48 protein-coding genes, 1 tRNA gene and 2 riboswitches (2 of these 51 running past the window's edge) are annotated in these 56,541 nt (G+C 70.2%); of the genes, 22 read left to right on the top strand and 27 right to left on the bottom strand.

The annotated features are described in order from the left end of the window. The 4 genes from gcvP to BKK80_RS00540 form a co-directional block, all read right to left on the bottom strand. On the bottom strand, positions 1–2,210 hold the 5' portion of the coding sequence (gene gcvP / locus BKK80_RS00555; protein WP_071068415.1) for an aminomethyl-transferring glycine dehydrogenase. The gene continues 718 nt to the left of window position 1, outside the view; only the first 2,210 of its 2,928 coding nucleotides appear in the window; the start codon lies at positions 2,208–2,210; its stop codon lies off the left edge, out of view. A 92-nt stretch (positions 2,211–2,302) separates the two neighbouring features. Continuing rightward, positions 2,303–2,683, bottom strand: coding sequence for a glycine cleavage system protein GcvH (gene gcvH, locus BKK80_RS00550; protein ID WP_071010364.1), 381 nt, complete (start codon positions 2,681–2,683; stop codon positions 2,303–2,305). A gap of 100 nt (positions 2,684–2,783) precedes the next feature. Then, positions 2,784–3,911: a glycine cleavage system aminomethyltransferase GcvT gene (gene gcvT / locus BKK80_RS00545; RefSeq protein WP_071010362.1), complete on the bottom strand. Its 1,128-nt coding sequence runs from the start codon at positions 3,909–3,911 to the stop codon at positions 2,784–2,786. A gap of 96 nt (positions 3,912–4,007) precedes the next feature. Continuing rightward, positions 4,008–4,145: riboswitch (glycine riboswitch) on the bottom strand. A 21-nt stretch (positions 4,146–4,166) separates the two neighbouring features. Beyond that, a riboswitch (glycine riboswitch) is annotated at positions 4,167–4,255 on the bottom strand. A gap of 58 nt (positions 4,256–4,313) precedes the next feature. Continuing rightward, on the bottom strand, positions 4,314–4,556 hold the full coding sequence (locus BKK80_RS00540; RefSeq protein WP_071068414.1) for a glycine zipper 2TM domain-containing protein: 243 nt from the start codon (positions 4,554–4,556) through the stop codon (positions 4,314–4,316). A gap of 312 nt (positions 4,557–4,868) precedes the next feature. Between BKK80_RS00540 and BKK80_RS00535 the strand changes: the two genes are divergently transcribed. After that, positions 4,869–6,962, top strand: coding sequence for a UvrD-helicase domain-containing protein (locus BKK80_RS00535; RefSeq protein WP_071037751.1), 2,094 nt, complete (start codon positions 4,869–4,871; stop codon positions 6,960–6,962). Between the two features lie 306 nt (positions 6,963–7,268). Here BKK80_RS00535 and BKK80_RS00530 read toward each other — a convergent pair whose 3' ends face one another. After that, on the bottom strand, positions 7,269–7,841 hold the full coding sequence (locus BKK80_RS00530; protein ID WP_071068413.1) for a hypothetical protein: 573 nt from the start codon (positions 7,839–7,841) through the stop codon (positions 7,269–7,271). A 261-nt stretch (positions 7,842–8,102) separates the two neighbouring features. Between BKK80_RS00530 and BKK80_RS00525 the strand changes: the two genes are divergently transcribed. The 3 genes from BKK80_RS00525 to hemN all read left to right on the top strand — a co-directional run bounded on the left by BKK80_RS00525 (position 8,103) and on the right by hemN (position 11,761). After that, on the top strand, positions 8,103–8,837 hold the full coding sequence (locus BKK80_RS00525; RefSeq protein WP_156811074.1) for a response regulator: 735 nt from the start codon (positions 8,103–8,105) through the stop codon (positions 8,835–8,837). A gap of 38 nt (positions 8,838–8,875) precedes the next feature. After that, on the top strand, positions 8,876–10,012 hold the full coding sequence (locus BKK80_RS00520; RefSeq protein ID WP_071070586.1) for an ATP-binding protein: 1,137 nt from the start codon (positions 8,876–8,878) through the stop codon (positions 10,010–10,012). Positions 10,013–10,243: 231 nt separating this feature from the next. Then, a complete protein-coding gene (gene hemN / locus BKK80_RS00515) occupies positions 10,244–11,761 on the top strand; it encodes an oxygen-independent coproporphyrinogen III oxidase (RefSeq protein ID WP_071010355.1) in 1,518 nt (505 codons plus the stop codon). 212 nt (positions 11,762–11,973) lie between these two features. On the opposite strand, the gene BKK80_RS00510 is transcribed toward hemN, so the two are convergent. Then, positions 11,974–12,837 (bottom strand): c-type cytochrome, encoded by an 864-nt coding sequence (locus BKK80_RS00510; RefSeq protein ID WP_071010353.1) that lies wholly within the window; start codon positions 12,835–12,837, stop codon positions 11,974–11,976. 360 nt (positions 12,838–13,197) lie between these two features. Between BKK80_RS00510 and BKK80_RS00505 the strand changes: the two genes are divergently transcribed. The 4 genes from BKK80_RS00505 (at position 13,198) to BKK80_RS00490 (ending at position 15,972) form a co-directional block, all read left to right on the top strand. After that, positions 13,198–13,273 (top strand) — tRNA-Arg (locus BKK80_RS00505). 274 nt (positions 13,274–13,547) lie between these two features. Next, positions 13,548–14,384: a polyphosphate kinase 2 gene (gene ppk2, locus BKK80_RS00500; RefSeq protein ID WP_071010352.1), complete on the top strand. Its 837-nt coding sequence runs from the start codon at positions 13,548–13,550 to the stop codon at positions 14,382–14,384. Positions 14,385–14,584: 200 nt separating this feature from the next. Further along, positions 14,585–14,791, top strand: coding sequence for a YgaP family membrane protein (locus tag BKK80_RS00495; protein WP_071068412.1), 207 nt, complete (start codon positions 14,585–14,587; stop codon positions 14,789–14,791). 281 nt (positions 14,792–15,072) lie between these two features. Then, entirely contained in the window at positions 15,073–15,972 is a 900-nt protein-coding gene (locus BKK80_RS00490) for an SMP-30/gluconolactonase/LRE family protein (protein ID WP_071010348.1), read from the top strand. A gap of 124 nt (positions 15,973–16,096) precedes the next feature. On the opposite strand, the gene BKK80_RS00485 is transcribed toward BKK80_RS00490, so the two are convergent. Both BKK80_RS00485 and BKK80_RS00480 read right to left on the bottom strand, forming a co-directional pair. Continuing rightward, positions 16,097–17,104, bottom strand: coding sequence for a sterol desaturase family protein (locus tag BKK80_RS00485; RefSeq protein WP_071068411.1), 1,008 nt, complete (start codon positions 17,102–17,104; stop codon positions 16,097–16,099). Between the two features lie 53 nt (positions 17,105–17,157). Beyond that, positions 17,158–18,180 (bottom strand): YVTN family beta-propeller repeat protein, encoded by a 1,023-nt coding sequence (locus BKK80_RS00480; protein WP_071070584.1) that lies wholly within the window; start codon positions 18,178–18,180, stop codon positions 17,158–17,160. 368 nt (positions 18,181–18,548) lie between these two features. Here BKK80_RS00480 and BKK80_RS00475 point away from each other — a divergent pair, with 368 nt between their 5' ends. Both BKK80_RS00475 and arfB read left to right on the top strand, forming a co-directional pair. Next, positions 18,549–19,457, top strand: a complete 909-nt coding sequence (locus tag BKK80_RS00475) for a cation diffusion facilitator family transporter (RefSeq protein WP_071010344.1) — start codon at positions 18,549–18,551, stop codon at positions 19,455–19,457. 58 nt (positions 19,458–19,515) lie between these two features. Beyond that, on the top strand, positions 19,516–19,920 hold the full coding sequence (gene arfB / locus BKK80_RS00470) for an alternative ribosome rescue aminoacyl-tRNA hydrolase ArfB (protein ID WP_071010342.1): 405 nt from the start codon (positions 19,516–19,518) through the stop codon (positions 19,918–19,920). Positions 19,921–19,963: 43 nt separating this feature from the next. On the opposite strand, the gene BKK80_RS00465 is transcribed toward arfB, so the two are convergent. Next, positions 19,964–20,620: a TetR family transcriptional regulator gene (locus BKK80_RS00465; protein ID WP_071010340.1), complete on the bottom strand. Its 657-nt coding sequence runs from the start codon at positions 20,618–20,620 to the stop codon at positions 19,964–19,966. A 367-nt stretch (positions 20,621–20,987) separates the two neighbouring features. On the opposite strand from BKK80_RS00465, the gene BKK80_RS00460 reads away from it, so the two are divergent. The 3 genes from BKK80_RS00460 to BKK80_RS00450 all read left to right on the top strand — a co-directional run bounded on the left by BKK80_RS00460 (position 20,988) and on the right by BKK80_RS00450 (position 26,702). Then, positions 20,988–24,260 (top strand): bifunctional cytochrome P450/NADPH--P450 reductase, encoded by a 3,273-nt coding sequence (locus BKK80_RS00460; protein ID WP_071068410.1) that lies wholly within the window; start codon positions 20,988–20,990, stop codon positions 24,258–24,260. 119 nt (positions 24,261–24,379) lie between these two features. Beyond that, positions 24,380–25,603, top strand: coding sequence for an MFS transporter (locus BKK80_RS00455; RefSeq protein ID WP_071068409.1), 1,224 nt, complete (start codon positions 24,380–24,382; stop codon positions 25,601–25,603). 64 nt (positions 25,604–25,667) lie between these two features. Next, the gene (locus tag BKK80_RS00450) at positions 25,668–26,702 is read left to right on the top strand and encodes a GlxA family transcriptional regulator (protein WP_071015884.1); all 1,035 of its coding nucleotides are present in this window, start codon (positions 25,668–25,670) and stop codon (positions 26,700–26,702) included. A gap of 148 nt (positions 26,703–26,850) precedes the next feature. On the opposite strand, the gene htpX is transcribed toward BKK80_RS00450, so the two are convergent. Next, entirely contained in the window at positions 26,851–27,729 is an 879-nt protein-coding gene (htpX, locus tag BKK80_RS00445) for a protease HtpX (protein WP_071010335.1), read from the bottom strand. A gap of 115 nt (positions 27,730–27,844) precedes the next feature. Next, the gene (locus tag BKK80_RS00440; RefSeq protein ID WP_157903127.1) at positions 27,845–28,279 is read right to left on the bottom strand and encodes a hypothetical protein; all 435 of its coding nucleotides are present in this window, start codon (positions 28,277–28,279) and stop codon (positions 27,845–27,847) included. A gap of 153 nt (positions 28,280–28,432) precedes the next feature. On the opposite strand from BKK80_RS00440, the gene BKK80_RS00435 reads away from it, so the two are divergent. The 4 genes from BKK80_RS00435 to BKK80_RS00420 all read left to right on the top strand — a co-directional run bounded on the left by BKK80_RS00435 (position 28,433) and on the right by BKK80_RS00420 (position 30,535). Next, the gene (locus BKK80_RS00435) at positions 28,433–28,861 is read left to right on the top strand and encodes a Cd(II)/Pb(II)-responsive transcriptional regulator (protein ID WP_071010332.1); all 429 of its coding nucleotides are present in this window, start codon (positions 28,433–28,435) and stop codon (positions 28,859–28,861) included. A gap of 198 nt (positions 28,862–29,059) precedes the next feature. Further along, positions 29,060–29,215 (top strand): hypothetical protein, encoded by a 156-nt coding sequence (locus BKK80_RS00430; protein ID WP_156811070.1) that lies wholly within the window; start codon positions 29,060–29,062, stop codon positions 29,213–29,215. Positions 29,216–29,429: 214 nt separating this feature from the next. Beyond that, positions 29,430–29,849, top strand: a complete 420-nt coding sequence (gene rnk, locus BKK80_RS00425; protein ID WP_071010328.1) for a nucleoside diphosphate kinase regulator — start codon at positions 29,430–29,432, stop codon at positions 29,847–29,849. A 332-nt stretch (positions 29,850–30,181) separates the two neighbouring features. Next, on the top strand, positions 30,182–30,535 hold the full coding sequence (locus BKK80_RS00420) for a hypothetical protein (RefSeq protein ID WP_071010327.1): 354 nt from the start codon (positions 30,182–30,184) through the stop codon (positions 30,533–30,535). A 194-nt stretch (positions 30,536–30,729) separates the two neighbouring features. Here BKK80_RS00420 and BKK80_RS00415 read toward each other — a convergent pair whose 3' ends face one another. From BKK80_RS00415 to gcl, 8 genes are all read right to left on the bottom strand, one after another. Further along, positions 30,730–33,822 (bottom strand): efflux RND transporter permease subunit, encoded by a 3,093-nt coding sequence (locus BKK80_RS00415; RefSeq protein ID WP_071068407.1) that lies wholly within the window; start codon positions 33,820–33,822, stop codon positions 30,730–30,732. 188 nt (positions 33,823–34,010) lie between these two features. Further along, positions 34,011–34,703 carry a TetR/AcrR family transcriptional regulator gene (locus BKK80_RS00410; RefSeq protein WP_083383862.1) on the bottom strand — a complete coding sequence of 231 codons (693 nt, stop codon included), beginning with the start codon at positions 34,701–34,703 and terminating at the stop codon, positions 34,011–34,013. A gap of 106 nt (positions 34,704–34,809) precedes the next feature. Beyond that, complete coding sequence (ypfJ, locus tag BKK80_RS00405) at positions 34,810–35,682, bottom strand: KPN_02809 family neutral zinc metallopeptidase (protein ID WP_071010320.1); 873 nt, start codon at positions 35,680–35,682, stop codon at positions 34,810–34,812. Positions 35,683–35,881: 199 nt separating this feature from the next. After that, positions 35,882–37,375, bottom strand: coding sequence for a pyruvate kinase (gene pyk, locus BKK80_RS00400; RefSeq protein WP_071068406.1), 1,494 nt, complete (start codon positions 37,373–37,375; stop codon positions 35,882–35,884). 192 nt (positions 37,376–37,567) lie between these two features. Beyond that, positions 37,568–38,881, bottom strand: coding sequence for a glycerate kinase type-2 family protein (locus BKK80_RS00395; protein WP_071010317.1), 1,314 nt, complete (start codon positions 38,879–38,881; stop codon positions 37,568–37,570). Positions 38,882–38,987: 106 nt separating this feature from the next. Beyond that, positions 38,988–39,911, bottom strand: coding sequence for a 2-hydroxy-3-oxopropionate reductase (gene glxR / locus BKK80_RS00390; RefSeq protein WP_071010315.1), 924 nt, complete (start codon positions 39,909–39,911; stop codon positions 38,988–38,990). A 185-nt stretch (positions 39,912–40,096) separates the two neighbouring features. Next, positions 40,097–40,879 carry a hydroxypyruvate isomerase gene (hyi, locus tag BKK80_RS00385; RefSeq protein ID WP_071010313.1) on the bottom strand — a complete coding sequence of 261 codons (783 nt, stop codon included), beginning with the start codon at positions 40,877–40,879 and terminating at the stop codon, positions 40,097–40,099. Between the two features lie 87 nt (positions 40,880–40,966). Next, positions 40,967–42,748 carry a glyoxylate carboligase gene (gene gcl, locus BKK80_RS00380; RefSeq protein ID WP_071037766.1) on the bottom strand — a complete coding sequence of 594 codons (1,782 nt, stop codon included), beginning with the start codon at positions 42,746–42,748 and terminating at the stop codon, positions 40,967–40,969. Positions 42,749–42,994: 246 nt separating this feature from the next. Here gcl and BKK80_RS36125 point away from each other — a divergent pair, with 246 nt between their 5' ends. Then, positions 42,995–43,207, top strand: coding sequence for a hypothetical protein (locus tag BKK80_RS36125; protein WP_157903126.1), 213 nt, complete (start codon positions 42,995–42,997; stop codon positions 43,205–43,207). Positions 43,208–43,279: 72 nt separating this feature from the next. Here BKK80_RS36125 and BKK80_RS00375 read toward each other — a convergent pair whose 3' ends face one another. Further along, on the bottom strand, positions 43,280–44,488 hold the full coding sequence (locus BKK80_RS00375; RefSeq protein ID WP_071068405.1) for a M20 aminoacylase family protein: 1,209 nt from the start codon (positions 44,486–44,488) through the stop codon (positions 43,280–43,282). Between the two features lie 103 nt (positions 44,489–44,591). Continuing rightward, complete coding sequence (locus BKK80_RS00370; protein ID WP_071010308.1) at positions 44,592–45,902, bottom strand: MFS transporter; 1,311 nt, start codon at positions 45,900–45,902, stop codon at positions 44,592–44,594. Between the two features lie 328 nt (positions 45,903–46,230). On the opposite strand from BKK80_RS00370, the gene BKK80_RS00365 reads away from it, so the two are divergent. From BKK80_RS00365 to BKK80_RS00355, 3 genes are all read left to right on the top strand, one after another. Beyond that, positions 46,231–47,172 carry a LysR family transcriptional regulator gene (locus BKK80_RS00365; protein WP_071010306.1) on the top strand — a complete coding sequence of 314 codons (942 nt, stop codon included), beginning with the start codon at positions 46,231–46,233 and terminating at the stop codon, positions 47,170–47,172. Between the two features lie 74 nt (positions 47,173–47,246). Beyond that, positions 47,247–48,164, top strand: coding sequence for a LysR family transcriptional regulator (locus tag BKK80_RS00360; RefSeq protein ID WP_071010304.1), 918 nt, complete (start codon positions 47,247–47,249; stop codon positions 48,162–48,164). A gap of 2 nt (positions 48,165–48,166) precedes the next feature. After that, positions 48,167–48,598 carry a DUF2784 domain-containing protein gene (locus BKK80_RS00355; RefSeq protein WP_071068404.1) on the top strand — a complete coding sequence of 144 codons (432 nt, stop codon included), beginning with the start codon at positions 48,167–48,169 and terminating at the stop codon, positions 48,596–48,598. Positions 48,599–48,618: 20 nt separating this feature from the next. On the opposite strand, the gene BKK80_RS00350 is transcribed toward BKK80_RS00355, so the two are convergent. The 6 genes from BKK80_RS00350 to BKK80_RS00320 all read right to left on the bottom strand — a co-directional run bounded on the left by BKK80_RS00350 (position 48,619) and on the right by BKK80_RS00320 (position 55,557). After that, entirely contained in the window at positions 48,619–49,446 is an 828-nt protein-coding gene (locus tag BKK80_RS00350) for a crotonase/enoyl-CoA hydratase family protein (RefSeq protein ID WP_071068403.1), read from the bottom strand. Positions 49,447–49,503: 57 nt separating this feature from the next. Then, positions 49,504–51,147, bottom strand: a complete 1,644-nt coding sequence (locus BKK80_RS00345) for a 3-(methylthio)propionyl-CoA ligase (protein WP_071037770.1) — start codon at positions 51,145–51,147, stop codon at positions 49,504–49,506. A 76-nt stretch (positions 51,148–51,223) separates the two neighbouring features. After that, positions 51,224–52,012, bottom strand: coding sequence for an enoyl-CoA hydratase-related protein (locus tag BKK80_RS00340; RefSeq protein WP_071068402.1), 789 nt, complete (start codon positions 52,010–52,012; stop codon positions 51,224–51,226). Positions 52,013–52,055: 43 nt separating this feature from the next. Further along, positions 52,056–52,865 (bottom strand): SDR family oxidoreductase, encoded by an 810-nt coding sequence (locus tag BKK80_RS00335; RefSeq protein WP_071010294.1) that lies wholly within the window; start codon positions 52,863–52,865, stop codon positions 52,056–52,058. A gap of 534 nt (positions 52,866–53,399) precedes the next feature. Further along, the gene (locus tag BKK80_RS00325; protein WP_071010292.1) at positions 53,400–54,089 is read right to left on the bottom strand and encodes a GntR family transcriptional regulator; all 690 of its coding nucleotides are present in this window, start codon (positions 54,087–54,089) and stop codon (positions 53,400–53,402) included. A gap of 55 nt (positions 54,090–54,144) precedes the next feature. Beyond that, positions 54,145–55,557 (bottom strand): C4-dicarboxylate transporter DctA, encoded by a 1,413-nt coding sequence (locus tag BKK80_RS00320; RefSeq protein WP_232346209.1) that lies wholly within the window; start codon positions 55,555–55,557, stop codon positions 54,145–54,147. A gap of 433 nt (positions 55,558–55,990) precedes the next feature. On the opposite strand from BKK80_RS00320, the gene BKK80_RS00315 reads away from it, so the two are divergent. Continuing rightward, a protein-coding gene (locus BKK80_RS00315; protein WP_071068400.1) for an allantoate amidohydrolase crosses the window boundary here: on the top strand, positions 55,991–56,541 show its 5' end (the start). It continues 703 nt past the right edge of the window; the window shows 551 of its 1,254 coding nt (coding positions 1–551); it begins with the start codon at positions 55,991–55,993; its stop codon lies beyond the right edge, outside the window.

Raw genomic sequence — 56,541 nt, 5'->3', positions numbered from 1 at the left:
ACCGGGCCCACGCCAGGGCCGCCGCCGCCGTGCGGGATGCAGAAGGTCTTGTGCAGGTTCAGGTGCGAGACGTCGCCGCCGAACTGTCCAGGCGCGGCAGTACCGACCATGGCGTTCATGTTGGCGCCGTCCACGTAGACCTGGCCGCCGTGGCGGTGCACGATCTCGCAGATCTGCTGCACGCCCTGCTCGAACACGCCGTGCGTGGACGGGTAGGTGATCATGATGGCCGCCAGGTTGCTGCTGTGCTGCTCGGCCTTCTTCGCCAGGTCGTCCAGGTCGACGTTGCCGTTCTCGTCGCAGGCCACCACCACCACCTTCATGCCGGCCATCTGCGCCGACGCCGGGTTGGTGCCGTGCGCCGAGGACGGGATCAGGCAGATGTCGCGGTGGCTCTCGCCGCGGCTGGCATGGTAGGCGTGGATGATCAGCAGGCCGGCGTACTCGCCCTGCGAGCCGGCGTTCGGCTGCAGGCTGACGGCGGCATAGCCGGTGGCGGCGCACAGCATCGCCTCGAGCTGGTCGATCATCTCGCGGTAACCGACGGTCTGGTCCAGCGGCGCGAACGGGTGGATACGGCTGAACTCGGGCCACGTCACCGGGATCATCTCGCTGGTGGCGTTCAGCTTCATCGTGCACGAGCCCAGCGGGATCATGGTGCGGTCGAGCGCGAGGTCCTTGTCGGCCAGCATGCGCAGGTAGCGCAGCATCTCGTGCTCGGCGTGGTGCGTGTTGAACACCGGGTGCGTCAGGTAGGCGCTCTGGCGGGCCAGGCCGTCGGGGAAGGCGTCCTGCGCCGCGGCCTCGATGGCATCGAAGGCGAGCGAGGCCGGCAGGGGCTTGCCATGCGAGAAGATCTCCCACAGCGCGATGACGTCCTCGCGCGTGGCGGTCTCGTCGAGCGATACGCCGACGCGGGTGGCGCCGGCATGGCGCAGGTTGATGCCGCGCGCGCTGGCGGCGGCATGGATGGCCTCGGTGTTGAAGCCGGTCTCGAGCGTCAGTGTGTCGAAGAAGGTGGCATTGGCGCGCGCGAAGCCAAGTGCTTCCAGGCCGGCGGCCAGCGTCGCCGTCAGGCGGTGCACGCGCTGCGCGATGCGCTTGAGGCCGGCCGGGCCGTGGTAGACCGCGTACATCGAGGCCATCACCGCCAGCAGTACCTGCGCGGTGCAGATGTTCGAAGTGGCTTTCTCGCGGCGGATGTGCTGCTCGCGCGTCTGCAGGGCCAGGCGGTAGGCCTTGTTGCCTTGCGCGTCGACGGTCACGCCGACCAGGCGGCCCGGCATCGAGCGCTTGAACGCGTCCTTGACCGCCATGTAGCCGGCGTGCGGGCCGCCGAAGCCGAGCGGCACGCCGAAACGCTGCGAGTTGCCCACCGCGACGTCGGCACCCCATTCGCCGGGCGCGGCCAGCAGGGTCAGCGCGAGCAGGTCGGCGGCGGCCACCACCAGGCCGCCGGCGGCATGCACGGCGTCGGCGATGGCGCGGTAGTCATTGACGTCGCCGTTGACGCCGGGATATTGCAGCAGCACGCCGAAGGCATGCGCACCCGCGGCCTCGGCGGCGGGGCCGACCTTGACCTCGATGCCGAGCGGCTTGGCGCGCGTGCGTACCACTTCCAGCGTCTGCGGCAGCACGTCGTCGGCGACGTAGAAGGTCTGCGAGGCATGCTTGTTGACGCGCTGCAGCAGCGTCATCGCCTCGGCGGCGGCGGTGCCCTCGTCCAGCATCGAGGCATTGGCGATGTCGAGGCCGGTCAGGTCGGTGACCATCTGCTGGAAGTTCAGCATCGCTTCCAGGCGGCCCTGCGAGATCTCGGGCTGGTAGGGCGTGTAAGCGGTGTACCAGGCCGGGTTCTCGAAGATATTGCGCAACACCACGGCGGGTGTATGCGTGTCGTAGTAGCCCTGGCCGATGAAGCTCTTGAACACCTTGTTCTTGCCGGCGAGGGCGCGCAGCCTGGCCAGCGCGGCTTCCTCGCTGAGCGGCTCGGCGAACTCGCCCAGCGGCAGCGGGTCGCGGCGGCGGATGGCGGCGGGGATCACGGCGTCGATCAGCGCGGCGCGGCTGTCGTAGCCGAGCACCTTCAGCATGTGCTGTTGTTCGGCGGCGTCGGGGCCGATGTGGCGTCCGGCGAAGGCGTCGCGCGCCTCCAGTTCGGCCAGCGTGGGACGGGCGTGGGCGGCGTTCATGGGCAGCGGGGCATTCATGGCAGGGGTCTCGTCAGGCGCGGCGCCGGTGGTCGGCCGGCCGCCGCGCGGTCGTTCGGTCTCGGCGGCCCCGTCGCCGGGGCCGCGCGGCGTCAGGCGCCGACGCTGGCCTTGTAGGCGTCGGCCGACATCAGGCCGTTGACGTCGTCGGCGTTGGCCGGCTTCAGCTTGAACAGCCAGGCCTCGAAGGCGTTGGCGTTGACGCTCTCCGGCTCGGCGCTGGCGGCGTCGTTGATGGCGATGACCTCGCCGGCCACCGGCGCGTAGATGTCGGAGGCGGCCTTGACCGACTCGACCACGGCCAGCGCGTCGCCGGCGCCGACGCTGCGGCCCACTTCGGGCAGCTCGAGGAAGACGATGTCGCCCAGCGCGTCCTGCGCATGGTCCGTGATGCCGATGGTCAGCGTGCCGTCGGCTTCGACGCGCACCCACTCATGCGACTCGGTGTACTTGAGTTCGGGGGGGAAGTTCATGTGGATTCTCCGGATTCGGTTGGTTCGTCTGTTCTGGGCGCGCCCGCGCGCGGGCGCGCCATGACCGTTGGCTCTTGACCTTGTTTGACCGTTGCGAGCGTCAGCTCACGAGTGCCTTGCCATTGCGCACAAACGGCAGTTTAACCACAGTCGCCGCCAGCTTGCGGCCGCGGATCTCCACTTCGACGCTGTCGCCGGGTTGCGCGCCCAGCGGCAGGCGGGCGAAGGCGATCGAAAGGGACAGGGTCGGGCTGAAGGTGCCGCTGGTGGTCTCGCCGTTGCCGGCGGGCGTGACGACGGTCTGGTGGGCGCGCAGCACGCCGCCCTTGTCGCGCAGGACCAGGCCGGCGAAGGCGGCCTTCTGGCCGTCGGCCAGCAGGGCGGCCTTGCCGGTGAAGTCGCGTTCGCTCTGCAGGTCGACGGTCCAGGCCAGGCCCGCATCCAGCGGCGAAGTGTGGATATCCATGTCCTGTCCATACAGGTTCATGCCCGCTTCCAGGCGCAGCGTGTCGCGCGCGCCCAGGCCGGCCGGGCGCACGCCGGCGGCATCCAGCTTTTCCCACACCGCGGCGACGTTGTCGGCCGGCACCACCAGCTCGAAGCCGTCCTCGCCGGTGTAGCCGGTGCGTGCGACCATGATTTCGCCGATGGCCGGGTCCTGTACCACGAGGGCGTTGAAGGGCTTGAGCGCTTCGCTCGGCTGGGTGCTGGGGAAGGCGCCCCATACCTTGGCGCGCGCGTTCGGGCCCTGCACCGCGACGATGGCCAGCGGCGCCACGCCCGCGGGGGCGTTGTCGGCGCGCCGCGGCGTGATCGCGACTCCGCTGCCGGTGGCGGCATTGCGGGCGCGGATCCATTCGATATCGGTGGGTGCGGTGCTGGCGTTGACCACCAGGCGGAAGCGGTCTTCGGCGAAGAAGTAGACGATCAGGTCGTCGATGACGTGGCCCTTGTCGTCGAGCATGCAGGAGTAGAGCGCCTTGCCCGGCGTCTGCAGCTTGTCCACGTTGTTGGCCAGCAGGCCGCGCAGGAAGGCGCGCACGTGGGGACCGGCGAGGTCGACCACGCACATGTGGGAGACGTCGAACATGCCGGCGTCGCTGCGCACGGCGTGGTGTTCCTCGATCTGGGAGCCGTAGTTGACCGGCATGTCCCAGCCGCCGAAGTCGACCATGCGGGCGCCGAGGGCGCGGTGGATGGCATTGAGGGGCGTGGCCTGGAGCGTCATGGGTTCCTCGGGGACGGATCTCTGCGGTTGCGAAAACGAAAAAAGGGCCATCCGCCGCATGGCTCGCGCGCGTCGTGCTGCGAATCCGCTGCGGCGGATGACCCCTCTGTCCTCGATACCTGAGAGATTACAGGGTGGCTCCTGGCGGAACCGGGCCCTGCGCGCCCCTTCGGTGGACACGCTCACCGTCATTCATGCGAACGATGGCGGGTGTCGCTCTCCAGAGTACGGCGTGCATCGTGTGCATATTGCCCGCCGATCCGACCAGTCCATGGTGCCTGAGAGTTTTCGGGTGATACCCCTTCGGCGGCGCGATGCCTCGCGCGCTCTCCCGGCCGGATGCGCGCAATGTACGGGACGCCCCCCGCTTTGTCAACGCGCCCCGGGCCGGCGGGGCAGGGCTCACCGGCCCCTGCGGTTCGGGGTGGTGACGTTGCCGATGACACCGCCCACGGCCGCGCCGCCGACGGTGCCCAGCGCATCGCCGCCAGTCAGCACTGCACCCCCGACCGCGCCGATACCGGCGCCGATGGCGGTGTTGCGCTGCTTGGGCGACATGTCCGCGCAGCCGGCGAACGCCACCAGCGTGGTGCTGATCAGGATGGCCTTGGCCAGGGCCGGACGTGCTCGCTTCTGTGTTCGCATAGGACAGCTCCCATGTGATGATGAGGCCACACCTGGTTGAAGCAGTGTTGGAGCAGCCGTCATACAAGCTCTCTATCCTTCTTAGAGACCGCCATCCGGGACGCGATCCCGGCCATTACTTTTCATTACAGAGCATTACGGCGCGTTACATGACGGCCGGGGACAAAGGCCTCGTCGAGCAGCCTGGCCTGGCGGCGGCGCGTGTTAACATCCTTCGCTTGCACGGTGCCGAGGCGCGCCGGATCCTGCACACGCCGCACCGCATCCGCGGCCCGGCCGTTCCCGTCACACATCCACGCTGTCTTCCCGCGCATGACCCACGGACTCAATCCCGCCCAATCCGAAGCTGTCCGCTATCTCGATGGTCCCTGCCTGGTACTGGCCGGCGCCGGCTCGGGCAAGACCAGGGTGATCACGCAGAAGATCGCCCACCTGATCGAGGACAAGGGCTTCGAGCCCCGCCACATCGCCGCCGTCACCTTCACCAACAAGGCGGCGAAGGAGATGCAGGAGCGCATCGGCAAGCTGATGGAAGGCAAGACCACGCGCGAAGGCAAGCGTCTGCCGCTCAAGCAGCTGACGGTCTGTACCTTCCACTCGCTCGGCGTGCAGATCCTGCGCGCCGAGGCCGAGCACGTGGGCCTGAAGCCGCAGTTCTCGATCATGGACTCGGACGATTGCTTCGGGCTGGTGCAGGAACAGCTCGGCACCACCGACAAGAAGCTGATCCGCAGCGTGCAGGGCACGATCTCGCTGTGGAAGAACGGCATGGTCGATCCCGAAGCGGCCATCGCGCAGGCCGCCGATGCCGACCAGCACCAGGCCGCGCTGGTCTACCGCAACTACGTGGCCACGCTGCATGCCTACCAGGCGGTGGATTTCGACGACCTGATCCGCCTGCCGGCCGAACTGTTCGCGCGCGACGAGACGGTGCGCCTGAAGTGGCAGAACCGCCTGCGCTACTTCCTGGTCGACGAGTACCAGGACACCAATGCCTGCCAGTACCAGCTGCTCAAGCTGCTGGCGGGTGGCTCGCACCTGCGCGCGCCGGCCTTCACCGCGGTCGGCGACGATGACCAGGCCATCTACGGCTGGCGCGGCGCCACGCTCGACAACCTGCGCCTGCTGCAGACCGATTTCCCCGACCTGAAAGTGATCAAGCTGGAGCAGAACTACCGCTCCACGGTGCGCATCCTCGAAGCGGCCAACGCCGTCATCGCCAACAATCCGAAGCTGTTCGACAAGAAGTTGTGGAGCGAGCACGGCATGGGCGACCCGGTCGCCATCAACCCGATGAACGACGAGGAGCATGAGGCGGAGTCCGTGGTGTTCCGCCTGTCGGCCCACAAGTTCGAGCGCCGCGCGCAGTTCCGCGACTATGCCATCCTGTACCGCGGCAATCACCAGGCACGCCTGTTCGAGCAGATCCTGCGCCGCGAACGCATTCCCTATGTACTGTCGGGCGGGCAGAGCTTCTTCGACAAGGCGGAAATCAAGGACATCTGCGCCTACCTGCGCCTGATCGCCAATCCGGACGACGACCCTGCTTTCATCCGCGCCATCACCACGCCGCGGCGCGGCGTCGGCAATACCACATTGGAGGTGCTGGGCACCTTCGCCGGCCAGGCCAAGGTCTCGCTGTTCGAGGCGGCCATGATGGGCGGCATCGAAGGCAAGCTGCAGCCGCGCCAGCTGGAGCCGCTGCGCGTGTTCTGCGAGTCGATGGTGCGGCTGGCCGCGCGCGCCGCCAAAGACCCGGCCACGCAGGTGCTCGACGACCTGATGGAAGGCATCCACTACGAGGCCTACCTCTACGACACCTTCGACGAGCGCCAGGCACAGTCCAGGTGGACCACCACGCTGGAATTCCTCGATTGGCTCAAGCGCAAGGGCACCAAGCCCGAGGGTGGCGACGGCACGGGCGAGGCCACTGGCTACGACACCGCCGACGGCTTCGGCGACGAGGGCAAGAACCTGCTCGAGCTGACACAGACGGTGGCGCTGATGAGCATGCTCGAGGGCCGCGAAGAAGATCCCGACGCGGTGCGGCTGTCGACGTTGCATGCCTCCAAGGGCCTGGAGTACCCGCATGTGTTCCTGGTCGGCGTGGAGGAGGGCATCCTGCCCCATTGCCGCGAGGACGAGGACATGAGCGACGAGAAGGTCGAGGAAGAGCGCCGCCTGATGTACGTCGGCATCACGCGTGCCCAGCGCAGCCTGCACATCAGCTGGTGCAAGAAGCGCAAGCGCGCGCGCGACACCTATTCCTGCCAGCCGTCGCGCTTCATCGGTGAAATGAAGCTGGAAGAGGCGCCGGCGCCCAAGGACACGGCCCCGGCCATGAGCCCCAAGGACCGCCTGGCCGGACTCAAGGCGCTGCTCGGTAACGGAAAGGCCGGGGTCTGATACAAAGTCGATACATAGGGATACGAGATAGACAAGACCGGCCCCGGCGCGCCGACTAGGATCACCCCCGTCCGCGGCCTTGTGCTGCGGGTACCGTGCGGGGCTTAACCCTTCTGTCCTGCGCGGTCGGGCATGCGTGCCCGGTTCTTCCCTGTTTGACGCCCCCGGCCCAAAGCGCGGGGGCGTTCTTTTATCCACATTCCGGTCACCGCCGATCGCTGCACGCCGCGGCGCCACGCATGCAGCAGCCAGGTCGGCAGGGTGCAGCGAGGCGTGGCACGCGCGCCGCGATACTCCCGGCAGCGCTCAGTGCGGCGGCCCGTCGAAGCCGGGGCCCGCCTGGTCCCTGCCTTCCGGCCCGCCGGGACGGCCCATCTCCAGCTCGTGCATGCCATGCATCGGCGGCATCAGGCCCAGCCAGTGCGCCACCTGGGGCATCGCGCGCAAGCGGCGCCGCTGGGACGCATCGAGGCTCTCATCCAGCGCCAGCCAGCGTTCATCGACCGCGCGGCGGTCCTTCTCCAGCGCATCGTGCAGCCGCTCCATCGCCTGGACGCGCGGGCGCAGCGGTGCGCTGCCGTCGCGCATGCCCTCGGGGTCGCCGCTTTCACGCAGGAAGCGCGCGCGCAGCTCCAGCGCATGGGCGTGTGCTTCACGCGTGGCGGACTCGGCGGCCTGCCACAGCGCGTTCTGCGCGGCATTCAGGCCGAGTGCCTCGCGCGGTGCAAGGTTCGGCCCGGGCCGGGCGGGTGGATCGGACGAGGCGTTCTGCAGCGCATGGGCCGGCAAGGCCAGCGAGCAGGCGCCGCCGAGCACGGCAAGGCTGAGGAGGAAGCGGACGCGGCGCAGCGCGTCCCGAAGGCGGGTCGGGCGTGTCATGGTTTGGCTCCGTGAACAACGAAGGATGTCGGCCCCGGATGGCAGGGTCGCGAACAAGCGGCGCATGGCCGACTTTTTCGATGGTATGCCCCGATTTCGTGCCCAGCTTGAGCACTTGGTCACGCCGCCGACGCTTGCTTGTACAGACAGGTTCGGCCCTGGCTTTCGTCTGTATCGGTGTGGATACAAAGCGGCCAAAGCCAGAGTATGCTGTGCTGCTACAGTGAGCGCTGCGGCGGATGCCGCCTTGCCGACATGAGAATGGAATCCACCGCTACCGCCTCCGCTCCGCTGCAACTACTTGTCGTCGACGACGATACCCAGATCCGCACCATGCTGGCCGACTACCTGTCGACCTTCGGCATGGCGGCCGACGGTGCCGAGGGCGGTGCCGCCATGCGCGCCGCGATGGCCGGCAAGACCTATGACCTGGTCATTCTCGACCTGTCGCTGCCAGGCGAGAACGGCCTGGCGCTGTGCCGCGAGATCCGCGAGCAGAGCGACACGCCGGTGATCATGCTGACGGCGCGCGCCGAACTGGCGGACCGCGTGGTCGGCCTGGAGGTCGGCGCGGACGACTACGTCACCAAGCCCTTCGAGATGCGCGAGCTGGTGGCGCGCATCCACACCGTGCTGCGCCGCAGCCAGGGCGGGCAGCGCCGTCCGGCCGCCGCCGCCGGGCACGAACTGCGCTTCGGCGCCTGGCGGCTCAACACCACGCTGCGCCAGCTGGTCGACGGCGAGGATACGGTGGTGCCGCTGTCCAATGCCGAATTCCGCCTGCTGCTGACCTTCATCGAACATCCGCACCGCGTGCTCGACCGCGAGCTGCTGATCAACCAGGCGCGCGGCCGCGACCTGGACGTGTTCGACCGCAGCATCGACCTGCTGGTGTCGCGCCTGCGCCAGAAGCTGCGCGACGATCCGCGCGATCCGGTGCTGATCCGCACCGTGCGCGGCGAGGGCTACGTCTTCACCGCCAACGTGGAAAGCTGAACGTGCGTCTTCGCGGTCCGCTGGCGCGCTACGACACCATGTTCGTGCGCCTGTTCCTGGTGATGGCCACCATCATGCTGGCCGTGCACCTGCTCGGCATCACGGTCATCGAGAGCATTTTCCCGCGCCCCGGCCTGGAGCGCCACGACACCACCGCCGCCGGCGCGCGCCACGCCACCCCCGGCCAGCCCTCCGGCGCGATGCCGCCGGGCCCGCCGGGGCTGGAGGCAGGGCGCATGCCACCGCCGCCGCCCGATGATCTGTTCGCCGCCGACCTGCCGCCACCGCCGATGCCACCCCACGGGCCGCCGCGGCGGCTGCACGGCTGGTGGCCGCCGCGCCCGGGCCTGCTGCTGCAGCTTGCCGCCATCGTCGCCGCCTCCTGGGTGGGTGCCCGCCTGCTGGCGCGGCCGATCCAGCAGTTGGCCAGCGGCGCGGGCCGCCTGGCGCAGGACGTCAATGCACCGCAGCTCGACGAGGATACCGGCCCGGTCGAGGCGCGCGCCGCAGCGGTGGCGTTCAACCACATGCAGCAGCGCATCCGCACGCAGATGGGGCAGCAGTCGCGCTTCCTCGCCGCCGTATCGCACGACCTGCGCACGCCGCTGACGCGCATGAGCCTGCGCATCGAGCGCGTCGACGACCGCGACGTGCGCTACCGCCTGCGCCAGGACCTGGCCGAGATGAACGGCCTGATCGACTCCACCCTGTACTACCTGCGCGACCGCGACAGCGGCGAGCCGCGCCAGCGGGTCGACATCCTGGCCCTGCTGCACGCCATCGTCGACGACGCCGCCGAACTCGGCCAGGACGTCAGGCTGGACGGCCAGGCGGCGCCGCTGCTGGCCTATCCGGCCGAACTGCGCCGCGCCGTGGTCAATCTGATCGAGAATGCGCACCGCTATGGCGGCGCCGCGCAGATCCGCCTGACCGACGCGCCCGAGCGCGTGGTGATCGACGTCTGCGACGACGGCCCCGGCATTCCGCACGAGGAGTTGCCGCGTGTACTGGAGCCGTTCTACCGTGTGGAGTCCTCGCGCAGCCGCGCCACCGGCGGTGTCGGCATGGGCCTGTCGATCGCGGCCGACATCGTGGCGCGCCACGGCGGCGAGCTGAGCCTGGCCAACCGCCCCGAAGGCGGTTTGCGCGTGCGCATGGTGCTGCCGCGCGTCTGACGCGGGCTGAGGTGTGTTTGAGGTGCCTCCGAGTGCGCCTGCGCTCTCGGGAACGCCGGAAGGCCTGGCGCCAGGGGCGTCGAAGGCGGCACGCGACGCCAGCGTGGCAGTCGACACCGCTCGGCGACGGCCGTCCCGCCGTCGCCGCCAGCGCTTGACGCCGGTCAAGCCCCCCGCGCCGCGCCGGGACTAGCATGGGCCATCAGCAATCCGTCCGCCGAGGGCGCCCCCATGTCCGCTCCCACCTCACGCCTCACACCCGCCTCACCCATTACACCCGCCGCGCGGACGCTCGACCGCGACGCGCTGACAGGTTTCCGCGCGCTCGCCGGCCGCATCGACGGCAACGGCCCGCGCTACACCTCCTATCCGACCGCCGACCGCTTCCATGACGGCATCGGCGAGGCCGACTACCGCACGGCGCTGGCCGACAGCAGCCGCGGGGCGTCCGCGCCGGTTCTGCCAACGGGTTCGCCGCTCTCGCTCTACGTGCACGTGCCGTTCTGCGAGAACATCTGCTACTACTGCGGCTGCAACAAGATCATCACGCGCGACCATGGGCGCAGCGCGCGCTACGTCGACTACCTCGCGCGTGAGGCCGCCCAGGTGGCGCAGGCGCTGGGCGCGCGCCGCCAGGTGCTGCAGTCGCACTGGGGCGGCGGCACGCCGACCTTTCTCGACGAAGACGAGATGCGCCGTGTGATGGCCGCGCTGCAGGAGCACTTCGAACTGTCCGCCTACGGCGAGCACTCCATCGAGATCGACCCGCGCGTGGTGGATGATGCGCGCATGGCCCTGCTGGCCGAACTGGGTTTCAACCGCATCAGCCTGGGCGTGCAGGACTTCGATCCCGAGGTGCAGCGCGCCATCCACCGCGAGCAGTCCGTGGCGCAGACGCGCGCCGTGGTCGATGCCGCGCGCCGCCTCGGCATGCGCTCCATCAGCATGGACCTGATCTACGGCCTGCCGCACCAGGACGCGCGGCGCTTCGCCGTGACCATCGAGCGCGTGCTGGAGATGCGGCCCGAGCGGCTCTCGGTCTACAGCTATGCGCACCTGCCGCATGTGTTCAAGCCGCAGCGCCGCATCGACGAAGCGGCGCTGCCGGCGCCGGCCGAAAAGCTCGAGATCCTGGTCGCCACCATCGAGAAACTGAGCGCCGCCGGCTACGTCTACATCGGCATGGACCATTTCGCCTTGCCCGGCGACGACCTCGCCGTGGCGCAGCGCGAGGGCAAGCTGCAACGCAACTTCCAGGGCTATTCGACGCACGCCGGCTACGACCAGGTCGGACTCGGCGTGTCGGCGATCGGCGCGGTGGCCGGACGCTACGTGCAGAACGCGCGCACGCTGGACGACTACTACGCCGCGCTCGACGCCGGCCGGTTGCCGGTGATCCGCGGTTTCCACATGTCCGCCGACGATCACCTGCGGCGCGAGATCATCGGCGCGCTGATGTGCAACGGCGTGCTCGACAGCGCTGCGCTGGCGGCACGCCACGGCATCGATTTCGCAGCCGCCTTCGCCACCGAACTGGCGGACCTGGAGCGCCTGGCCGCCGACGGCCTGGTGGACTGCCGGCCCGGCCGCATCGAGGTGACACCGCTCGGGCGCCTGCTGGTGCGCCGCGTGGCGATGGTATTCGACCGCCACCTGCGCGAAGACGCCGCACGCCGGCGCGCGCTGGCCGGCGAGGCCGCCAACGAAGCGGTAGCGGCCCCGCTGGTGCGCTACTCGCGGGTGGTGTAGCGGGGGCCGGGCGGCGCGCTGCGCCCCCGGCGGCCGCCTGCGCAGGGTTGGCGGCCGGCGTAGTGTGCGGATCGGCCGGACGATTGACCGCACAGAAGGGAAGCAGCAACAGAAGGAAAGCAGCAGGACAAAGCAAAAAGCCCGCGGCATGCCGCGGGCTTTTTCTACTGCGTCGACTGCGCCGGCCGGAACCGCGTCCGGCCGTGCGGAGCTTACTTCGCGGCGGCCGCCATGTAGTCGGCCGCGGCCAGCACGTCGGCATCGGGGCCGGCATAGCCACCCTTCGGCGGCATCACGCCCTTGCCCTTCAGCGCATAGTTGTGCACCACGTCCATGCCTTCCTTCAGGCGCGGCGCCCAGGCCGCCTTGTCGCCGAACTTCGGCGCACCGGCCACGCCGGCCGCATGGCAGGCGGCGCAGACCTGCTCGTAGACCTTCTTGCCGGTATCGGCCGACGCCGCGGCCGGTGCAGCGGCGGCGGCAGGCGCGGGGGCAGCCGCCGGAGCCGGGGCGGCCGCAGCGGTCTCGGCCGCCGGCGCGGAAGCCGCGGCGGTTGCAGCCGCCGGTGCCGCCGGCTCGGGGAACTTGGCGCCGCCCGCATCGGCCATGTAGACCACGGCACGGCCCAGTTCGTAGTCGCTGTAGTCGTCCGGCGTGGTGCCGGCGCGCGCCTGCATCGCGCCCTTGCCGTGCAGCACCGAATTCAGCAGCCCGTCGAAGCCCTGGCCGATGCGCGGGGCCCAGTCGCCGGCGGTGCCGTACTTGGGCGCACCCGCCGCGCCGGTCGCGTGGCAGGCGGAGCAGACTTCCTTGTAGACCTGTTCGCCGGTCTTGTAGACGCGCGGCGCGTTGGCATCCTTCAGCTCGAGCGAAGCGACCGGCTTGATGCGGTCGATCACCGCTTCGGTGGCGTCCGTCGCGCCAGCGCCTTCCTTGGCGCCATGGCCGACGAAGTTGACCAGCAGGATGATGACCAGGATCGGCACCAGGAACGCGGCGATGACTACCGCGATCAACTGCTTGGGCGTCTTGATGGGAGACTCGTGTTCGTCGTGTGGTTGTTGGACGTCGCTCATGCTGAACTCTCGTTTTTTGCAGGAAACCTGTCTGGCCGCATGCGTTCAGTTCTGATCGGCTCGGCCTCGTTCTTCTGGCGCCACGATTCGCGCGCGACGGTCGAGCCAGCGATGAGCCGTGGTTCTCCTCCCGCCGGCGCCACCGCGACGGCTGCGGCGCACCAAGTGGATACGAAGCAGCCCCGTCCTTGCACAAATAGCTAGCGATTATAGCGGCGTTGCCTGATTCGGGGCGGCAAAAGCGACGGCTGCGTGACCTGGCTCAAAGTGCCGGGTGTGCACCGATTGGACGATCCCGGGCAAACAGGGTATGCTATGCGCCTTTCCGGCGGAGGCTGTCGCCTTCGCCACCTGCTCCGCGCGCCCGTAGCTCAATGGATAGAGTACTGCCCTCCGAAGGCAGGGGTTGCTGGTTCGATCCCAGCCGGGCGCGCCACCGCCGCTTTCCGCTTTTCCGCATCGACTCCCCCTGGTATTGCCGCCGGCACGTCCATAATGTGCCGAAGAGTTCGCTCGCATGCTGCCGATGCCTTCGTTCGCCGCGAGTGATGCACCGGCCTCCCGCCCGACCCGGGTGCCCTCCAAGTGTCGCGGGGCGGCTCAGGGGTTACCGCGGCGACGCCGGCGCTATGCTTCAGGATCATCGCGCCGCCCATGCCCGGCACCGACAGGCCGCCGGGACAGGCCGACCACAGACCAGGAGGACGACCATGGCAAGCCAGTCCGATCAGGACACCACCGCAGTCACGCCGGACCAGACCACTGCAGGCAAGCCGAAGCTGGGCGCCAAGGCCTACGACAAGGAGCTCTTCCGCATGCACGTGGAGCTGGTCAAGCTGCAGCGCTGGGTGCAGCAGACGGGCGCCAAGGTCTGCGTGCTGTTCGAGGGCCGGGACGGCGCGGGCAAGGGCGGGACCATCAAGGCCATCACCGAGCGCGTCAGTCCGCGCGTGTTCCGCGTGGTGGCCCTGCCTGCACCCACGGAGCGCGAGCGCACGCAGATGTACGTGCAGCGCTACCTCCCGCATATGCCGGCCGGTGGCGAGGTCGTCATTTTCGACCGCAGCTGGTACAACCGGGCCGGCGTCGAGCGGGTGATGGGGTTCTGCACGGAGCAAGAGGTCGAGAGTTTCCTGCGCGACGTGCCGCTGGTGGAAAAGGCGATCATCGATGCGGGCATCATCCTGGTCAAATACTGGCTGGAAATCAGCCAGGCCGAGCAGACCCGGCGCCTGCAATCGCGCATCGACGACGGGCGCAAGCTGTGGAAGCTGTCCGACATGGACCTGCAGTCGTATCGCCGCTGGTACGACTATTCGCGTGCCCGCGACGCGATGTTCGATGCCTCCCACAGCGCCCATGCGCCGTGGCATGTGGTCGATGCCGACGACAAGCGGCGCGCGCGGCTCAATGTCATCGCCCACCTGCTGGGCCGGATCCCCTACCAGGAGCTGCCGCACAAGAAGACCGTGCTGCCCGAGCGGCTGGGGCCGGAAGGCTACGTCGAGGCGGACCACTCGGACAAGCGCATCCCCGAGCGGTTCTGAGCCGGGCGGCGGCGTGCCCTGGCCGGGCCTCCCCATGCTCTGCGCTTGCGCTGCGTCAAGGCCGCGCAGGCGAGACGCTCGTAGCCTGTGGATAAGTGCTCGTGGCAAGCTGCCGCCGGCACCGACCGCCGACCCATGCGGATACCCGCGTGGGTGCCGGCCTCTCCCAATCTGCGAGGATATCTGCGAGGAGTCTCGCCATGCACGCCAATGTCGGAACCATTGACCGCGCCGTCCGCATCATCGCCGGGCTGCTGCTGATCGGCCTGGCCGCCACCGGAAAGATCGGCCCGTGGGGCTGGATCGGCGTGGTGCCCCTGCTGACCGGCATCGTCCGGGTCTGCCCGGCCTACAGCCTGCTGGGCATCCGCACCTGCCAGGCACCCAAGGCCGGCACCCCGGACTGAACGCGGCGCGATCCGCCCGAGGCGCCGCGCTGCAGCACGCGCGCGCCTTGACGCTTGAAAAACCGCCCCGCTACAGTACGCGGGCGACGTGCCGCTTTCGTACTCCCGTGGCGCCGGCCTGGCCACGTCCTCCCGCTGTTTCCCGCCTCATCCCGTGCCGTCGCACCGCGGCAGGCCCGCCCCGCGCGCGGCCTGCGCGAACCGTTCCATCCCGACTGATGCATTCCCCGGAGCGTGCGCCATCGCGCGTTCCGGACACGAACAAGAACAGGAGACGATGCATGGCGAAGCGAGCGTTATCGGTTCTGGTGTCCGGCTATACCTTCCTCGAAGGGCTGCGCTGGCATGAAGACAGGTTGTGGGCGTCGGATTTCTACACCGGCAAGGTCATCGCCGCCGGCCTCGACGGCCGCGTCACCGAGATGGCGCAGGTACCACAGCAGCCGTCCGGGCTGGGCTGGCTGCCCGACGGCCGGCTGCTGATCTCGTCGATGCGCGACCGCAAGGTACTGCGCCGCGAGCCCGACGGCACGCTGGCCGTGCATGCCGACCTCACCGCCCTGACCGGCGGCCATATCAACGACATGGTGGTCGATCGCGCAGGCCGCGCCTACGTCGGCAATTTCGGCTTCGACCTGATGTCCGGCGCGCCCTTCCGCACCACCGGACTGGTCTGCGTCGAGCCCGATGGCGCCGCGCGCGTGGTGGCCGAGGGCCTGTGGTTTCCCAACGGCTCCTTCATCACGCCGGACGGCCGCACCCTGATCGTCAACGAGACCTTCGGCAACCGCGTCTCCGCCTTCGACATCCTGCCCGGCGGCAACCTCGGGCCGCGGCGCGACTGGGCCAGCTTCGGCGCCATGCCCGACAGCGACGACATCGGCACCCTGATGGCCGCCGCCTCGATCGCCCCCGACGGCGGTGCGCTGGACGCCGAAGGCGCGGTCTGGGTGGCCGACGCCATCGGCAAGCGCATCGTGCGCGTACAGCAGGGAGGCAGGATCCTGGAGCAGATCGACACCGGCGAGCAGGGCATCTTCGCCGCCGCGCTGGGCGGCCCCAGGGGCACCACGCTGTTCATGGCGGCCGCACCGAACTTTGCCGAGCACGAGCGCCGTGCCACGCGGCTCGGGCAGATCCTGATGGCGGAGGTGGATGTGCCGCACGCGGGCCTGCCCTGAGCATGTGGGGGGATCGCCGGGCTGGGCCGGTGGCTGGCTGCGGCGCGGTCGATGCCGATCCGGCAAGCCTGGTGTGAAAGGAAAGGGCAGGCGAACGCCTGCCCGGGGTGAGGGAGGCGGGCGCTCAGTCCTGCACGACGACGGCGGCGCCGTGGCCACCGCGCAGGCGCTGCGCCATGCGGCCGAAGGCGCGCCACTGCTGCGCCATCACGCCGCGCCCATAGTCGCGCCCGCTGCCCAGCGGCGGCGGGAGCTGTTCGCGGATGCCGGTCGGCTCCGGCTGGCGCTCCCAGGAAGCCGTGCCGAACAGCATGTCCCACCAGGGGAACAGCACGCCGAAGTTGCAGCCGTAGCGCGTGCCTTCGTGGCCGTAGCCGATGGCATGGTGGCGGCGGTGGAAGGCGGGGCTGACCACCAGCCGCTCCAGCAGCGGGCCGAAGGGCAGGCGGGCGTTGACGTGCTGCACGCTCTGCATGAAGTTGCCCAGCGCCACCAGGACCACGAACTGCGACGGCTGCATGCCGATGAAGAGCGAAATCAGTGCGAAGAAGGCGGCCTGCAGCAGCTCGTCGAGGAAGTGGTTGCGGTCATCGGTCCACAGCGACATCTGTTGCTGGCTGTGGTGCACGGCATGCAGCTCCCACCACAGGCCGAAGCGGTGCTGCCAGCGGTGGTACCAGTAGCCGGCGAAATCCAGCGCCACCAGGTAGACCAGGAAGGACGCCACCGGCCGCTCGTCGGCATCCGGCAGCAGGCGGTCCAGCGCGATGGCCGGCATGCCGTGCATCACCAGCAGGCTCTGCCAGTGGTGGAACAGCGGCTGCAGCAGGAAGAAGAAGGTCAGGTTGATCACGCCGAGCTTGCCGATCCAGGTGTAGATCACATCGGCGCGCACGTCCTTGCGGTCGGGCCAGCGCTCGATCGGTCGCAGCGCCTCGAGCGGCCGCAGCAGCGCGTACATGGCCGCGACCTGCAGTACGCCGATGATGACCCAGTACAGCGCATCGTAGGCATCCTCGTCGTAGCCCATCAGGCCGAAGTGGAAGCACAGCGGCTGCACGATGTCGATGTAGAGCAGCGTCTGCAGCGCGGCGACCGCGTTGTCGAGCAGGGCGAGCAAGGAGTGCAGCATGGGGCGGGCCGGTTGGAGCAGAGGCGGATGGCGGATCGGTGCGGCGCCGGCGCTCAGTCCGGATTGGGCGCGTGCACCGGCGCGCCGTCGGCGAAGAAGATGCCGTGCGGGGAGCGGCCGACCGCGATGGTATCGACCAGCTTGCGCGCGGGCAGGTCGATCACGCCGACGTGGCGGGCGAAGCGGAAGGTGACCCACAGGTAGCGGTGGTCGGCGCTCAGCGCCATGTCGTCCGGGCCGGGCAGCAGGCCGGCGATGTCGCCGGTCTTCTGCAGCGTGCGGTAGTCGATCAGGCTGATGGTGCTGGCCACGCGGTTGCTGACCGCCACGCGCTGGCCGTCGTCGAGATCGCGGAAATTGTGCGCGCCGCGGCCGGTCGGGATCGACTTGACCACCTGGCGTGCGCGCCAGTCCACCACCTTGACGTCGTCCTCGCCGGTCATGCCGACCAGCAGATAGCGGTCGCCCGGCGTCATCCACAGGCCGGCCGGCGTGCTGCCGACCGGCAGCTTCCACAACACGCTCTGCGTGGCGAGGTCGATCGCCGCCAGTTCGCCCGAGTCCTGCAGGGTGACGAAGGCGAGGCGGCCGTCCGAGGTGAAGTTCAGGTGGCTCGGCGTGCGGCCCAGCGGCAGGCGGCGCGCCAGCGTGAGCTGCTGCCCGTCATAGTGGTAGATGTCGACACGGTCCAGCCGCAGGCCGGCGGTGAGGAACCACTTGTGGTCGGGCGAGAAGCCGAGCTGGTAGGGATCCTCCACGCCTTCGCTCAGGCGCTGCACCTTGCCGGTGTGCGGGTCCAGGAACATCAGGCTGTTCGATACCGAGTTGGCGACGATCAGCGCATGCTGGTCCGGCGTCGCCAGCAGGTGGTGCGGCTCCTTGCCGGTGGGCTCGGTGCGCAGCACCTTGTGCGTGGCCTGGTCGATCAGCGTCAGCGAGGCCTCCCCTGAGTCGAGCACGATGACGGGCTCGGCGGCGCGGGCGGCAGTGGCGCAGGCCAGGCAGCCGGCCAGCAGGGTGAGCGAGGCCAGGGCGGCCAGGGGCCGGCGCAGGGAGGAAAGGGAAGAGACAGGCATGATGCGGGGCGGAATACGGGCCGGAACGGCCAGGGCGGGCGGCCGGGCCGGCCACGCCACGTGGGGCAGGCGCCGCGTGGCGACGCTCCCACGCCATTAACGCGCGATGGCGCGCGCGCGATGACCGCGGCCGCCCGGCCAGGGCGGCGCCTGCCGCGCGGCCGACACGCGGCCGACACGCGGCTGCGGTAGCATTGCCGGCGACAGGGCCGGCACCGGCGCCGCGCGTGCGCCGGCGGAGCACGGCCCGCCAGAGGATCGGGAACATGGTGCGGGAATCGCAAGGGACGGAACGGGTGGGGCAGGCAGACGGAGTGAGACAGGCGGCACAAGACGTGGTGCAAGACGTGGCGCAGGAGACGGTGCCGATGGCGCCGTTGCGTGGCGACGCCGAGGACGGCCTCGCCGCCCGGCAGGCCACCGCCCGCCTCAGCACGCTGGTGAGCGTGGCAGTCAACAGCGTGCTGAGCGTGGTGCAGATCGTCGCCGGCCTGCTGTCCGGCTCGAGCGGCCTGGTGGCCGACGGCGTGCACACGCTGTCGGATCTGGTGGCCGATTTTGTCGTGCTGTTCGCCGGCCACCAGGGCGGCAAAGCCCCGGACGAGGACCACCACTACGGACACCAGCGCTACGAGAACGCCGCCTCGCTCGCGCTCGGCCTGCTGCTGCTGGCGGTCGGCATCGGCATGCTGTGGTCGGCCGCGCACAAGCTGCAGCACCCCGAGGACATCCCGCACGTCACCTCGGTCGCGCTATGGGTGGCGCTGGCCACGCTGGTGGCCAAGGAATCGCTGTTCCGCTACATGCTGGCGGCGGCGCAGCGGGTGCGCTCCAGCATGCTGGTGGCCAACGCCTGGCACGCGCGCTCGGACGCCGCCTCCTCCCTGGTGGTCGCGTGCGGCATCGGCGGCAATCTGCTTGGCTACCACCTGCTCGATCCGGTGGCGGCCATCGTGGTGGGCCTGATGGTGGCGCGCATGGGCTGGGGCTTCAGCCGGGAGGCCCTGCGCGACCTGACCGATCGCGCCGCCGACGCCGAGACGGTGGAAGCCCTGCGCGTGCTGATCGCCGCCACGCCCGGCGTGCAGGGTGTGCACGACCTGAAGACGCGCAAGATGGGCGACATGATCCTGGTCGACGTGCACCTGGAAGTCGACGGCAGCCTGAGCGTGGCCCAGGGCCATGCCATCGCCACCGAGGCCAGCAACCGCGCCATGGCGCGCGCTGACGTGCTTAACGTGATGACCCACGTCGATCCGGTCAGCGTGCCGCGCTGAGCGGCAGGCGCGGTACCCCGTACCCCATATCGGCCCCGCCGCTTGCTAAGATGCGGCCATGCACGGCGAGCCGACCATCCCCCACCACGAGTACGAGATCACGGCAATCCGCGCCCAGGGCGCGGGCGGCCAGAACATCAACAAGGTCTCCAACGCCGTCCACCTGCGCTTCGATATCCGCGCCTCGTCACTGCCCGCCGACCACCAGGAGCGCCTGCTGCAGCTGCACGACCACCGCATCACGCGCGACGGCGTGGTGGTGATCAAGGCGCAGCAGCACCGCAGCCTGGAAGCCAACCGCGAGGAAGCCGTGCGCCGCCTGCACGAACTGGTGCGCAGCGTGGCCACGCCGCCGCGCGTGCGCCGTGCCACCCGTCCCACGCTGGCCTCGCGCCGGCGCCGCCTGGAGGGCAAGAGCCAGCGCAGCGCACTCAAGGTGCAGCGCGGCAAGGTGGTCGAGTAGGCGCGCCTCGCGCGCGCCGCATCAAAGCCGCATCAGGGCTGTCTCAGCGGGCCGACAGGCGCGCCGCGCCGGCGGCCTCGGCGGCGCGGCAGGCCTCGCCCGCCTGCGTCGCGGCGGCGCCGTGCAGCAGCCAGGCGACGAAGCGTACCGCGCGCCCCACGTGGGCGCGCCGGCCGGCCTCGTCCGCCTCCAGGTACTCGGCCGACAGGTGGAACAGGTGGAAGACGATCTCCGCGCAGGCCGCGTCGACGGTCGCGCGCGGCAGCGAGGGAATGAGTTGCAGGCGTTCGATGTCCTCGGCGATCTCGGCGGCGATATCGGCCAGCAGCTGGCGGATCGCCGCGCGCAGCCCAGGCTGCGGACCGGTGCTGCCGCACAGCGCCAGCAGGAAGGCATCGGCATGGCCATGCGCGTAGGCGAAGAAGGCGCCGCAGGTGCGTTCGGCCACGGCCTGCGAGCTGTCGCGCGCGGCCGCCCAGCGCACCTCGCGCAGCATCGGCCGCAAGGCATCGCTGACCTCGGCGATGGCGGTCAGCGCCAGGTCCTCCATGTCGCGGAAATGGCGATAGAAGGTATTCGGGTTGAGTCCGGCCTCGCGCGCGAGTTCGCGCAGGCCCAGCGCGGCGAAGCTGCGCTTGGCGGCGGCCAGCCGCAGGGCGGCGTCGATCAATCTGCGTTTGCCGTCGGCGATGTCTTCCATGTGCTGCCAGCTTGGCGGGCGGTGGCCCGCGTGTGTCTTCAGATCTACAAATTGTGCACCAGACGCGCCCGGTGCCCGGCACCCTGCGCATGCGCGCGGCGCCGGCCATGCAAACGCGCGGCACCCCGCGCCATGTGCATTGACATCCTGTCTACATTCGTCTACTTTGCTGCAGAAGTAGACGAATGTCTACCGGACATCGACTACGGCTCCGGTTCCGGTGTCGGTGGCATCTCCGGTGCCGCTGCCGTGCTCCGCACCGGCTGCCACGTGCGTATTGTCTACCGGTATCGCCCCAGGATGTTTCCCACCGGCGCGCCAGGCGCGCCGGCCGCCTACGACTCCTAGCCGCCCCTGCGCGCCCACTATGACGCAAGCCGCCACTTCCTCGTCCCAGGCCCCGGTTGCCGGCCGGCCCGCCGCCTCCCTGCAGCCGATCCCGCGCGATCCGGGCTGGCCGCTGGTGGGCAATATCCTGCAGATCAAGCCGGGCGCCTTCGCCCAGCACCTGATGGCGCGCGCGCGGGCGCACGAGGGCATCTTCGAACTCGACTTCGCCGGGCGCCGCGTGCCTTTCGTCACGTCGGCGGCCCTGGCGGCGGAGCTGGCCGATGCCGCGCGCTTCCGCAAGTTCATCGGCCCGCCGCTGTCCTTCCTGCGCGACGTGGCCGGCGACGGCCTGTTCACCGCGCATACCGACGAAGCCAACTGGGGGCGCGCCCACCGCATCCTGATGCCGGCCTTCAGCCAGCGCGCGATGAAGGGCTACTTCGACGTGATGCTGCGCGTGGCCATGCGCCTGGTCGACAAGTGGGACCGCCAGGGCCCGGATGCCGACATCGCCGTCTCCGACGACATGACGCGGCTGACGCTGGACACCATCGCCCTGTCCGGTTTCGGCTACGACTTCGACTCCTTCGCCAGCCAGCAGCTCCATCCCTTCATCGACGCCATGGTCGGCGCGCTGGAAGAGGCCATGGGCAAGCTGACGCGCTTCCCGCTGCAGGACCGCTTCATGCACGCGGCGCACCGCAAGTTCGCCGAGGACACGCGCTTCATGCGCGAACTGGTCGACGACGTGATCCGCCAGCGCCGCCAGTCGCCCACGCCCGCGCGCGACCTGCTCAACCTGATGCTGGAGGCGCGCGACCCCGAGACCGACCAGCGCCTGGACGACGTCAATATCCGCAACCAGGTGATCACCTTCCTGATCGCCGGCCACGAGACCACCAGCGGCCTGCTGACCTTCGCCCTGTACGAGCTGATGCGCCATCCGGGCGTGCTGGCCCAGGCCTATGCCGAAGTGGACGCGGTGCTGCCCGGCGACGCGCCGCCGGCCTACGCCGACCTGGCGCGCCTGCAGGTGCTGGACCGCGTGCTCAAGGAAACGCTGCGCCTGTGGCCGACCGCGCCCGCCTTCTCGGTGGCGCCCTTCGAGGATACGGTGATCGGCGGACGCTACCGCATCCACAAGGACCGGCGCGTCGCGGTGGTGCTGACGGCGCTGCACCGCGATCCGGCCGTGTGGGACGATCCCGAGCGCTTCGACATCGACCGCTTCCTGCCCGAGAACGAGGCACGCATCCATCCGCATGCCTACAAGCCCTTCGGTAACGGCGAGCGCGCCTGCATCGGCCGCCAGTTCGCGCTGACCGAGGCCAAGCTGGCGCTGGCGCTGATGCTGCGCCACTTCCAGCTGCACGATCCGCACGACTACCAGTTCCGCATCAAGGAAACGCTGACCCTCAAGCCCGACCACTTCCTGCTGCGCGCGCGCCGGCGCCGTCCGCACGAACGCATCGTGGTGGCGGCGCCCGCCTCCGGCGCCGTCACGGCCGCGGCGGCGCGCCCGGTGGTGGCAGCCGGCGGCGAGACGCTGGCGGTGCTGTGCGCCTCCAGCCTCGGCACCGCGCGCGAGCTGGCCGAGCAGGTCCAGGCGGGCGCGCTGGCGGCCGGCTACGAGGCCACGCTGCACGACCTCGACGACGCGCTCGGCAAGCTGCCCACGCAAGGGCTGGCGGTGATCGTGGCGGCCACCTACAACGGCCGCGCGCCCGACAACGCGCGCCGCTTCGAAGCCATGCTGGATGCCGCCGGCGATGCGCCGGGCGACTGGCGCGCCGGCGGCCTGCGCTACGCGGTGCTCGGCTGCGGCAATTCGCAGTGGGCCACCTACCAGGCCTTTCCCAAGCGCCTCGACACCTTCTTCGCCGCCGCCGGCGCCCGGCCCCTGCTGGCGCGCGGGGAGGCCGACGGCAATGCCGATTTCGACCAGGCCGCCGAGCAGTGGCTGGCGGCGCTGTGGAGCGCGCTCGCGCAGCAGCAGCCGCACGCGCCCGGCCCGGCCCCGGGCGCCGAGGGCGCGCCGCCGCTGGCGGTCGAGGTCGCGCTGCGCGGCATCGACGAGATCCGCGCCAGCGTGCTGCCTTCCAACACCCAGCCGTTCACCGTGCTCGCCAACCGCGAACTGGTGAGCGATCCCGCCGGCCTGTGGGACTTCGCCGTCGAGGCGCCGCGCACCTCGACGCGCGACATCCGGCTGCGCCTGCCCGAGGGAGCCCGCTATGCCGCCGGCGACCACCTCGCCGTCTACCCGCAGAACCGTCCGGCACTGGTGCACGACCTGTGCGAGCGGCTCGACCTCGATCCCGAAGCGGTGGTCACGCTGTCGGCGCCACGCGCCGGCGCGGCGCGCGGCCTGCCCTTGGGACAGCCCCTGCCACTGCGCGCGCTGCTCACGCACTTCGTCGAACTGCAGGATGTGGTGTCGCGCCAGACCCTGCGCCTGCTGGCGCAGCGCACACGCTGCCCGTTCACGCGGCAGTCGCTGGAGCGCCTGGGCTCGGACGATGCCGCCCAAGGCTACGCGGCCCAGGTGGCGGCGCACCGCCTCGGCCTGCCCGACCTGCTGGCGCGCTTCCCGGCCATCGAGCTCGACCTCGCCGGCCTGCTGGCCTGCGTGGTGCCGATGCGCCCGCGCTTCTACTCTATCGCCTCCTCGCCGCTGGTCTCGCCCGATGTGGCCACGCTCACGGTCGGCACCGTGCTGGCGCCGGCCCTGTCGGGGCGCGGCCAGTTCCGCGGCGTGGCGTCCAACTGGCTGCAGGGACTGGCGCCGGGCGCCACGGTGGCGGCCGCCATCCGCACGCCCAACCCGCCGTTCGCGCCGGAGGCCGACCCCGCGCAAGCCATGATCCTGATCGGGCCCGGCACCGGCATCGCCCCCTTCCGCGGCTTCCTCGAAGAGCGTGCCGCGCAGCAGGCCGCAGGACAGGCCGTGGCCCCGGTCGAGCTCTACTTCGGCTGCCGCCACCCGCAGCACGACTGGCTGTATCGCGACGAGATGCTGGCCTGGCAGGCGCAGGGTGTGGCGCGCCTGCACGTGGCGCACTCTGCCACCGGCGCCCCTGCGCGCTTCGTCCAGGACCTGCTGTGGCAGCAGCGCGCCGAGCTGTGGCGCCAGCTCAGCGCCGGTGCCGTGGTCTACCTGTGCGGCGACGGGCGCCAGATGGCGCCGGCGGTGCGCAAGACGCTGATGGACATCGCCGTGGCCGAGGGCGGCCTGGACGGCGATGCCGCCTCGGCCTGGTTCGCCGGCCTGGTGGCCGAGGGCCGCTACCGGCAGGACGTGTTCAACTAGGCCCGGGCCAGGCCGGGCCAGGCGGCCGGCCTGGCAGGATTCGACGGATCGTTGTCCGTCGTGCCGGGCGCGCCGGACTTAACCTTGGGACTGTCCTCATTTCCCCCAAGGAGCGTTCCATGGCCACGCCGGCGATGTCGCAGGCCCGGGTACTGGCGGTTTGCCAGGCCCTGTTCACCGCAGCCCTTTCCGTCGACCTGACCCTGACCGGCCTGGTCGGCTATACGCTGGCACCGGACAAGGCGCTGGCTACGCTGCCCTTCGCGCTGATCACCGTGGCCTCCGCGTTCACCGCGATCGCCGCCGCCTTCGTCATCGAGCGCTGCGGCCGGCGCCTGGCCTTCTGCCTGGGCGGCCTCGCCTGCACCGTGGGCGGCCTGGTCTCGGTGTGGGCCATCTCGCACCGGCACTTCGTCGCTTTCTGCGTCGGCACCGCGCTGGTCGGTGTGTTCCAGGCCTTCGCACGCTTCTACCGCCTGGCCGCAGCCGATGCCGCCGCGGTGGCGGAAAAGCCGCGCGCCATCGCCGCCGTGCTGACCGGCGGCGTGGTGGCCGCCGTGTGCGGCCCCGCGATCGCCGCCTGGAGCCGCGACATGCTGCAGGCCGAGCCATTCGCCGGCTCCTACCTCGTGGTGGCGCTGTTCGGCGTCGCGACCATCCTGCTGCTGCTGCTCGCCTACCGCGAGCCGGCCCGCACCGAAGCCGGCGCCGGCGACGAGGCCGTGCTGCCGGCACGTCCGCTCGGCGAGATCGTGCGGCGGCCCGTGTTCCTGGCCGCCTTCGCCAACAACGGCATCGGCAACGCCGTGATGATGTTCGTAATGACCGCGACCCCGATCGCCGCCGTCGCCTGCGGCCACAGCATCGGGCAGGGCGCGCAGATCATCGAGTGGCACCTGGTCGGCATGTATGCGCCGTCCTTCTTCTCGGGCTGGTTGCTGCAGCGTTTCGGCACCGCGCGCATGCTGGCCTGCGGCACGCTGCTGTGTGCCGTGGCCGCGCTGGCAGCGCTTGCGTCCACGGCGCTGCCGGCCTTCTACCTGGCCCTGCTGTGCCTGGGCGTGGGCTGGAACTTCATGTTCGTGGGCGGCACGGCGCTGCTGGCCGCGTCCTACCGGCCCAGCGAACGGGCCCGCACTCAGGCCGCCGCGGAGTTTTCCGCCGCGGTGCTGACCGCGCTCGCCACGCTGGCGGCGGGCCAGGTGCTGCACCGGCACGGCTGGCAGGCGGTCAACCTGGCCGTGCTGCCGGCGCTGGCGGTGGCGCTGGCGCTCACGCTGGCCTGGCAACGCCAGGTGCGGCGCGAGCAGGCCGGCGCGCTGGCGGCCGGCGCGGCGGTTTGAGTGGCAGTGCCGCACCGCGCGGGCCGGGCCCGGTATGATCGGTGACAGCCACCGTCACGCCACCATGCCAGCCCGCCTCTCCCTTGCCAGCGACACGCCACGAACGGTCGTCATCGTCGCCCCCGACCCGGCGCAGGAACTCGACGTCACCGGCCCCAGCGCCGTGTTCGGCCAGGCCAACCGCGTGAGCGGGCGTGAGTGCCCGCCGTACCGGCTGCGGGTGGCCAGCGTGCGCGACGATGGCCTGATCCGCACGGAAAGCGGGCTCAGGATGCTGGCCGACGCGCCGTATCACGGCATCGCCGCCGGGCTGGACGGGCCCATCGACACCTTGCTGATCGCCGGCGGCGCCGGCCACGCGAGCGCGGCCGACGACGCGCGCCTGACCACCTGGTTGCGTGCGCAGGCGCCGACCGTGCGACGGCTCGGCGCGGTCTGCACCGGCGCCTTCGTGCTGGCCGCCACCGGCCTGCTCGACACCCACCGCGCCACCACCCACTGGCGCCACGCCGACCGGCTGGCCGCCCGCCACCCGCGCGTGCAGGTCGATCCGGATCCGATCTGGATCCGGGAGGGCGGGCTCTACACCTCGGCGGGCGTCACCGCGGGCATGGACCTGGCGCTGGCGCTGGTCGAGGAAGACCTGGGCCATGCCGCTTCGCTCGCGGTGGCGCGCGAACTGGTGCTGTTCCTGCGCCGGCCCGGCAGCCAGGCACAGTTCTCCACCGTGCTGCAGGCCCAGGCCGCGCAGGCGCCGGAGCTGCGCGAACTGCAGGCCTGGATCGCCGACCACCTGGCGCGCGACCTGTCGGTGGCTGTGCTGGCCGAACGCGTGGCGATGAGCCCCCGCAACTTCGCGCGGGTGTTCGCCCGCGAGGTCGGCGAAACACCGGCGCGGTACGTGGAGCGCCTGCGGGTGGAAGCGGTGCGGCGCCTGCTGGAGAGCGGCGACCAGCGCCTGGAGGCGGTGGCGCGCCTGGCCGGCTTCGGCAACGCAGACGTGATGCGCCAGGCCTTCCTGCGCCATGTGCAGACCACGCCGGAACGCTATCGCGCCGCCTTCCGCGCGGTGCCTGCGGCGGACGGCCGCGCGGCCTGAGTCGCCGGGCGGCGCGGGAAGGACCAGGGGAAAAAGGGAAGGGGAAAAGCGGATCAGCGGATCGGCGGATCGGCGAAAACGCGGCAGGCCGGCACGGCCCGCCGCGCAAGGTGCCGCGGGCGCCATCGGCACCCCGGCACCGGCGGCCTCAGCGGGCCGATTGCAGCGCGGCGATGCGCTGTTCGATCGGCGGGTGGCTGGAGAACAGTTCCATCCACGACTTGCCGCCGGCGATGCCCATCGCCTGCATGTTCTGCGGCAGTCCGTCGGCATCCAGGCCGCCCAGGCGGCGCAGCGCCGCCACCATCGGCGAAGGGGTGCCCAGCAGCTTGGCCGCGCCGGCGTCGGCGCGGTATTCGCGCTGGCGCGAAAACGCCGCCACGATGATGCTGGCCAAAATGCCGAAGACGATCTCGCAGATCACCACCGTCACCATGTAGCCGATGCCGGGGCCGCTCGACTCCTCGTCGTTCTTGCGCAGCATGGAATCGACGAAGTAGCCGACCACGCGTGCCAGGAAGATCACGAAGGTGTTCACCACGCCCTGGATCAGCGTCAGCGTGACCATGTCGCCGTTGGCGATGTGGGCGACCTCGTGCGCCAGCACGGCCTCCACCTCATCCTCGCGCATCGACTCCAGCAGGCCGGTCGACACTGCCACCAGCGAGCTGTTTCTGGTGGCGCCGGTGGCGAAGGCGTTGGGCTCGCCCTCGTAGATGGCGACCTCGGGCATCGGCAGGCCGGCGCGGGTGGCCAGCTTCTCCACCGTCTGCACCAGCCACAGTTCGCGGCTGGTGCCAGGGTGGGTGATGACCTGCGCGCCGGTCGACCACTTGGCGATGGGCTTGGACATCAGCAGCGAGATGAAGGCGCCGCCGAAGCCCATCAGCGCGGCGAAGGCGAGCAGCATGCCGAGGTTGAGGCCATTGGCGGTCAGGAAGCGGTTCACGCCGAGCAGGCTGGCGGTGAGGCTGAGAACGAGCATGACGGCGAGGTTGGTCGCCAGGAAGAGCAGGATACGTTTCATGTTGTGGATAACGCAGGGGACGACGGAGGAATGCGGCCAGGCCGCGAACGCACACCGCACCGATGTGCGGCAGGCGGAAGAAACGGAGGGTGCGCGGACATGCCCGCGCCGGGGATCAGGCGCGCGGAGGGCGCGGCTGCCGGGGCAGGTCCGGGTCGGACAGGCGAGCGCCGGTGTAGCGCGGCGCGCCGGTACGGGCCGGCAGCGCGGCCAGCCGCGGCAGCGTCGGCGGCAGCCACTGTTCGACCGGATCGGCGCCCGCCTGGGCGCGCTCGGTGTTGTTGTCCTTGCCGTCGAACGGGCCGGGCAGGTCGGCGTCGCCCGCCGCGGCCGCGGTGGCGGCCGTCTCGATGAACGCGTTCGGCGCCGGCAGCGCGGTGGCCGCCCCCGGCGGTGCGAATTCGTCCACGGCGGTGACCGCCTGGCCGGCCGGCACCGCCGGCGCGCCGGCGGCGGCCGTGCGCGCGCCGGCCGCCGCCCATCCCTGTACGGGCAGGAAGGCGAGCAGCGCGATCAGCAGCAGCAGGCGGAACGGACGTAGGAGGCGCAAGGGTCGCTCAGGACGATGACATGGCATGAAGCCGTGCGCCGATTCTACAGGATGAGCACGGCCGTACCGTGACGTCCTGCACGCCGGACGACGCTGGGCTACACTGTTGAAAGTCTTGAGTCATTACAGGGTTCTGCCCGCTGAGGAGCCATCATGCGCATCGGAGAACTGGCACGCCGCGGCCTCTGCGACGTCGAAACCATCCGCTACTACGAGCGCGAGGGTCTGCTGGACGCACCGCAGCGCGAGGACAACGGCTACCGCCGCTATGGCGACCCCCACCTGGTCCAGCTCAACTTCGTGCGCCATTGCCGCTCGCTCGGCATGAGCCTGGCCGACGTGCGCCGCCTGCGCGACTTCGAGCGGAATCCGAGTCTCGCCTGCGACGACATCAATGCCTTGCTGGACCGGCAGATCGAGCAGATCCACGCGCAGCGCATGGCGCTGGAGACGCTCGAAGGCCAGTTGCGGGCACTGCGCCATACCTGCACGCAGCCGCACCAGGCCAGCGAATGCGGCATCCTGCAGAACCTGCAGCAGGCGGCCGCGGGCGCCAGTTGCGAATGCCACGCACATGGCTGATGCGCCGGCCCGCTGCGGCGGCTGTGCTACGATGGAGCTTCCGGCCATGAGCAGGCTTTGCCACGGCCGGGCGCGCGCTTAAGCGCCGCCAGCAGACGCCCGCATGCCGGCCAAGGCATCGCGAGGCACCGTATGTGAGCCCTCGCTCGCGCCAGCATGGCGCTGCGATGGCCTGATCACCCCGAGTTTCCCCTTGTCATGATGCCCGACCGCCTGCCGACGATCGCTGCCATGCCTGCCCGCTTTGCGCGGCAAGCGGGCGCGCGTGCGCGCGTGGAGGGCATGCGGGCCACCCCCGCTTCGGCCAGCTACCGGATCAGCCAGCCGCTTGATCCGGCCCGGTTCCCGGCCTGACCGTCTTCGCAGCTTGCGGGTACGGGCCCGGACCGGGCCCGGGCCGCAGGCCGCCGATGCCGTCCCGGTCGGCGCATTGCCGCTTCTCCGTCTTTCCGCATTGCCGCTGTTTCCGCCAGCGATCCGATCGATCCGATGCGCGCCGCCCCGACTCACGCCCGGGCAGCGAAGCCCGCCGAACGGCATCGGCCGCATCAAGCATAAGGAGGCTCAAATGACCCTGTCTTCCGCGAACAAGACCACGCTGTACCTGACCGAACTCGATGTGACCCGCCTCGAGCGCATCGCCGAGCGCGCCGGGAGCGCGCAACTGTCCGACATGCTCGACGCGCTGCTGGAGCGCGCCGCCATCGTGGCGCCCGAAGCCATCCCGCACGACGTGGTGACGATGAACTCGCAGCTGCGCTGCGCGCTGGAAGGTGACGCCGAGCCGCGCCACTGGACCCTGGTCTATCCCGACACCGCCGATTTCGACGCCGGCCGCCTGTCCGTGCTGTCGCCGGTCGGCCAGGCCCTGCTGGGCGCGCGTGCCGGCGAGACGGTCGCCTATCGCCTGCCGGACGGCCGCGAGCAGCGGCTGACGGTGATCGAGATCGCCTTCCAGCCGGAGGCCAACGGCCAGTTCAACCTCTGACCCGCCTCCCGGAGCGGCGGCGCCGCCGCTCCGGATCCGGCGGAGCAATGTCTTTCGAAGGGCACTTTGCCCGCCAACTCGTCTCGTGTTAGCGCCGTATCGGGCACTTGCGTGCCGGTGCCGCTAGCGTCCCTCTGCACCACCGCGCCTCCGTTCGTCCCCATCCCCTGCGTTTCACGGCTCGCAACGCACCATTCGTCGCAGCGGCATTTCTCCTTGCCTGTCGAGGCCCTAATCTTCAGTCCGCGCTCGCATCGCAACATGCCATATCGTCGGTGCATGCTGGCCGGAAAACATAAAAAAGACGATATCTCAGTTGAAGGAGTCCCAACATGATCGCCAAGCGTTTGATTGGCGGCGTGCTGATGGTTGCCGCCGTGGCCGTGTCGGCCACGGCGATCGCCGCACCCGCCCGCAGCAAGGTTGGTAAGTTCGATGTCTACGCCGACGCGCTGCGTGTCGGCAGCAAGTTCGACACCTATACGGACGGCGCCAAGGCCGGCAAGTTCGACAGCTTCACGGATGGCGCCAAGTCGGGCAAGTACGACCCGTATAGCGACGGCACCCGCAGCGGCAAGTTCGATCCGTATTCGGAAGGCGCGCGCGCCTTCACCGGCCAGATCGCTGCCTCGTCGCTGGATAACTCCCGCTCCGGCGACGGCTCGCTGTACGGCTATCGCGTCTGACACGTTCGACGCCGTTCCGTCCGCCTGGCGCGGACGGTCCCGCCCGGCGGCCACCTTCACGGTGGCCGCCACGTTTTACCACCCGCCTGCCCGCTCGACCTCCTCCTCTTTCTCTCTTCGCCGGGCAGGCGATTTTTCTTCCGCCGCACAGGCCTGGGCGGCCCGCCCCAGCGGGTCGCCCAGGCCGGTCGGACTCAGTGCCGGCGCTGCAACTTGCCGATGAGCGCATACAGCAGCGGCACCGCCAGCGTGCCGATCACGGTGGCGCCCAGCATGCCGCCCAGCACGCCGGTGCCGACCGCGCGCTGCGCTGCCGCGCCCGGACCGCTGCTCAGCACCAGCGGCACCACGCCCAGGATGAAGGCCAGCGAGGTCATCACCACCGGCCGCAAGCGCTGGCGCGCCGCCTGCTGCGCGGCATCGCCCAGCGCCATGCCGCCCGCGCGCAGCTGCTGCGCATATTCCACCACCAGGATGGCATTCTTCGCCGCCAGGCCCATCACCACCACCAGCCCCACCTTGAAGTAGACGTCGTTGGGCAAGCCGCCCAGCCAGATCGCCGCGGCCGCGCCGACCATGCCGGCCGGCACCACCGCCAGCACCGCCAGCGGCAGGGTCCAGCTCTCGTACAGCGCCACCAGGCACAGGAAGATGAAGAGGGCGGAGCACGCGAACAGCCAGGGTGCCTGGTCGCCGCTCTGCAACTGCTCGAAGGCGCGGCCGGTCCAGCGCACGCCGAAGGGCGCACCGAGGTCGCGCACCAGCGCGCTCAGCCGGGCCATCGCGGTGCCGCTGCTGTAGCCGCTCCCGCTGTCGGCGCTGATGCGCACCGAGGGCAGGCCGTTGAAGCGCTCCAGCGTGGTCTCGCCGTTGCCCCACTCCATGCTGGCGAACGAGGCCAGCGAGACCATGCGGCCCTGGGCATTGCGCACATGCACGCGCGCCAGTTGCTCGGGCTGCATCCGGTGCGGAGCATCGGCCTGCAGGATGACGCGGCGGATGCGCCCGTCGCGCGTCACCTCGTCGACATAGCGCGAGCCGAGCGTCGACGCCAGCGCATGGTGGATGGTCTCGGCCGCGACGCCGAAGCTCTCCGCCTTGCGGTAGTCGATGCGCAGGTCCAGCGCCGAGCTCGGCTGGGCGGCGGTGGCGCGCACCTCGCGCAGCGCGGGATCGGCCGCGGCGGCTTGCAGCAACTTGTCGCGCGCCGCGAACAGGGCGTCGCGGCTGGCGCCGTGGGCCGAGGTCAGCCGCATGTCGAGCCCGCTGGTGCTGCCCAGCTCGGGCAAGGCGGAACTGTTGTAGGCGAACAGCTGGGCATCGCCGCGTCCGGGCCAGTGATCGAGACCGTCCGACAGGCGCTCCAGCACGGCCGCCGCGCGCTGCCGGCTGCCGCGCTGCGCCCAGTCGGTCAGGCTGAGCACCAGGTTGGCGCGCTGTTCACCGTTGCCGCCGTTGCCCCAGCCGATCACGGCGAAGGTGGACTTGAGCGGGTAGCCCTCGGCGCGCAACCAGTGTTCCAGCCGCGCGACCAGATCGCGCGTCTGCTGCTGCGTGCTGCCGGCCGGCAGTTCGATATCGACCACCAGCTCACCGGTGTCCTCCTCGGGCAGGAAGCCGCTGGGCGTCTGCGACAAGCCGTAGCCGCACGCCAGCACCAGCGCCAGGTAGGCGCCGAGCCAGCGTAGGCGGCGGCGCTGCGCGCCCGCCACCCAGCGTCCGTAGCGGCCGGTCAATGCGGTGAAACGGCGCTCGAACCAGGCCAGCGGCCCGTGCGCCGGCGGCGCGCCATGGCGCAGCAGGCCCGCGCACATGGCCGGCGTCAGCGACAGTGCGAAGAACAGCGAGAAGGCGATGGAGATGGCCAGCGTGACAGCGAAGTGGCGATAGATGACGCCGACCGCGCTGCCGAAGAAAGCCATCGGCACGAAGACCGCGCACAACACCAGCGTGACCGCCAGCAGGGCGCCCGAGACCTCGCGCATCGAGCGCGCGGCGGCTTCGCGCGCGCTCACGCCGTGCTCGGCCATGATGCGTTCGACGTTCTCCACCACCACGATGGCATCGTCGACCAGGATGCCGATCGCCAGCACCACGCCGAACAGCGTGATGGCGTTCAGGGACATGCCCAGCGCGTACAGGCAGGCCACCGTGCCGAGCAGCGACACCGGCACCACCACCACAGGGATCAGCGTCGCGCGCAGCTTGCCGAGGAACAGGTAGAGGATCAGGAAGACCAGCACCACCGCTTCCACCAGCGTCAGCAGCACGCGCGAGATCGAGCGTTGCACGAAGGCGGCATTGTCGTAGGAGATCTCGTAGTGCACGCCGTCGGGAAAACCGGCCGAGGCGGCATCCAGCGCCGCGCGCACCGCGCGCGAGGTGGCCAGCACATTGGCGCCGTCGGCCAGCTTGAGGCCGATCGCGGCGGCCGGGCGTCCGTCCAGCGTGGAGCCGAAGCGGTAGTCGGCCGCGGCCATCTCGACGCGGGCGACGTCGCGCAGCAGCACGGCGCTGCCGTCGGCACTGCTGCCGCGCACGACGATGCGGCCGAAGGCCTCGGGGTCGGCCAGCGCCGGCGGCGGCCGCACGGTGGCCTGGAAGGGCTGGCCCGGCACGGCCGGCGCCCCGCCGAGCTGGCCGGGCGTGACGTTGCCGTTGCGCGCCTTGATGGCCGCCTCGACCTCCTCGGTGTTCAGGCCGAGCGCGTTCAGCTTGTCCGGGTCGAACCAGATGCGCATGGCGTACTCGGAGCCGTAGGCCTCGGCCTTGCCGATGCCGGGCAGGCGCCGCAGCATCGGCAGGATGGCGCCGGCGGCGAAGTCACCCAGCGCGGTCTCGTCGAGGCGGTTGCCGTCGCTGACCAGCGACACGTAGAGGAAAGGGCTGCTGCTGGCCTGGTCCACGTAGACGCCGCCGCGGCGCACCGTCTCGGGCAGCAGCGGCTCGGCCTGGGCCACGCGGTTGCGCACATTGACCTGGGCCAGTTGCGGATCGGTGCCCTGGCGGAAGGCCAGCGTCACGGTGGCGGCGCCGGGTTCGCTGCTGGAGTCCAGGTGCAGCAGCCCCGGGATGCCGTGCATCTGCTGTTCGAGGATGGCCGTGACGCGATCTTCCACCGTGCGCGCGGAGGCGCCGGGATAGTCGGCGTAGATGATCACGGTGGGCGGCGCCACCGCCGGATACTGGGCGATGGGGATGCGGGTCAGGGCCAGCAGGCCGGCGACCACGGTCAGGATGGCCAGCACCCAGGCGAAGGCGGGGCGGCGAAGGAAGAATTGCGCCATGAGCGACGATGGAACAACGATCAGAAGACGACAACGTGACAACGGGACCGACGCAGGACCGACAAGGGACGGCCGGTGTCGGCGCCCGTCGGCGGCGAGCGGCGGCCGGCCGCGTCACCGCGCAGGTGTGCGGCAGGCCAGGAACGGAGCGGCAGGAGGGGGGCGGCTGGCTGTCGGGTCCGCCGACCCTAGGTAGGCGGAGAGGGGGCGAAGCCGCGCAGCAGCGCGTCCAGCAAGACGTGCTGCCGGTGCGCCAGCGGTTGCCAGTGTTCGCGCGGCAGGTGCTCGAAGGTGATCTCCAGCGCCGCCAGCCCGTGCGCCGCTGTCCACAGCGCATCGGCCACGTCTTCGGGCAGGTGGTGGGTGGCGATGCCGCCGGCGGCCTGCAGGTCCTGCACGCAGGCTTCCAGCACGGCGCCGACCGGGTCCTGCGGGAAACGCTGGCGCCAGCGCTGGTCGATGGCCCGCTCGGCCTCGGCCGGCAAGCCCATCATCAGCATCAGGTGGTAGCCATGGCGGTTGGCCATGGCCCAGTCCAGGTAGGCCTGGAACACCGCCGGCAGCGTGCGGCCCGGCTGGCAGCCCTCGCGCGCGGTGGCCAGGGCCTGCGCCAGGCGTACCCAGTCCTGCGCGCACAGCTCGAACAGCAGCGCGGACTTGTCCTCGAAGTGGCGATAGATGGCGGCGGCGCTATAGCCGCAGCGCTCGCCCACGCGGCGCAGCGTGACGCCTGCGTAGCCGGCCTCGGCGAAGAGGGCGCGGGCGGCGTCGAAGAAGGCCTGCCGCACCGCCTCGCGGCGCGCGGCGGCACCCGGCGAGCGGGCGGGCGACGGGCCGGAATGTGCTGAGGACGGCTGGGGCAGGGCGGACATGTGGTGCATTATAAACACCACTGATTTCGTGAACAATGTTCACAAAGTTGCGTTTACGACACACACGCCCGGATGTTTCTGAGATCTGGATCGGCGATTGCCTGAGGGAGACCGGTCAGAGCTGCTTGGCGGCGAAGGTGTCGCAACGGCGCATATCGCCCGTGGTCAGGCCCTGGCGCAACCAGCGCACGCGCTGCTCGCTGGTGCCGTGGGTGAACGCCTCCGGCACCACATAGCCCTGCGCCTGCTTCTGCAGCCGGTCGTCGCCGATGGCGGCGGCGGCACGCAGGCCGTCCTCGAAATCGCCGGGTTCGATCAGCTTCTGGTTGATCTTCTGCGCATTCGCCGCCCACACCCCGGCCAGGCAGTCGGCCTGCAACTCCATGCGCACGGACAGCTGGTTGGCCTGCGCCTCGCCCATGCGCCGGCGCGCGGCGTCGACCTTGTCCGACACGCCCAGCAGGTTCTGCACATGGTGCCCGACCTCGTGCGCGATCACATAGGCCTGGGCGAAGTCGCCGCTGGCGCCGAAGCGCTGGCGCAGTTCGTTGTAGAACGACAGGTCGATATAGACCTTGCGGTCGCCCGGACAGTAGAACGGCCCCATCGCCGACTGGCCGGTGCCGCAGGCGGTGGGCGTGACGTTGGAGAACAGTACCAGGGTGGGCGGCTCGTAGCGGCGGCCGAGGTCGGTCTCGAACACGCGTTCCCAGGTGCGCTCGGTACTGCCCAGCACCTTGCGCGTGAATACCGTGAGCGGGTCGTTGGCAGGTGCGTGCGCAGGCGCCTGCTGATGCGGTACGTTCCCGGAACCTTGCATCACCTGCGCGCCCTGCATGATCAGGCGCGGGTCGATGCCGAAGAAATACGACGCCGCCAGCGCGACGATGATGGTGCCGATGCCGATGGTGCCCGGTCCGCCGAACCCGCCGCCACCTCCGCGGCGATCTTCCACGTTCTGGCTTTCGGCCTCGTCGTCAAGACGCATGATGACTCCGTGATGCTGATGGGGAACGCGGCGGCTCTGCGGCCGCCGCGTGCCGATCAGTATAGCAACGGCATGGCACGTCCCGATTTGAAAAAAGTGTGACCGGCAGTATCCGGCCGCCATGCGGCAAGGCCGGAAAAAAAGCGCCGGCCGGGCCTGGCGCGGCCGTCTCCGCGCCAGGCCCGGTCGGCGCACGGGGTCAAAGCGTAGCGAGGTCCTCGCGGTGCGCGCCGCTCGTCTCGGCGGCGTCGCCGTCCGCCACGCCTGCCGCCGGCTGGCCGGGAATCTCGGCCACGCGCAGCAGGTTGGTGGTGCCGCCCTGGCCGAAAGGCGTGCCGGCGGCGATGGTGATCTGGTCGCCGGCGCAGGCGAAGTCCTCCGCCACCGCGGCGCGGATGGCCGCATCCACCATCTCGTCGACGCTCTGCACGTCGGGGCTGACCGTGGAGTGCACGCCCCAGGCCAGCGCCAGGCGCCGCGCGATCTCCCGGTGCGGCGTGATGCTCAGGATGGGCGCGCACGGCCGTTCGCGCGCGGCACGCAGCGCGGTGGCGCCGGACGAGGTGTAGGTCACCGTGGCGGCCGCGCCGATGATGTGCGACACCTCGCGCAGCGCCGCGCAGATGGCGTCCTGGCGCGTGGCCAGCGGTGCCTCGTGCTGCGCATCGAGCAGCTTGCGATAGAGCGGATCGCGTTCCACTTCGCCGATGATGCGGTCCATCATCGCCACCGCCGGCACCGGGTGGCGGCCATTGGCCGACTCGGCCGACAGCATCACGGCGTCGGCGCCGTCATAGATGGCGCTGGCCACGTCCGAGGCCTCGGCGCGCGTGGGCACCGGCGACTCGATCATCGACTCCAGCATCTGCGTGGCGATCACGATGGGTTTGCCATGCTGCCGGCACAAGCGCAGGATGCGCTTCTGCACGCCCGGCACGCGCTCGGGCGGCAGTTCCACGCCGAGGTCGCCGCGCGCCACCATGATGGCGTCGGACACGCGCACGATCTCCTCGAGCTGCTGCAGCGCGGCCGGCTTCTCGATCTTGGCCAGCACGCCGGCGCGCGTGCCCACCAGCTCACGCGCCTCGACGATGTCGGCCGGACGCTGCACGAAGGACAGCGCGATCCAGTCGACCCCCAGCGACAGGGCGAACTCCAGGTCCTTGCGGTCCTTGGCCGTGAGGGCGGGGATGGGGATCACCGCATCGGGCACGTTGACGCCCTTGCGGTCCGACAGGGTGCCGCTGTTGACCACCCGCGTGGCGAGGCTGCCGGGCGCGACCGACTCGATGCGCAACTGCACCTTGCCATCGTCGATCAGCAGCGCCTGGCCCGGGTTGGCCGTGCGGAACAGTTCCGGATGCGGCAGGTGCACGCGCGCGGCATCGCCTGGGGTGGGATCGCTGTCGAGCACGAAGGCATCGCCCGCCTGCAAGGCGACCTTGCCCGCGGCGAAGGTGCCGATGCGCAGCTTCGGCCCCTGCAGGTCGGCCAGCACCGCGATGGGCCGGCCGCGCTCGCGCTCTACCGCGCGCACCGCGTCGTAGCGGCGCCGGTGATCCTCGTGGCTGCCGTGGCTGAAGTTGAGCCGGAACACATCGGCGCCGGCATCGAACAACTGCCGGATCACCGCGATCTCCGTGCTGGCCGGACCGAGGGTGGCCACGATCTTGGCTTTGCGCTGGCGTCTCATCTTGCTGTCTCCTCCCATCCCCGGAGCGCCCGCGCGCCCCGTCTCGAACAAATCGATCAATGCGAACCATCAGCGCCCGGCGCGCGGCCGGGCCCCCTGGCCCTCGTGTGCTGCGGACCTACTGCGGACCTACTGCGCATCTTCTGCGCATCTTCTGCGGAGCGCGGCGCACCAGCGCCGGCGGCCAGGCGCTCAGACGATCAGGATCGCGCGGAAGTCGTTGACGTTGGTGCGCGTCGGACCGGTCACGATCAGGTCGCCGAGCGCGGCGAAGAAGCCGTAGCCGTCGTTGTCGGCCAGGCGCGCCCGCGCCGACTGCCCGAGCGCTGCCGCGCGCGCCAGCGTGTCCGGGCCCAGCAGCGCGCCGGCGTTGTCCTCCGAGCCGTCGATGCCGTCGGTGTCGCAGGCGATGGCATGCACGCCGGGCAAGCCGTCGAGCGCCACCGCGAGCGCCAGCAGGAACTCGGCGTTGCGTCCGCCGCGCCCGTTGCCGCGCACCGTGACCGTGGTCTCGCCGCCGGACAGCAGCACGCAGGGCTTGTCGAACGGCTGGCCGCGCTGCGCGATCTGGCGTGCGAGACCGGCATGCACCAGCGCCACGTCACGCGCTTCGCCTTCGATGCAGTCCGACAGGATGTGGGCCGCCAGGCCCAGTTCGCGCGCGCGCGCCGCGGCCGCTTCCAGCGCCTGCTGCGCGCTGGCCAGCGTGTCGCTGCGGTGGCCCTCGAAACGCGCATCGCCGGGCTTGGGCGTCTCGCCCGCGCCGCTCTCCAGGTGGGCGCGCACCGCTGCCGGCACCTCGATCCCGTACTTGGCGATCACCGCCAGCGCGTCGGCGCAGGTGGTCACGTCCGGCAGCGTGGGGCCGCTGGCGATCAGCGTGGGGTCGTCGCCCGGGATGTCGGAGATCAGCAGCGTGTGCACCCGCGCCGGCGCGCACTGCAGCGCCAGTCGTCCGCCCTTGAGCGCCGACAGGTGCTTGCGCACGCAGTTCATCTCGGCAATGCTGGCGCCGCTGCGCAGCAGCGCCTTGTTGACCGCCTGCTTGTCCGCCAGCGTCAGCCCGGGCGCGGGCGCGGCCAGCAGCGCGGAGCCGCCGCCGGAGATCAGGCACAGCACGAGGTCGTCGGCCGTCAGTTCCTGCACCAGTTCCACCATGCGCTGCGCGGCGCGCTGGCCGGCGGCATCCGGCACCGGGTGGGCGGCTTCCACCACCTCGATGCGGCGGCACGGCGCGCCGTGCCCGTAGCGCGTGACCACCAGGCCGGAGAGCGGACCGGACCAGTGCGCCTCGACGGCCTGCGCCATCGCGGCGGCCGCCTTGCCGGCACCGATCACCACCGTGCGCCCCTTGGGCGGGGCCGGCAGGTGCTGCGGCAGGCAGTGGCCGGCGCTGACGGCTGCCACCGCCGTGTCGAACAGATCGCGCAGCAGCGCGCGCGGATCGGAGAGGCCGGGGGCGCGCTGGGGCGCCAGCAGCGCGGCCTGTGAAGCGGGAACGAACATGACGGAATCCCTGAGCGGTGATGCGGCCGCGCCGGCGCCTCGGCCCGAGGCGCCGGCATGGCCGGCCTGACGGAGAGGCCTTGCCGGGCGGCTTGACCTGGAGGCCTTACTTGGCGGCCTTGGCGATCTCGTGGTTCGACATCAGCTCGATGGCGCGGCACAGTGCCGAGTGATCGAGCTTGCCGAAGCCGTTGGCCGCGCAGGCGTTGAACAGTTCCTGCGCGGTCGCCGTATTGGGCAGCGACACGCCCAGCGCCTTGGCGCCCTGCAGCGCCAGGTTCAGGTCCTTCTGGTGCAGCTCGATGCGGAAGCCCGGATCGAAGGTGCGCTTGACCATGCGCTCGCCATGCACCTCCAGGATGCGCGACGAGGCGAAGCCACCCATCAGCGCGGCACGCACCCGGGCCGGATCGGCGCCGGCCTTGGAAGCGAACAGCAGCGCCTCCGACACGGCCTGGATGTTCAGCGCCACGATGATCTGGTTGGCCACCTTGGTGGTCTGGCCGTCGCCGTTGCCGCCCACCAGCGTGATGTTCTTGCCCATCAGCTCGAACAGCGGCTTGACCTCGTCGAAGGCCTCGGCCGGGCCGCCCACCATGATGGTCAGCGAAGCCGCCTTGGCCCCCACCTCGCCGCCCGACACCGGCGCGTCCAGGTAGGCCGCGCCCAGCTTGTTGACGCGCGCGGCGAAGTCCTTGGTGGCGATCGGCGAGATCGAGCTCATGTCGACCACGATCTTGCCGTGCGCAGCCTCCTTGCCGGCCGCCTTCAGCGCCGCGCCCACGCCCTTCTCGGCGAACAGCACGGCTTCCACGTGCGGCGTGTCCGGCACCATGATGATGATGATGTCGGCACGCTTGGCCACCTCCTCGGCGCTGGTGCAGACCGTCACGCCGGCATCGACCAGGGCCTGCGGCGCCGGGTTCACGTCATGCACGAACAGCGTATGGCCGGCCGCGCGCAGATGGCCCGCCATGGGCGCGCCCATGATGCCCAGACCGATGAAGCCGACGTTGCGTTGGTTTGCCATGGGAAGTCTCCTAAGGAACGATGAATGAAATCGAAATTCAGTTGAAAGCAAAAAACGTTGCGCCAATCCGGCGCGCCAAGCACGACGTCCTGGCTCCCTCTCCCCTCATGGAGAAAGAAGAGGGGAGCAAACCGCCAGCCTTGTCCAAGGCTCACGCTTCAAGCCGCACGGCCATCGGCGGAAACTCACAGCACCCCATGCTCCCCACGCCAGCCCAGCCCAGCCTCGGTCGTGGTCTTCGGCTTGTACTCGCAGCCCACCCAGCCGGTGTAGCCGATGGCGTCCAGCCACTGGAACAGGAAGCGGTAGTTCAGCTCGCCGGTGCCGGGTTCGTTGCGGCCCGGGTTGTCGGCGAGCTGCACGTGCTTGATCTTCGGCAGGTGGGTCTTCAGCGTGGCGGCGATCTCGCCCTCCATGCGCTGCATGTGGTAGATGTCGTACTGCACGTAGAGGTTGGGCGCGGCCACCTGCTCGATCAGCTCCAGCGCCTGCTGCGTGCGCGAGAGGAAGAAGCCGGGGATGTCGAAGGTATTGATCGGCTCCACCAGCAGGTCGATCTGCTCCGCGGCGAGCGCGCTGGCGGCGAAGCGCAGGTTCTCCACCAGCGTTTCCTGCGCCTGTTCGCGCTTGACGTTCTGCGGCTGGATGCCGACCAGGCAATTGAGCTGGCGCACGCCGAGCACCTTGGCGTACTTGATCGCTTCGCCCACGCCGTCCTGGAACTCGCCGACGCGGTCGGGGTGGCAGGCGATGCCGCGCTCGCCGGCTTCCCACTTGCCCGCGGGCAGGTTGTGCAGCACCAGGTCGAGCTGGAAGCGGTTGAGCCGGTCCGCGATCTGGTCGGCGTGGAAGGCATAGGGAAAGAGGAACTCGACGCCGCGGAAGCCGGCGCGCGCGGCGGCCTCGAAGCGGTCGAGGAAGCCGACCTCGTTGAACAGCATGGTCAGGTTGGCGGCAAGTTTCGTCATCGATATCTCCGGGTAAGTTCCGCCGGGTCGCTCCCGCCGTGGCGGGAGCGCCTGCGTGTTGTGGGCAGCGCCCGCGGGCAGGACCGCTCAGGCGGTCTCCGCCTCCTCGTTGAGGATGTCGTCGTCTTCGGCGCGGTCTTCGACCGGCTCGAACTCGTTGATGTTGTCGATCTCGGTGCCCATGGCGATGTTCGTCACGCGCTCCAGGATCACCTCCACCACCACCGGCACCGAGAACTCGGCCATCAGCTTGCGGGCCTGCGCGAAGGCGGGCTCGATGTCCTCGGGCTTGAACACGCGCAGCGCCTTGCAGCCCAGGCCCTCGACCACCTTGACGTGGTCCACGCCGTAGCCGTTCAGCTCCGGTGCGTTGATGTTGTCGAAGGCGAGCTGCACGCAGTAGTCCATGTCGAAGTTGCGCTGCGCCTGGCGGATCAGCCCGAGGTAGGAGTTGTTCACCACCACGTGGATGTAGGGCACGTTGAACTGCGCGGCCACGGCCAGTTCCTCGATCATGAACTGGAAGTCGTAGTCGCCCGAGATGGCCACCACGTCGGAGTCGGGCGAGGCCACCTTGACGCCGATCGCAGCCGGGATGGTCCAGCCCAGCGGGCCGGCCTGGCCGCAGTTGATCCAGTGGCGCGGCTGGTTGACCGAGAGGAACTGCGCCGCGGCGATCTGCGACAGGCCGATGGTCGACACGTAGCGCACGTCGCGCGGGAAGTAGCGGTTCATCTCGCGGTACACGCGCTGCGGCTTGATCGGCACGTTGTCGAAGTCGCTCTTGCGATGCAGGGTGCGGCGGCGCTGCTGCACCTCGGCCACCCAGGCCTTGCGGCAGGCCAGGCGTCCCGCCATCTTCATCTCGCGCGCCACTTCGACGAACTGCGCGAGCGCGGCCTTGGCGTCGGAGACGATGCCCAGGTCCGGGCCGAACACGCGGCCGATCTGCGTGGGCTCGATGTCCACGTGCACGAACTTGCGGCCCTTGGTGTAGACGTCGACGCTGCCGGTGTGGCGATTGGCCCAGCGGTTGCCGATGCCCAGCACGAAGTCCGAGGCCAGCAGGTTGGCATTGCCGTAGCGGTGCGAGGTCTGCAGGCCGACCATGCCGGCCTGCAGCGGATGGTCGTCGGCCAGCACGCCCCAGCCCATCAGCGTGGGCACCACCGGCACGTTGACCAGCTCGGCGAACTCGACCAGCAGCTCGGCCGCGTCGGCATTGATCACGCCGCCGCCGCAGACGATCAGCGGCCGCGCCGAAGCGTTCAGCATGGCGATGGCCTTCTCGATCTGCGCGCGCGAGGCGGCCGGCTTGTAGGGCTCGAGCGGCTGGTAGGTATCGGGATCGAATTCGATCTCGGCCACCTGCACGTCGAAGGGCAGGTCGATCAGCACCGGGCCCGGACGACCCGAGCGCATCAGGTGAAAGGCCTGCTGGAACACCTGGGGCACCAGCGCCGGCTCGCGCACCGTCACCGCCCACTTGGTCACCGGCTTGGCGATCGACTCGATGTCGACCGCCTGGAAGTCCTCCTTGTACAGGCGGGCGCGCGGTGCCTGGCCGGTCACGCACAGGATGGGAATGGAGTCGGCCCAGGCCGAGTACAGGCCGGTGATCATGTCGGTGCCGGCCGGGCCCGAGGTGCCGATGCACAGGCCGATATTGCCGGCCGCCGCGCGGGTGTAGCCCTCGGCCATGTGCGAGGCACCTTCCACGTGGCGGGCCAGCACGTGGCTGATGCTGCCGGCCTTGCGCATGGCCGAGTAGAACGGGTTGATGGCGGCGCCGGGCACGCCGAACGCGGTCGTGATGCCCTCTTTTTCCAGCACGGCGATGGCCGCGTCGACTGCTCTCATCTTCGGCATGCTTGTCTCCAAAGGTCCAGGTTGGCGGATTTCGTTTCGGGACCATGCTATTCCCGCAGGTCCGTTGCGATAAAGGGAGGCAAGGTCTATTGATTCGATACCTGAGATAAGCAATCGGACGAGAAATCGGGATGCTGCGCTGCAGCGCACGAGGCTGCCAGGGGCGATTTACGGCCTTTTTGTTCCGGCGCGGTCATGCGCGCAGGCAGCAATGGAAGTCCGCCGGCCGACCGTCCCGAGGATGCGATGGCGCTGAACGCCAGGCTGACGTCGACGCTGGAACTGCTCGAAGCGCCGCGGCGACTGGCCTGCGTGCTGGAGGGAGGAAGGGAGGAAGGGAGGAAGGGAGGAAGGGACGGAAATGCGGGCGAAGGTCGAAGCGACCGCACGGGGATAGGCAATCGCAAAGGCAGTGCACCGAAGCCGCTCGAACGGACCAACCGGATGCGCCCGCGCTGATCGACAGAACCAACGGGTGTGCCGCATCTCCCGCAAGCGGGAGAGCGGAGCGATCCGGCGCAGCGCGCGCGCTTAACGCAAGAACGTCTGCGCCAGCCGCACCCAGCACGCCGCGCCCAGCGGCAGCACCTGGTCGTTGAAGTCGTAGCCCGGGTTATGCACCATGCAGCCGCCGAACTCGCCTTCGCCATTGCCGAGGATCAGGTAGCAGCCCGGCACCTCGTTCAGCATCCAGGCGAAATCCTCGCTGCCGTTCAGGCCCTTGGGCGCCTGCGTGACCACCTTGTCCGCGCCGACCAGTTCGGCGCAGACCTGCTGCGCCAGTTGCGTCTCGGCCTCGGCGTTGACCATCGGCGGCGTCAGCTGGCGGTAATCGATGATGGCTTCCACGCCATGTGCCTGCGCGGTCAGCGCGACGATTTCGCGGATGCGCTGCTCGACCATTGCGCGCGTCTCGGGGCGCGCCGCGCGCACGTTCAGGCCGAGCGTGACCGACTCGGGGATGACGTTGTGGGTGGCGCCACCGCGGATGAAGCCGACCGACAGCACCGCGGTGTCGTCCGGCGCCACGTTGCGCGCCACCACGGTCTGCAGCGCGGTGACGACCGCCGCGGCGGCCGCGATGGGGTCGCGCGCGCGGTGCGGCATGGCGCCGTGGCCGCCCACGCCCTTGAGGATCACGTCCGCCACGTCGGACGAGAGGCTGACCGGGCCCGGCAGCACGCGGAAGGTGCCGGCCGGCACGCCGGGCATATTGTGCAGCGCGAACACCGCGTCGCAGGGAAAGCGCTCGAACAGGCCGTCCTCGATCATCGCGCGCGCGCCGCACAAATTCTCTTCGTCGGGCTGGAAGATCAGGTTCAGCGTGCCGTTGAAATCGCGGCGGTCGGCCAGCGCCTTGGCCGCGGCGAGCAGGATGGCGGTGTGGCCGTCATGGCCGCAGGCGTGCATCTTGCCGGGCGCCTTGCTCGCATAGGGCAGGCCGGTGGCTTCGACGATGGGCAGCGCGTCCATGTCGGCGCGGATGCCGAGCCGGCGCTTGCCGTCGCCGAGCTTGAGCTGGCCGACCACGCCGCTCTTGCCGATGCCGGTGTGGACCTCGTAGCCCCAGCTCTCCAGCAGCGTGGCCACCAGCCGGCTGGTGGCGCCGACCTCGAAGCCGAGTTCCGGCTGGGCATGGATCTGGCGGCGGATGCCGATGAAGGTGTCGGCATCGATCTGGATATCGGGCAGCAGGTGCGGCAGCAACTGGAACGGGGTCAGGGTCGGTTCGCGTGTCATGGCTTGTCCTTGGCCGGCGTCGGCAGGTGGAGCGGGCCGCGCGGCGGGACGCGCGGGCCCGGCAGGGGCAAAAGAGCGATCGCTTGTTCAGTCGCTCCGTCGTTCAATCGGTGCGGCGCTCGCGGATGCTGAGGATGGCCAGCAGCGTGATGAGGCCGCAGGCCATCATGTAGAAGGCGGGCGCGAGCGGGTTGTGGGTGCGGGCCAGCAGCCACGTCACGACGAACTGGCAGGAGCCGCCGAACACCGTCACGCCGATGGCGTAGATCACCGACAGGCCGCTGGCGCGCACCTTGGCCGGCAGCGCTTCCATCAGCACCAGCAGCATCGGCGTGGCGCCGATGTAGAGGCTGGCGGCAAGCATGGCCGACAGGCCCAGCGCCAGCGGCACGCTGGGGTAGCGCGTCATCAGCCAGAACGACGGGTAGAGCGCCACCAGCGTGAACAGCATGGCGCAGACCACCAGCGGCTTGCGGCGCGGCAGGCGGTCGGCGAGCCAGCCCGACAGCAGCGAGGCGGCCAGGCAGACGACGCCGGTGACGCAGCCTGCCAGCAGCGACAGCGAGGCCGGCAGGTGCAGCTCGCGGATCATGTAGGTGGGCATGAAGTAGACCACCAGGTAGGTGCCGACGGTGCCGCCGATGATGGTCAGGATCCCCTTGACCACCAGGCCGCCATGCTCGCGGAACAGCGTGCCGAGCGGGCTCGCGGCGCGCGCCTCGGGCACGTGCGTCTCGTCGAGGTGGCGGCGGATGTAGAGGCCCACCGGCGCGATCGCCAGGCCGAGGAAGAAGGGCAGGCGCCAGCCCCAGCTCTCGAGCGCGTCCGGCGGCAGTGCGCCGTACAGGATGGCCGCCGTCAGCGCGCCCAGCAGCGCGGCGATGCCCTGGCTGCCGAGCTGCCAGCTGATGCGGAAACCGCGGCCCTGCACGCCGCCGGCCTCCATCAGCATGGCGGTGGAGGCGCCGATCTCGCCGCCCAGCGAGAAGCCCTGCAGCAGGCGTCCGGCGACGATCATCAGCGGGCCGAACAGGCCGGCCGCGGCATAGGTCGGCGCCAGCGCCAGGCACAGCGTGCCGGCCACCATCAGGCCGATGGTGAGCGTCATGGCGGCCTTGCGCCCGTGGCGGTCGGCGTAGTTGCCGATCACGAAGCCGCCCAGCGGGCGCATCACGAAGCCGATGCCGAAGGTGGCCACGGCCAGCAGCAGGGAACCATAGGCGCTGTCGGAGGGGAAGAACAGCTTGCCGATCAGGATGGCGAAGAAGCTGTAGACGGTGAAGTCGTACATCTCGAGCGCGTTGCCGATCGAGCAGGCGGCGATCAGGCGGAACTGGCTCTGGCGCGGCGCGGCCGCGCCGGCGGCTGCATGGGGGACGGCGGTGCCGGCGGCGCCCAGGGTGGCGTCGTTCATGTCGGATCTCCAAATGGGGGCTGGAGTGGGAACTGGGTCCGTGCAGCAGGCGGCGGCCGGCTTTCGGGGGACACCGGAGCGGGTTCCGAGGAGAACGCCCAGCCGGCTCAGACAATCATCGGATAAAGCCGGCGGCCGTAAAAAATCATATATTTTCATCCTGATAACCAAATCGAATCGCCGTCATAACCAGCGTCTCGGGGCCATCGGGAAAAGTACCGAGCGGCACGGCGCGGGGCGGCGGCGCACCGTGCCGGTGCGTGCGGCAACGCACAACGGTGCCCAGGCAAAGGCAACGCAGCAACGAGGCAAGAAAGAGGGGGAGACGGTGAAACTGCATCAACTGCGCATCCTGCTGGCAGTCGCCCAGCATGGCAGCATCCACGAGGCCTCGCGCAGCCTCCACGTATCGCAGCCGGCACTGTCCAAGGCCATCGCGGAGCTGGAGCGGGAACTTGGCGTCACGCTGATGTCGCGCTCGGTGCGCGGCGTCAGCCTGACCGCCTACGGCCTGGCCCTGGTCAAGCGTGCCAGCGTGGTCGAGCAGGAGCTGCGCCACGCGCTGGAGGACATCGAGGCCATCCGCGGCCATGCCGAGGCCCGGCTCAATATCGGCTTCACCGCGGTGGCCTCGAGCGGGCCGTTGCCCGAGGCCATGGCGGCCTTCCGCCAGCGCTTCCCCAATGTCGACCTGTGTGCCTTCGAGCTGCGCCCCCAGCAGATCCTGGAGGGGCTGCGCGAGGGGCGGCTCGACCTGGGACTGATCTCCACCAACAGCGGCCCGGGCACCGGTGCCTTCCAGTGGGAGCCGCTGTTCGCCGTCGGCATGTCGCTGGCAGTGCGCCCGGGCCATCCGCTGCGGCGCGCCAGCCGGCTGCGCCCGCTGCTCGATGCCGACTGGCTCACGCTCGATCCGCTCGACGATCCGGGCAGTCCGCTGCCCAGCCTGCTGCGCCTGCACCGGCTGGACATGCCGCGCCGCATCGTGCAGAGCGCATCCAACCTGTTGGGCCTGCAGCTCGCTGCGCGTACCGACCTGATCAGCATGTGGTCCGACTTCGTCTTCCATGGCACCGGCGGGCCGCTGCGCCTGGTGCAGGAGTCGCTGCTGCAGCTGCCGATACGCGACGAACTGCCCGATTTCCGCGTCTTCCTGGTCTACCGCTCGGCCGACCTGATGACGCAGGCCTGCGCCGAATTCAGCAAGGAAGTGCGGCACCGCGCACGGCTGATGGTGCCGCCGCGGCGCGGCGCGCGCGCCGGGGCCTGATCCCGGGCATCGGCCCGTGCGCATGCCGCGGCGGCGCCGATGACGCACAATGGCGGCCAGGAGACTTGCTGAACATGGACAAACTCAAACAGATCGAGGCCTTCATCGCCGTGGTGGAGCACGGCAGCATGGCGGCGGCGGCGCTCACGCAGGACGTCACGCCGGTGATGATCGGACGCCGCATCAACGCGCTGGAAGCACGCATCGGCGTCAAGCTGCTGCACCGCTCCACGCGCCGCATCGTGGTGACGGAGCAGGGCGCCGTCTTCATGGAGCAGTGCAAGAAGGCGCTGGCCGACCTCGACCGCGCCGAGATGCTGATTGCCGAGGGCAAGCACAAGGCCACCGGCCACCTGATCGTGTCGGCGCCGGCCGCCTTCGGCCGCAAGCACGTGGCGCCGCACGCGCCCGCCTTCCTCGCCGCCAATCCCGAGGTGCAGCTCTCGTTCAACCTGACCGACCGCGTGGTCGACCTGGTACGCGAGGGCTATGACGTCGGCATCCGCATCGGCGGTGCCATCGACCCGAACTTCGTCGCCATCAAGCTGGCCAGCAACAAGCGCGTGGTGTGCGGCACTCCCGCCTACTTCGCCCGCCACGGCGTGCCGCTGACGCTGGACGACCTGGCCCAGCACAACTGCCTGGCCTTCAACCTGCAGGGCGGACAGCAGCGCGGCTGGTATTTCCGCCACAACGGCAAGACGGTGACGGTGCGCGTCAACGGCAATCTCGACTGCAACGACGGCGAGCTGCTGCACCGCTGGACCGGCGAGGGCCTCGGACTGGGCTGGCGCTCGACCTGGGAGATCCTGCCGCAGCTGGAAAGCGGCGAGCTGATCACCGTGCTCGACGAGTACGCGCTGCCCGACTACGACATCCTCGCGGTATACCCGCAGCAGCGTCCGGTGCCGGCCAAGATCCGCTTCTTCATCGAGCACCTGAAGGCGCAGTTCGCGCAGCCGGGCTACTGGACCGGCCGCAAGGAAGGCTGACCATGCCGGCGGCGGCATCGTTCCCCTGGAGCGCCTGGGCGGCCGACGCGGTGCTGCTGCTGCACTTCGCCTTCATCGCCTTCGTCGTGGCCGGCGCGCTGCTGCTGCCGCGCTGGCCGCGCCTGGCCTGGCTGCACCTGCCGGCGCTGGCCTGGGGGGTGCTGGTGGAGTGGAACGGCTGGATCTGCCCGCTGACGCCGCTGGAGAATGCGCTGCGCCACGCCGCCGGGCAGGCCGGCTACGCCGGCGGTTTCATCGCCCGCTACCTGCTGCCGTGGATCTACCCGGCCGGGCTGACGCCCGCCATCCAGTGGTGGCTGGGCGTGCTGGCGCTGGCGCTGAACCTGGCCTGGTACGGCCTGTGGTGGCGCCAGTGGCGGCGGCGCGCGCATGGCGCGCGGCCCGTGCGGCCCGTGCGGCCCGTGCGGCACTAGCCGGGCAAGCCCGCCCCCGTTCAGCCGGCCGCCGGCACGAAGCGCGGCGCGCGCTTCTCGACGTTGGCGAGCACCGCCTCGCGCTGGTTGGCGCCGCCGATCAAGGCTTCCTGCTCGACCGACTCGGCCTGCAGGATGGCGGCGGCGTCGCCGCCGGCGGCCACCTGCATCAGCCGCTTGGCCGCGCGGATGGCGTCGGGGCTCCTGCCGGCGATCTCGCGCGCGGCGGCCAGCGCGGCGGCGCGCGGGTCGTCGACCACACGCGTGGCCAGGCCCAGTTCACAGGCCTCGGTGCCGCTGACGATGCGCCCGGTGTAGATCAGCTCGCGCAGCAGGTCCTCGCGCACCAGGCCGCGCGTCAGCAACATGCCGGCCATGTCGGGCACCAGGCCCCACTTGATCTCCATCACCGACAGCCGCGCATCGGCGGTGACATAGCGCAGGTCGGCGCCGAGCGCGACCTGCAGCCCGCCGCCGAAGGCCACGCCGTGCACGGCCGCCAGCACCGGCACCGGCAGCTCGCGCCAGACCATGCAGGCATACTGCGGCGCGTTGCTGATGCCATGGGTGCGGGGCGCCAGGCGCCCCATGCTGCCGCCCTCGCCGGGCGCCTTGCCCGCCAGGCCGGACATGCTCTGCATGTCGAGCCCGGCGCAGAAGGCCTTGCCCTCGCCCGACAGCACCACCACGCGCAGGTCCGGCTCGCGCGCCAGGCGCTGGCCGGTCTCGACCAGCGCGGCGAACATGGCCGGGTCCAGCGCGTTCATCTTGTCGGGACGGTTCAAGCGCACTTCGGCCACGCCGTCCTCGATGGTCAGCGCGATGCGCTGGCTGCTGGCTTCACTCATCTATGGTTCCTTGCTCGCCTATCGTTTCTGAAGACGGGGATGCCGCCTCATGTCATCTCACGCCACCCGCGCGGTCGGCAGCACGTAGTCGCGGAACTGCTCGCGCAGCTTCAGCTTGAGCAGCTTGCCGGTGGCGGTATGCGGCAGGGCGTCGACGAAGGCCACGTCGTCCGGCACCCACCACTTGGCCACCCTGCCGGCGACGAATTCCAGCAGCTCGGCTGCACTCACCTGCTGGCCCGGTCGCTTGACCACCACCAGCAGCGGCCGCTCCTGCCACTTGGGATGGGTGACGCCGATCACCGCCGCTTCGGCCACCGCCGGGTGCCCCATGGCGGCGTTCTCCAGGTCGATCGACGAAATCCACTCGCCGCCCGACTTGATCACGTCCTTGGCACGGTCCACCAGCTGCAGGTAGCCGTCTGGGTCGATGTTGGCGACGTCGCCGGTGTCGAACCAGCCGTCCGCGTCGAGCGCATCCTGCCCGGCCTTGAAGTAGCCGGAGGCAATCCACGGCCCGCGCACCTTGAGGCGGCCGAAGGCCACGCCGTCATGCGGCAGCGCGCGGCCTTCGTCGTCCTCGATGCGCAGCTCCACGCCCCATACCGCGCGGCCCTGCTTGGTCTTGATCTTGAGCTGCTCGGCCGCCGGCAGGCTCTCCAGCCGCGGCAGCAGTGTATTGATGACGCCGATCGGGCTGGTCTCCGTCATGCCCCAGCCCTGCACCACGCGCGCGCCGAACTGCCGCTCGAAGCGCTCGACCATCGCCGCCGGCGCGGCCGAACCGCCCACGCCGGCGATCTTCAGGCCGAGCGCGCGCGGGTCGATGTCGGGATGGGCATCCAGGTACTGGAACAGCATCAGCCACACCGTGGGCACCGCGGTGGAGAAGGTCACGCGCTCGTCGCGCAGCAGCTTGTAGACGTTCTCGCCGTCGAGATGCTGTGCGGGCAGCACCATCTTGGCACCGGTCATCGCGCACGCGTAGGGCATGCCCCAGGCGTTGGCGTGGAACAGCGGCACCACCAGCAGCACGCTGCTGTCGGCCCCCACCGAGAAGGTATCGGCGGCACACGCCTTCAGGCTGTGCAGCACCGTGGAGCGGTGCGAATAGAGCACGCCCTTCGGATTGCCGGTGGTGCCCGAGGTGTAGCACAGCGAGGAGGCGGTGCGCTCGTCGAACTGCGGCCACTGGTAGTCCTCGCTGCTGGCGGCGAGCAGGTCCTCGTAGCACAGCAGGTTGGGCAGGTCGAGCGCGGGCATGTGGGCACGGTCGCACAGCGCGACGAAGTGCCGCACCGTGGTCAGCTTCGGCGCCAGCTTCGCCACCAGCTCGGCGAAGGTGGTGTCGAAGAACAGCACGCTGTCCTCGGCGTGGTTGACGATGTAGTCGATCTGCTCCGGGAACAGGCGCGGGTTGACCGTGTGCAGCACCGCGCCCGAGCCTGATACGCCGAAGTACAGCTCCAGGTGGCGGTGCGTGTTCCAGGCCAGCGTGCCGACGCGGTCGCCCTCGCGCACGCCGAGGCCGGCGAGCGCGTTGGCCACGCGCCGCGCGCGGCGTTCGACCTGTGCGTAGTTGGTGCGCACCGTGTCGCCCTCGACCGTGCGCGACACGATCTCCTGCTCCGGGTGGTAGGCGGCGGCGTACTCGATCAGCGAAGAAATCAACAGCGGGTGGTCTTGCATGAGGCCCAGCATGATGCGTGTCTCCTTATCGTGTCATGGCGCCGTGCCCCGGGGCGGCCGGCGCGGTGCGTGGCTCAGCGGCCCTGGATCAACGGCCCTTGAAAGCCGGCGGACGCTTCTCCAGGAAGGCCGCCACGCCCTCGCGGAAATCCTCGCTGCGGCTGGCGCGCGATTGCAGCGTGGCTTCCAGCTCGAGCTGGGCCGGCAGGTCGTTGTCCAGGCTTTCGTTGAGTGCCTGCTTGATCAGGCCGTAGGCGAAAGTGGGCGACTGGGCAAGCCTGCGCGCCAGCTTGCCGGCTTCCTCGTGCAGGGCGGCGTCCTCGTGCACCTGCCACACCAGGCCGATGCGGTGCGCCTCGTCGGCGCTGATCTTGTCGGCCAGGATGGCCAGGGCGCGCGCGCGCATCTCGCCGGCATAGCGCGGCAGGAAGTAGGTGCTGCCGGCATCCGGCACCAGGCCGATCTTGGAGAAGGCCTGCAGGAAGCTGGCGCCGCGCGCGGCCAGCACCACGTCGGCAGCCAGCGCCAGGCTCATGCCCGCGCCCGCGGCGACACCGTTGACGGCGCTCACCACCGGCTTGGCCATGCCGCGCAGCGCCAGGATGATCGGGTGGTAGCGCTCGCGCAGCAGCGTGCCCGAGTCGGCCAGCGCGCCGCCGCTGCCGGCGGCGCGGTCGGCGAGGTCGGCCCCGGCGCAGAAGCCGCGGCCGTTGCCGGTCAGCAGCACGGCACGCACTGCCTCATCGGCGGCGGCCTGCTCGACGGCCTCGCGCAGCGCGCGCATCAGGTCGGCGTTGAGGGCGTTGAGCACGTCGGGGCGGTTCAGCGTGATGGTGGCCACGCCGTCGGCGACGTGGTAGAGCACGGGGGAGGTCATGGGTCGGGGTCTCCTCTGGTAGCGGATGGTCTGTCGGATCGGTTCAGGCGCGCGGCGGCGGCTGGAGCGCGTCGGCGGAGGCGTCGCCCAGCTTGCTGCCGCCGTCGCAGTCGATGATGGTGCCGGTGATATAGCGGGAGTTGTCGCTGCACAGGAACAGCGCGGTGTCGGCGATATCGCTCTTGTCGCCGTAGTCGCGCAGCGCCAGGCGTGCCTTGTAGCGCTGTTCCATCTCGGCCGTGGGCGCCAGGCGGGCCATGCCCTCGGTGTCGGCGATCGGCCCGGGCGAGATGCCGTTGACGCGCACGCCGGCCGGGCCCCACTCCATCGCCAGGCACTTGACCATCATGTTGATGCCGGCCTTGGCCGCGCAGGCGTGGACCTGGAACATCATGGCGTTGTGTGCCTGGGGCGCGGTGATGGCGATCAGCGAGGCGCCCGGCTTGTTCAGGTGGGCGAAGCTGGCGCGGAACACATTGAAGGTGCCGATCAGGTCGATGTCGACCACGGTCTTGAAGCCGTTGGCCGACATGCCCAGTGCCGGCGCCAGGAAGTTGCCGGCGGCGCCGGAAACGACGATGTCGATCGCGCCCAGCTCGGCGCGGGTGCGCGCCAGCGCGGCCTCGACCGCATCGAAGTCGCGCACGTCGGCCGCCAGCCCCAGCGCGCTGCCGCCGGCCGCGCGGATGGTGCCGGCAGCCGCCTCGATGCGACCCGCGTCGCGGCTGATCAGCCCGACCCGGGCGCCCGCGCGCGCCAGCGCCTGAGCGATGCCGAGATTGATGCCGGACGAGCCGCCGGCGACGAACGCCGTCTTGCCGGCGAGCATCTGGTCCTTGAAAGCACTGGTCATACGATTCCCCTCCTCTGCCTGTCCTGGATGGATGGCATTGGACATGCAAACCGCGGGCGGCGATTCGTCGGATCCGACGAGGCAGGGGCAGGGGCAGGCGCAGGCGCGGCCGGGCGGCGCCGCGCGCGAGGAATCGGCATGCTTGTCTCCGTTTTTTCTGCTTGTCGTTGTCTTGTCGACGGCGCCGCGGGGGCGGGCCCGCCACATCGTAACCCGAAGCCCGGCTTCCATCATGGCTGCAGTGCACCATGCGCTGTTGCGGGCGGGGAAATGATCGGGCGCAAGCGGTGGGCGACCGGGCGCCAGCCAGGCTGGGGCGCGGGGCGGGAGGACAAAGGCCGCGCATGGCCGCAGAAAAGAAAAAGGCCCGCACCCATTGCGGTGTGCGGGCCGCCCCAGAGGGGCATGACTGCCATGAAGCGCGCCCCCGCAGCTACATGGCGATGCCATCATCGCCGATGGCGGCCGGGGCCGCCTTGACGCAGGTCAAGCGCTACGTATAACGGGGCGGCAGCGCCGGCCGGCGCTGCGCGCTCAGGCCAGCAGCGCGGCGACCAGGTCCTTGCCCTTGGCCGCCGGCAGCTCCTCGAAATGCAGCGCGCCTTCCACGTGGCCGAGGTGCTCGACCATCAGCGCCACGGCGCGCTCGGTATCGCCGGCGCGGGCGGCTTCGATGAACTCGCGGTGCTCTTCCGACGAGCAGGCGGCGTCGCGGCGCGACTGGTAGAGCATGGTGATGACCGCGCTGCGCGTCGACAGCTCGCGCAACATCTCGGTCAGCACGCCGTTGCCGACCACGTCGGCCAGCAGGATGTGGAAGTCACCCAGCAAGCGCGTGCGCAGCTGGGCATCGTTGCCCGCCAGCGCCTTCTTCTCGGCGGCGAGATGGCGGTCGATGCGCTTGTAGTCGGCGGCGCCCGCGCGCGCCACGAACTCGCGCGCCAGCGCCGCCTCCAGGATGCGGCGCACGGCGAAGACCTCGCGCGCCTCCTCGGCGCTCGGCTTGGCGACGAAGGCCCCCTTGTCCGGCACGATCTGGATCACCTTGTCCTTGGACAGCATCAGCAGCGCCGCGCGCACCTTGGTGCGGCTGACGCGGTAGACGCTGGCCAGGGCCTCCTCGCGCAGCTTGGTGCCGGGCGGCAGGCGGTGCGAGACGATCGCCGCGACGATGTCTTCGGCGATCGCTTCGGCGGTCATGTCGGGATCGATGTGCTCGGGCATGGCGATGCGCTGGCGCAGGGGCTGCGCGCGTTGGGGGAATGCCGAGATTCTAGCGCTAGCGCCCGCCCACGGTATCGGGCAGCGCCGGCGCGGGCCCGGCGGGCACCGGCGGCGACAGGCCTTCGTCGAGTTCGCCGGCGGGCACGCGGCCGTCGAGCACGGCATGGGCGCGCTCGCGGTCGATATCCTTCTCCCAGGCGGCCACCACCACGGTGGCCACGCAGTTGCCGACCAGGTTGCCGAGCGCGCGCGCGATGCCGATGAACCAGTCGACCGACAGCACCAGCACCAGTCCGATGGCGGGAATGGCGGGATGGGCCGACAGCGTGGCGGCGAGGATCACGATGGCCGAGCCGGGCACGCCGTGCGCGCCCTTGGAGGTGACCAGCGCCACGGCAAGGATGCCGAGCAGGTCGCCGAAGGCCAGCGGGGTGTTGGTGGCCTGCGCGATGAAGACCGCCGCCAGCGTCAGGTAAATCGAGAAGGCATCCAGGTTGAAGGAATAGCCGGTCGGTATCACCAGGCCCACCACCGACTTCTTGATGCCCATGAACTCCAGCTTCTTCATCACCTGCGGCAGCACGCTGTCGGAGGAGGCGGTGCCCAGCACCACCAGCAGCTCGGCGCGCAGGTAGCGGATCAGCTTGAGCACGGAGAAGCCGCACAGGCGCATCACGGTACCCAGCACCACCAGCACGAAGAGAGCCACCGCGCCATAGAACAGCATCACCAGGAAGCCAAGCTGCTTGAGCGAGCCGATGCCGTACTTGCCCACGGTGAAGGCCACCGCGCCGAGCACGCCGAGCGGCGCCAGCTTGATGATGAAGCCCATCATCTTGAACAGCGTGTGCGAGAAGGTGTCGATCAGCGCCACCAGCGGGCGGCCGCGCTCGCCCACCAGCGACAGCGCGCAGCCGAACAGCACCGAGACCAGCAGCACCTGCAGCACGTCACCGCTGGCGAAAGCGCCCATCACCGTGTTGGGAATCAGCTTGAGCAGGAAGTCGACCATGCCCGCGCTCTTGATCTTCTCGGCGTTCTCCACGTAGGCGGCCATGGCCGACGCATCGAGCGAGTGCGGGTTGACGTTCATGCCGGTGCCCGGCTCGAACAGGTAGGCCAGCGCCACGCCGAGCGCCAGCGCGATGGTGGTGACCACCTCGAAGTAGACCACGGCCTTGATGCCGACCCGGCCCACCTTCTTCAGCTCGCCGGCGCCGCAGATGCCGGCCACCACCACGCAGAACACGATGGGGCCGATCAGCATCTTGATCAGCTTGATGAAGGCGTCTCCGAGCGGCTTGAGCTTGGCGGCGAACTCGGGTGCGAGCAGGCCGAGCACGGCGCCGAGCGCCAGCGCGATCAGCACCTGGCCGAACAGGGAACGGGTGAAGCGGATGTGGAAAGGGACGCCCGGTCCTTTGCCGGGCAGGCCGGTACCAGGGCGCGAAAGGTTCGCGTGCTGCATGGTTGTCTCCATCCGGCCAGTCCACGGGGGCGGGTGCGCCACCTGGCTTGCCGTCTTTTCTGTCGGTGATGCCGGCCGTCGGGGCCGGTCGGGTGGCGCCGGGCCAGGCCCCGGTGCCGGAAGGCCCACCCCGCCGAGCGCCGCCCGGGTACGGGCGGAACCCGCGCAATACGCTCGCCGGACCGGATTGTCCGCGGCGGATTGTCGACGCGTGGAGGCCAATATAGTGCATATCATTTTTGTATGCAATTTTTGAATTCACTGTGCTACCATGGATCGCACAGAATAGAGAGCCAGGGCCCGCGCGCGACCGCCGCGGTGCCACCATCCGGCGCGCCGCGCGCGGTGCATTGCCGGGCGGCAAGGCCGGGCCCGGCACGGTGCTTGCGTCCGGCACGCCGTCGCTTTCACGCACTTCCAGCAGGAGACACGCATGGCAGCATCCCCTTCGCCGGCCGGCGAGACCGGCACGTGCATCATGGCCTGGGCCGACACCCTGGCCGCGCATACCGAGCAGCCCGGCATGCTCACCCGCACCTACCTGACCGAAGCCCACCACGGCGCCGCGGCCCAGCTCGCACGCTGGATGGAGGAAGCCGGCATGCAGGTGCGCCGCGATGCCGCGGGCAACGTGATCGGCCGCTACGAAGGACTGGAGCCCGGCGCCCCCGCGCTGCTGACCGGCTCGCACTTCGACACCGTGCGCGACGCCGGCCGCTATGACGGCAACCTCGGCGTGCTGCTGCCGATCGCCTGCGTGGGCGCCTGGCACCGCCAGGGCAAGCGCTTTCCCTTCGCTGTCGAAGTGGTCGGCTTCGCCGAGGAAGAGGGCGTGCGCTTCAAGGCCACGCTGCTGGGCAGCCGCGCCATCGCCGGCACCTTCGACAGCAAGGTGCTCGACAACCTGGACGACGAAGGCCGCAGCATGCGCGACGTGATGCGCGCCGCCGGCTTCGAGCCCGACCGGCTGCCGGCCGCCGCGCA

The sequence above is a fragment of the Cupriavidus malaysiensis genome (assembly GCF_001854325.1).
Lineage (GTDB): Bacteria > Pseudomonadota > Gammaproteobacteria > Burkholderiales > Burkholderiaceae > Cupriavidus > Cupriavidus malaysiensis.
This window is presented reverse-complemented; position numbering and strand designations above follow the sequence as displayed.

Bases quoted from the DNA above. Each gene is read 5' to 3' on its own strand.
- gcvH (WP_071010364.1), bottom strand. From the start codon at position 2,683: ATGAACTTCCCCCCCGAACTCAAGTACACCGAGTCGCATGAGTGGGTG.
- gcvT (WP_071010362.1), bottom strand. From the start codon at position 3,911: ATGACGCTCCAGGCCACGCCCCTCAATGCCATCCACCGCGCCCTCGGC.
- BKK80_RS00540 (WP_071068414.1), bottom strand. From the start codon at position 4,556: ATGCGAACACAGAAGCGAGCACGTCCGGCCCTGGCCAAGGCCATCCTG.
- BKK80_RS00535 (WP_071037751.1), top strand. From the start codon at position 4,869: ATGACCCACGGACTCAATCCCGCCCAATCCGAAGCTGTCCGCTATCTC.
- BKK80_RS00530 (WP_071068413.1), bottom strand. From the start codon at position 7,841: ATGACACGCCCGACCCGCCTTCGGGACGCGCTGCGCCGCGTCCGCTTC.
- BKK80_RS00525 (WP_156811074.1), top strand. From the start codon at position 8,103: ATGGAATCCACCGCTACCGCCTCCGCTCCGCTGCAACTACTTGTCGTC.
- BKK80_RS00520 (WP_071070586.1), top strand. From the start codon at position 8,876: ATGTTCGTGCGCCTGTTCCTGGTGATGGCCACCATCATGCTGGCCGTG.
- hemN (WP_071010355.1), top strand. From the start codon at position 10,244: ATGTCCGCTCCCACCTCACGCCTCACACCCGCCTCACCCATTACACCC.
- BKK80_RS00510 (WP_071010353.1), bottom strand. From the start codon at position 12,837: ATGAGCGACGTCCAACAACCACACGACGAACACGAGTCTCCCATCAAG.
- ppk2 (WP_071010352.1), top strand. From the start codon at position 13,548: ATGGCAAGCCAGTCCGATCAGGACACCACCGCAGTCACGCCGGACCAG.
- BKK80_RS00495 (WP_071068412.1), top strand. From the start codon at position 14,585: ATGCACGCCAATGTCGGAACCATTGACCGCGCCGTCCGCATCATCGCC.
- BKK80_RS00490 (WP_071010348.1), top strand. From the start codon at position 15,073: ATGGCGAAGCGAGCGTTATCGGTTCTGGTGTCCGGCTATACCTTCCTC.
- BKK80_RS00485 (WP_071068411.1), bottom strand. From the start codon at position 17,104: ATGCTGCACTCCTTGCTCGCCCTGCTCGACAACGCGGTCGCCGCGCTG.
- BKK80_RS00480 (WP_071070584.1), bottom strand. From the start codon at position 18,180: ATGCCTGTCTCTTCCCTTTCCTCCCTGCGCCGGCCCCTGGCCGCCCTG.
- BKK80_RS00475 (WP_071010344.1), top strand. From the start codon at position 18,549: ATGGCGCCGTTGCGTGGCGACGCCGAGGACGGCCTCGCCGCCCGGCAG.
- arfB (WP_071010342.1), top strand. From the start codon at position 19,516: ATGCACGGCGAGCCGACCATCCCCCACCACGAGTACGAGATCACGGCA.
- BKK80_RS00465 (WP_071010340.1), bottom strand. From the start codon at position 20,620: ATGGAAGACATCGCCGACGGCAAACGCAGATTGATCGACGCCGCCCTG.
- BKK80_RS00460 (WP_071068410.1), top strand. From the start codon at position 20,988: ATGACGCAAGCCGCCACTTCCTCGTCCCAGGCCCCGGTTGCCGGCCGG.
- BKK80_RS00455 (WP_071068409.1), top strand. From the start codon at position 24,380: ATGGCCACGCCGGCGATGTCGCAGGCCCGGGTACTGGCGGTTTGCCAG.
- BKK80_RS00450 (WP_071015884.1), top strand. From the start codon at position 25,668: ATGCCAGCCCGCCTCTCCCTTGCCAGCGACACGCCACGAACGGTCGTC.
- htpX (WP_071010335.1), bottom strand. From the start codon at position 27,729: ATGAAACGTATCCTGCTCTTCCTGGCGACCAACCTCGCCGTCATGCTC.
- BKK80_RS00435 (WP_071010332.1), top strand. From the start codon at position 28,433: ATGCGCATCGGAGAACTGGCACGCCGCGGCCTCTGCGACGTCGAAACC.
- BKK80_RS00430 (WP_156811070.1), top strand. From the start codon at position 29,060: ATGATGCCCGACCGCCTGCCGACGATCGCTGCCATGCCTGCCCGCTTT.
- rnk (WP_071010328.1), top strand. From the start codon at position 29,430: ATGACCCTGTCTTCCGCGAACAAGACCACGCTGTACCTGACCGAACTC.
- BKK80_RS00420 (WP_071010327.1), top strand. From the start codon at position 30,182: ATGATCGCCAAGCGTTTGATTGGCGGCGTGCTGATGGTTGCCGCCGTG.
- BKK80_RS00415 (WP_071068407.1), bottom strand. From the start codon at position 33,822: ATGGCGCAATTCTTCCTTCGCCGCCCCGCCTTCGCCTGGGTGCTGGCC.
- BKK80_RS00410 (WP_083383862.1), bottom strand. From the start codon at position 34,703: ATGCACCACATGTCCGCCCTGCCCCAGCCGTCCTCAGCACATTCCGGC.
- ypfJ (WP_071010320.1), bottom strand. From the start codon at position 35,682: ATGCGTCTTGACGACGAGGCCGAAAGCCAGAACGTGGAAGATCGCCGC.
- pyk (WP_071068406.1), bottom strand. From the start codon at position 37,375: ATGAGACGCCAGCGCAAAGCCAAGATCGTGGCCACCCTCGGTCCGGCC.
- BKK80_RS00395 (WP_071010317.1), bottom strand. From the start codon at position 38,881: ATGTTCGTTCCCGCTTCACAGGCCGCGCTGCTGGCGCCCCAGCGCGCC.
- glxR (WP_071010315.1), bottom strand. From the start codon at position 39,911: ATGGCAAACCAACGCAACGTCGGCTTCATCGGTCTGGGCATCATGGGC.
- hyi (WP_071010313.1), bottom strand. From the start codon at position 40,879: ATGACGAAACTTGCCGCCAACCTGACCATGCTGTTCAACGAGGTCGGC.
- gcl (WP_071037766.1), bottom strand. From the start codon at position 42,748: ATGCCGAAGATGAGAGCAGTCGACGCGGCCATCGCCGTGCTGGAAAAA.
- BKK80_RS36125 (WP_157903126.1), top strand. From the start codon at position 42,995: ATGGCGCTGAACGCCAGGCTGACGTCGACGCTGGAACTGCTCGAAGCG.
- BKK80_RS00375 (WP_071068405.1), bottom strand. From the start codon at position 44,488: ATGACACGCGAACCGACCCTGACCCCGTTCCAGTTGCTGCCGCACCTG.
- BKK80_RS00370 (WP_071010308.1), bottom strand. From the start codon at position 45,902: ATGAACGACGCCACCCTGGGCGCCGCCGGCACCGCCGTCCCCCATGCA.
- BKK80_RS00360 (WP_071010304.1), top strand. From the start codon at position 47,247: ATGGACAAACTCAAACAGATCGAGGCCTTCATCGCCGTGGTGGAGCAC.
- BKK80_RS00355 (WP_071068404.1), top strand. From the start codon at position 48,167: ATGCCGGCGGCGGCATCGTTCCCCTGGAGCGCCTGGGCGGCCGACGCG.
- BKK80_RS00350 (WP_071068403.1), bottom strand. From the start codon at position 49,446: ATGAGTGAAGCCAGCAGCCAGCGCATCGCGCTGACCATCGAGGACGGC.
- BKK80_RS00345 (WP_071037770.1), bottom strand. From the start codon at position 51,147: ATGCTGGGCCTCATGCAAGACCACCCGCTGTTGATTTCTTCGCTGATC.
- BKK80_RS00340 (WP_071068402.1), bottom strand. From the start codon at position 52,012: ATGACCTCCCCCGTGCTCTACCACGTCGCCGACGGCGTGGCCACCATC.
- BKK80_RS00335 (WP_071010294.1), bottom strand. From the start codon at position 52,865: ATGACCAGTGCTTTCAAGGACCAGATGCTCGCCGGCAAGACGGCGTTC.
- BKK80_RS00325 (WP_071010292.1), bottom strand. From the start codon at position 54,089: ATGCCCGAGCACATCGATCCCGACATGACCGCCGAAGCGATCGCCGAA.
- BKK80_RS00320 (WP_232346209.1), bottom strand. From the start codon at position 55,557: ATGCAGCACGCGAACCTTTCGCGCCCTGGTACCGGCCTGCCCGGCAAA.